This is a genomic window from Nocardia cyriacigeorgica (assembly GCF_010858045.1).
Lineage (GTDB): Bacteria > Actinomycetota > Actinomycetes > Mycobacteriales > Mycobacteriaceae > Nocardia > Nocardia cyriacigeorgica_E.
In genome coordinates, this window is the sequence record NZ_JAAGVC010000039.1 from 1 (window position 1) to 50,263 (window position 50,263).

51 protein-coding genes are annotated in these 50,263 nt (G+C 69.6%); 35 read left to right on the forward strand and 16 right to left on the reverse strand.

Annotation, left to right across the window (positions count from 1 at the left end; genetic code table 11):
* Both GV790_RS30805 and GV790_RS23680 read right to left on the reverse strand, forming a co-directional pair.
* A partial coding sequence (locus GV790_RS30805; RefSeq protein WP_218586461.1) for a hypothetical protein occupies positions 1-310 on the reverse strand: 310 nt, incomplete at its 3' end.
* A gap of 703 nt (positions 311-1,013) precedes the next feature.
* Positions 1,014-1,730 carry an NAD(P)-dependent oxidoreductase gene (locus GV790_RS23680; RefSeq protein ID WP_163816212.1) on the reverse strand — a complete coding sequence of 239 codons (717 nt, stop codon included), beginning with the start codon at positions 1,728-1,730 and terminating at the stop codon, positions 1,014-1,016.
* A gap of 85 nt (positions 1,731-1,815) precedes the next feature.
* Between GV790_RS23680 and GV790_RS23685 the strand changes: the two genes are divergently transcribed.
* Positions 1,816-2,493: a TetR/AcrR family transcriptional regulator gene (locus tag GV790_RS23685; RefSeq protein WP_163816214.1), complete on the forward strand. Its 678-nt coding sequence runs from the start codon at positions 1,816-1,818 to the stop codon at positions 2,491-2,493.
* A gap of 30 nt (positions 2,494-2,523) precedes the next feature.
* Here the strand turns inward: GV790_RS23685 and GV790_RS23690 are convergent, their stop codons facing one another.
* On the reverse strand, positions 2,524-2,814 hold the full coding sequence (locus GV790_RS23690) for a hypothetical protein (protein ID WP_163816216.1): 291 nt from the start codon (positions 2,812-2,814) through the stop codon (positions 2,524-2,526).
* Between the two features lie 191 nt (positions 2,815-3,005).
* Between GV790_RS23690 and GV790_RS23695 the strand changes: the two genes are divergently transcribed.
* The 16 genes from GV790_RS23695 to hisI all read left to right on the forward strand — a co-directional run bounded on the left by GV790_RS23695 (position 3,006) and on the right by hisI (position 22,462).
* The gene (locus tag GV790_RS23695) at positions 3,006-3,872 is read left to right on the forward strand and encodes an arylamine N-acetyltransferase family protein (RefSeq protein ID WP_163816218.1); all 867 of its coding nucleotides are present in this window, start codon (positions 3,006-3,008) and stop codon (positions 3,870-3,872) included.
* A gap of 75 nt (positions 3,873-3,947) precedes the next feature.
* Positions 3,948-5,717 carry a penicillin-binding transpeptidase domain-containing protein gene (locus tag GV790_RS23700; RefSeq protein WP_163816220.1) on the forward strand — a complete coding sequence of 590 codons (1,770 nt, stop codon included), beginning with the start codon at positions 3,948-3,950 and terminating at the stop codon, positions 5,715-5,717.
* A gap of 304 nt (positions 5,718-6,021) precedes the next feature.
* Positions 6,022-7,611, forward strand: coding sequence for a serine/threonine-protein kinase (locus GV790_RS23705; RefSeq protein ID WP_163816222.1), 1,590 nt, complete (start codon positions 6,022-6,024; stop codon positions 7,609-7,611).
* Between the two features lie 17 nt (positions 7,612-7,628).
* Positions 7,629-8,231: a maleylpyruvate isomerase family mycothiol-dependent enzyme gene (locus GV790_RS23710; protein WP_256673489.1), complete on the forward strand. Its 603-nt coding sequence runs from the start codon at positions 7,629-7,631 to the stop codon at positions 8,229-8,231.
* Positions 8,232-8,417: 186 nt separating this feature from the next.
* Positions 8,418-9,755 carry a histidinol dehydrogenase gene (gene hisD / locus GV790_RS23715; RefSeq protein ID WP_163816224.1) on the forward strand — a complete coding sequence of 446 codons (1,338 nt, stop codon included), beginning with the start codon at positions 8,418-8,420 and terminating at the stop codon, positions 9,753-9,755.
* Positions 9,752-10,885 carry a histidinol-phosphate transaminase gene (locus tag GV790_RS23720; protein WP_163816226.1) on the forward strand — a complete coding sequence of 378 codons (1,134 nt, stop codon included), beginning with the start codon at positions 9,752-9,754 and terminating at the stop codon, positions 10,883-10,885. The genes hisD and GV790_RS23720 overlap by 4 nt, the downstream gene beginning before the upstream one ends.
* Positions 10,886-10,899: 14 nt before the next feature.
* Positions 10,900-11,532 (forward strand): imidazoleglycerol-phosphate dehydratase HisB, encoded by a 633-nt coding sequence (gene hisB / locus GV790_RS23725; RefSeq protein WP_163816228.1) that lies wholly within the window; start codon positions 10,900-10,902, stop codon positions 11,530-11,532.
* On the forward strand, positions 11,529-12,161 hold the full coding sequence (gene hisH / locus GV790_RS23730; protein ID WP_163816230.1) for an imidazole glycerol phosphate synthase subunit HisH: 633 nt from the start codon (positions 11,529-11,531) through the stop codon (positions 12,159-12,161). Before hisB ends, hisH begins: the two co-directional genes overlap by 4 nt.
* 318 nt (positions 12,162-12,479) lie before the next feature.
* Positions 12,480-13,007 carry a hypothetical protein gene (locus GV790_RS23735; protein WP_163816232.1) on the forward strand — a complete coding sequence of 176 codons (528 nt, stop codon included), beginning with the start codon at positions 12,480-12,482 and terminating at the stop codon, positions 13,005-13,007.
* Positions 13,008-13,119: 112 nt separating this feature from the next.
* Complete coding sequence (gene priA, locus GV790_RS23740) at positions 13,120-13,851, forward strand: bifunctional 1-(5-phosphoribosyl)-5-((5-phosphoribosylamino)methylideneamino)imidazole-4-carboxamide isomerase/phosphoribosylanthranilate isomerase PriA (RefSeq protein WP_130915903.1); 732 nt, start codon at positions 13,120-13,122, stop codon at positions 13,849-13,851.
* Positions 13,852-13,861: 10 nt separating this feature from the next.
* Positions 13,862-14,704, forward strand: coding sequence for an inositol monophosphatase family protein (locus tag GV790_RS23745; RefSeq protein ID WP_163816234.1), 843 nt, complete (start codon positions 13,862-13,864; stop codon positions 14,702-14,704).
* 4 nt (positions 14,705-14,708) lie between these two features.
* Positions 14,709-15,482: an imidazole glycerol phosphate synthase subunit HisF gene (gene hisF / locus GV790_RS23750; protein ID WP_163816236.1), complete on the forward strand. Its 774-nt coding sequence runs from the start codon at positions 14,709-14,711 to the stop codon at positions 15,480-15,482.
* A gap of 144 nt (positions 15,483-15,626) precedes the next feature.
* Positions 15,627-17,279, forward strand: a complete 1,653-nt coding sequence (locus GV790_RS23755; RefSeq protein ID WP_163816238.1) for a fatty acyl-AMP ligase — start codon at positions 15,627-15,629, stop codon at positions 17,277-17,279.
* 32 nt (positions 17,280-17,311) lie between these two features.
* Positions 17,312-17,578: an acyl carrier protein gene (locus GV790_RS23760; protein ID WP_163816241.1), complete on the forward strand. Its 267-nt coding sequence runs from the start codon at positions 17,312-17,314 to the stop codon at positions 17,576-17,578.
* Positions 17,578-22,101: a type I polyketide synthase gene (locus GV790_RS23765; protein WP_163816295.1), complete on the forward strand. Its 4,524-nt coding sequence runs from the start codon at positions 17,578-17,580 to the stop codon at positions 22,099-22,101. Before GV790_RS23760 ends, GV790_RS23765 begins: the two co-directional genes overlap by 1 nt.
* A gap of 7 nt (positions 22,102-22,108) precedes the next feature.
* On the forward strand, positions 22,109-22,462 hold the full coding sequence (hisI, locus tag GV790_RS23770) for a phosphoribosyl-AMP cyclohydrolase (RefSeq protein WP_163816243.1): 354 nt from the start codon (positions 22,109-22,111) through the stop codon (positions 22,460-22,462).
* On the opposite strand, the gene GV790_RS23775 is transcribed toward hisI, so the two are convergent.
* The 3 genes from GV790_RS23775 to GV790_RS23785 form a co-directional block, all read right to left on the reverse strand.
* Positions 22,463-22,996 (reverse strand): MarR family winged helix-turn-helix transcriptional regulator, encoded by a 534-nt coding sequence (locus GV790_RS23775; RefSeq protein WP_178128273.1) that lies wholly within the window; start codon positions 22,994-22,996, stop codon positions 22,463-22,465.
* A gap of 70 nt (positions 22,997-23,066) precedes the next feature.
* Positions 23,067-23,687: a permease gene (locus tag GV790_RS23780; protein WP_163816248.1), complete on the reverse strand. Its 621-nt coding sequence runs from the start codon at positions 23,685-23,687 to the stop codon at positions 23,067-23,069.
* 99 nt (positions 23,688-23,786) lie between these two features.
* Positions 23,787-24,248: a peroxiredoxin gene (locus GV790_RS23785; RefSeq protein ID WP_163816250.1), complete on the reverse strand. Its 462-nt coding sequence runs from the start codon at positions 24,246-24,248 to the stop codon at positions 23,787-23,789.
* Positions 24,249-24,310: 62 nt separating this feature from the next.
* On the opposite strand from GV790_RS23785, the gene GV790_RS23790 reads away from it, so the two are divergent.
* From GV790_RS23790 to GV790_RS23830, 9 genes are all read left to right on the forward strand, one after another.
* The gene (locus GV790_RS23790) at positions 24,311-25,936 is read left to right on the forward strand and encodes an anthranilate synthase component I (protein WP_256673490.1); all 1,626 of its coding nucleotides are present in this window, start codon (positions 24,311-24,313) and stop codon (positions 25,934-25,936) included.
* Positions 25,933-26,670, forward strand: a complete 738-nt coding sequence (locus tag GV790_RS23795) for a TIGR02234 family membrane protein (RefSeq protein WP_163816252.1) — start codon at positions 25,933-25,935, stop codon at positions 26,668-26,670. The genes GV790_RS23790 and GV790_RS23795 overlap by 4 nt, the downstream gene beginning before the upstream one ends.
* 175 nt (positions 26,671-26,845) lie before the next feature.
* A complete protein-coding gene (trpC, locus tag GV790_RS23800) occupies positions 26,846-27,664 on the forward strand; it encodes an indole-3-glycerol phosphate synthase TrpC (protein ID WP_104359429.1) in 819 nt (272 codons plus the stop codon).
* Complete coding sequence (trpB, locus tag GV790_RS23805) at positions 27,664-28,938, forward strand: tryptophan synthase subunit beta (protein WP_163816254.1); 1,275 nt, start codon at positions 27,664-27,666, stop codon at positions 28,936-28,938. Before trpC ends, trpB begins: the two co-directional genes overlap by 1 nt.
* Positions 28,935-29,735 carry a tryptophan synthase subunit alpha gene (trpA, locus tag GV790_RS23810; RefSeq protein ID WP_163816257.1) on the forward strand — a complete coding sequence of 267 codons (801 nt, stop codon included), beginning with the start codon at positions 28,935-28,937 and terminating at the stop codon, positions 29,733-29,735. Before trpB ends, trpA begins: the two co-directional genes overlap by 4 nt.
* Positions 29,736-29,837: 102 nt before the next feature.
* Complete coding sequence (lgt, locus tag GV790_RS23815) at positions 29,838-30,953, forward strand: prolipoprotein diacylglyceryl transferase (protein ID WP_163816298.1); 1,116 nt, start codon at positions 29,838-29,840, stop codon at positions 30,951-30,953.
* A gap of 276 nt (positions 30,954-31,229) precedes the next feature.
* The gene (locus tag GV790_RS23820; protein ID WP_163816259.1) at positions 31,230-31,847 is read left to right on the forward strand and encodes a hypothetical protein; all 618 of its coding nucleotides are present in this window, start codon (positions 31,230-31,232) and stop codon (positions 31,845-31,847) included.
* 154 nt (positions 31,848-32,001) lie between these two features.
* A complete protein-coding gene (gene pyk / locus GV790_RS23825) occupies positions 32,002-33,420 on the forward strand; it encodes a pyruvate kinase (protein ID WP_175585991.1) in 1,419 nt (472 codons plus the stop codon).
* A gap of 1 nt (position 33,421) precedes the next feature.
* A complete protein-coding gene (locus GV790_RS23830) occupies positions 33,422-34,330 on the forward strand; it encodes an acyl-CoA thioesterase (protein WP_375139421.1) in 909 nt (302 codons plus the stop codon).
* 40 nt (positions 34,331-34,370) lie between these two features.
* Here GV790_RS23830 and GV790_RS23835 read toward each other — a convergent pair whose 3' ends face one another.
* From GV790_RS23835 to GV790_RS23845, 3 genes are all read right to left on the reverse strand, one after another.
* On the reverse strand, positions 34,371-34,778 hold the full coding sequence (locus GV790_RS23835; RefSeq protein ID WP_163816261.1) for a hypothetical protein: 408 nt from the start codon (positions 34,776-34,778) through the stop codon (positions 34,371-34,373).
* 96 nt (positions 34,779-34,874) lie between these two features.
* Positions 34,875-35,501 carry an arsenate reductase/protein-tyrosine-phosphatase family protein gene (locus GV790_RS23840; protein WP_163816263.1) on the reverse strand — a complete coding sequence of 209 codons (627 nt, stop codon included), beginning with the start codon at positions 35,499-35,501 and terminating at the stop codon, positions 34,875-34,877.
* Between the two features lie 169 nt (positions 35,502-35,670).
* Positions 35,671-36,186 (reverse strand): monooxygenase family protein, encoded by a 516-nt coding sequence (locus GV790_RS23845; protein WP_163816265.1) that lies wholly within the window; start codon positions 36,184-36,186, stop codon positions 35,671-35,673.
* A 191-nt stretch (positions 36,187-36,377) separates the two neighbouring features.
* Here GV790_RS23845 and GV790_RS23850 point away from each other — a divergent pair, with 191 nt between their 5' ends.
* Both GV790_RS23850 and GV790_RS23855 read left to right on the forward strand, forming a co-directional pair.
* The gene (locus GV790_RS23850) at positions 36,378-37,325 is read left to right on the forward strand and encodes a patatin-like phospholipase family protein (protein ID WP_163816266.1); all 948 of its coding nucleotides are present in this window, start codon (positions 36,378-36,380) and stop codon (positions 37,323-37,325) included.
* Positions 37,326-37,344: 19 nt separating this feature from the next.
* Positions 37,345-38,190, forward strand: a complete 846-nt coding sequence (locus tag GV790_RS23855; protein WP_163816268.1) for an SDR family oxidoreductase — start codon at positions 37,345-37,347, stop codon at positions 38,188-38,190.
* Between the two features lie 31 nt (positions 38,191-38,221).
* Here GV790_RS23855 and GV790_RS23860 read toward each other — a convergent pair whose 3' ends face one another.
* A complete protein-coding gene (locus tag GV790_RS23860) occupies positions 38,222-39,568 on the reverse strand; it encodes a flavin monoamine oxidase family protein (protein WP_163816270.1) in 1,347 nt (448 codons plus the stop codon).
* 64 nt (positions 39,569-39,632) lie between these two features.
* On the opposite strand from GV790_RS23860, the gene GV790_RS23865 reads away from it, so the two are divergent.
* The 4 genes from GV790_RS23865 (at position 39,633) to GV790_RS23880 (ending at position 42,650) form a co-directional block, all read left to right on the forward strand.
* Positions 39,633-40,235 (forward strand): TetR/AcrR family transcriptional regulator, encoded by a 603-nt coding sequence (locus GV790_RS23865; RefSeq protein WP_163816272.1) that lies wholly within the window; start codon positions 39,633-39,635, stop codon positions 40,233-40,235.
* Positions 40,236-40,433: 198 nt separating this feature from the next.
* Positions 40,434-41,708, forward strand: coding sequence for an FAD-dependent monooxygenase (locus GV790_RS23870; protein ID WP_280211749.1), 1,275 nt, complete (start codon positions 40,434-40,436; stop codon positions 41,706-41,708).
* A 79-nt stretch (positions 41,709-41,787) separates the two neighbouring features.
* Positions 41,788-42,279, forward strand: coding sequence for a TetR/AcrR family transcriptional regulator (locus tag GV790_RS23875; protein ID WP_163816274.1), 492 nt, complete (start codon positions 41,788-41,790; stop codon positions 42,277-42,279).
* Positions 42,276-42,650, forward strand: a complete 375-nt coding sequence (locus tag GV790_RS23880; RefSeq protein WP_175585992.1) for a hypothetical protein — start codon at positions 42,276-42,278, stop codon at positions 42,648-42,650. The genes GV790_RS23875 and GV790_RS23880 overlap by 4 nt, the downstream gene beginning before the upstream one ends.
* A gap of 268 nt (positions 42,651-42,918) precedes the next feature.
* Here the strand turns inward: GV790_RS23880 and GV790_RS23885 are convergent, their stop codons facing one another.
* The 3 genes from GV790_RS23885 to sigJ all read right to left on the reverse strand — a co-directional run bounded on the left by GV790_RS23885 (position 42,919) and on the right by sigJ (position 46,067).
* Positions 42,919-43,851 (reverse strand): NAD(P)/FAD-dependent oxidoreductase, encoded by a 933-nt coding sequence (locus GV790_RS23885; RefSeq protein ID WP_163816305.1) that lies wholly within the window; start codon positions 43,849-43,851, stop codon positions 42,919-42,921.
* A 22-nt stretch (positions 43,852-43,873) separates the two neighbouring features.
* Positions 43,874-45,037 (reverse strand): NAD(P)/FAD-dependent oxidoreductase, encoded by a 1,164-nt coding sequence (locus GV790_RS23890; RefSeq protein WP_163816278.1) that lies wholly within the window; start codon positions 45,035-45,037, stop codon positions 43,874-43,876.
* Positions 45,038-45,122: 85 nt separating this feature from the next.
* Complete coding sequence (gene sigJ / locus GV790_RS23895) at positions 45,123-46,067, reverse strand: RNA polymerase sigma factor SigJ (RefSeq protein ID WP_163816280.1); 945 nt, start codon at positions 46,065-46,067, stop codon at positions 45,123-45,125.
* A gap of 418 nt (positions 46,068-46,485) precedes the next feature.
* Here sigJ and GV790_RS23900 point away from each other — a divergent pair, with 418 nt between their 5' ends.
* Positions 46,486-46,701 carry a hypothetical protein gene (locus tag GV790_RS23900; protein WP_163816282.1) on the forward strand — a complete coding sequence of 72 codons (216 nt, stop codon included), beginning with the start codon at positions 46,486-46,488 and terminating at the stop codon, positions 46,699-46,701.
* A 223-nt stretch (positions 46,702-46,924) separates the two neighbouring features.
* Here GV790_RS23900 and GV790_RS23910 read toward each other — a convergent pair whose 3' ends face one another.
* Genes GV790_RS23910 through GV790_RS23920 form a run of 3 tightly spaced genes read right to left on the reverse strand, consistent with a single transcriptional unit; the run spans position 46,925 to position 48,845 of the window.
* Positions 46,925-47,335 (reverse strand): arsenate reductase ArsC, encoded by a 411-nt coding sequence (locus GV790_RS23910; protein ID WP_163816284.1) that lies wholly within the window; start codon positions 47,333-47,335, stop codon positions 46,925-46,927.
* A gap of 41 nt (positions 47,336-47,376) precedes the next feature.
* Positions 47,377-48,483 (reverse strand): ACR3 family arsenite efflux transporter, encoded by a 1,107-nt coding sequence (gene arsB, locus GV790_RS23915; RefSeq protein WP_163816286.1) that lies wholly within the window; start codon positions 48,481-48,483, stop codon positions 47,377-47,379.
* The gene (locus GV790_RS23920; RefSeq protein WP_163816288.1) at positions 48,480-48,845 is read right to left on the reverse strand and encodes an ArsR/SmtB family transcription factor; all 366 of its coding nucleotides are present in this window, start codon (positions 48,843-48,845) and stop codon (positions 48,480-48,482) included. Before GV790_RS23920 ends, arsB begins: the two co-directional genes overlap by 4 nt.
* A gap of 24 nt (positions 48,846-48,869) precedes the next feature.
* On the opposite strand from GV790_RS23920, the gene GV790_RS30810 reads away from it, so the two are divergent.
* Positions 48,870-49,148 (forward strand): hypothetical protein, encoded by a 279-nt coding sequence (locus GV790_RS30810; protein WP_218586462.1) that lies wholly within the window; start codon positions 48,870-48,872, stop codon positions 49,146-49,148.
* Between the two features lie 114 nt (positions 49,149-49,262).
* Positions 49,263-49,598 (forward strand): YnfA family protein, encoded by a 336-nt coding sequence (locus GV790_RS23930; RefSeq protein ID WP_163816290.1) that lies wholly within the window; start codon positions 49,263-49,265, stop codon positions 49,596-49,598.
* Positions 49,599-50,263: the final 665 nt, after the last annotated feature.

Consider the following 50,263-nt stretch of genomic DNA (forward strand, 5'->3'; position numbering starts at 1 on the left):
GAGTGGGGGTCGGTTCGGGCGGGCGGCGTAGTCGGTGTACGCGGTCGCGGATTCGGGCGGCGGTTTGGCGGGGCATGTGGCCTCGGCCGTAGAGGCCGCGGCCCCTGCGGATGATTCGTCCGCGCCGCCCTTCCCAGCGCAGTGCGTCCGATACCGTCTTCGATGGTCGCCCGCGTACTCCTAGGCCGGCGAATTCGAGTGCGTCCACGAGTTCGGCGACGGTGAGCGGGCCTTCGGCTTCGAATACCGTTGCTGTCAGCGCGTATCGCAGTTCGATCCCCGAAACAATACGCAATCCCTCCCCGTCCATGCCGTGCAGTATGCACGCGGGGTACGACAACATTCGGCGGGCTGCCACCTACAAAGTACTGTTCGCCCGCATATGAGCGACAACTGATCGCGTTGTCGCTTGTTTGTCGCTCATATGCGGGCGAAAGGTACCTCGGGAGGAGAGGAGCTGCCCGCAGTTCCGGCAACGATGGAGCCACGCTCATCCGGATTCGGCAGGCGGCGGCTACCTACAAGGTACTGTTCGCCCGCGTATGAGCGACACCTGATCGCGTTGTCGCTTGTTTGTCGCTCATATGCGGGCGAAAGATACCTCGGGAGGAGAGGAGCTGCCCGCAGTTCCGGCAACGATGAAGCGACGCTCATCCGGATTCGGCAGGCGGCGGCTACCTACAAGGTACTGTTCGCCCGCGTATGAGCGACACCTGATCGCGTTGTCGCTCGATTGTCGCTCATATGCGGGCGAACAGGTACCTGGAGAGAAGGGAACTGCCCGCAGATTCGGCAATGATGGAGCCACGCTCATCCACCCGGCGGGAGCGCTCGACGGTCCGCAATACTCGGTGGTCGTCGCGCGGATACCGCGTCTGGGCGCTCGCCACAGCTCCACGGGGGCAGAACTCGATCGGGTGATTACGCCGCCGGTCGGCCGCGCGTTCGTCGGCTGCGTCCGGCTCTGGCGACCTGGAGGCGACAGCGCAGTCCCATCTGCTGAGGCCGGATGATCACTTCTCGATCCGGCTCTGCTCACCGTGGGCGAGGGCGCTGGGGGTGAGGCGGCCGACGATGGCGGGGGCCTGGTGGATGAGGGAGTCGTCGGTGAGGGCTTCGACCATGAAGAGAGCGAAGTCGGTGCGGCGGGTGCGGTTGCTGGCGAGGATGGGGTCGCCGACATGGGGGCTCCATACGGGCAGGCCCTGGCTGTCGCCTTCTTCGAGATCGCTGCCGCGCACCAGGGTCCAGCGGCGGTCGCTGGCGTAGATGCGGTGGGCCGCCTCCACCTGATCGTCGATTTCGACGGCGCGGACCAGCCGGGCCAGCCAGGTGGTGACCCGGACGATGGCCTTGAAATGCCAGGTGTAGCGATCGTTGTCGTCGCGGGGCACGTGCCAGCCGCAGGAGAAGATCAGGCGCGCATGAGGTTCGGCGTAATCGAGCACCGCCTGGGCCGTCCCTGAGGAGTACTGCTGGATGCCCCAGGGCGCCAGCACCGTCAGCACGCCGTCGCATCCGGCGACCGCCCGCCGGATCACCTCGCGGTCGTTGGTGGGGCCGGCGACGATGGTGATCCGGTCGGCGACCTCGGCCAGTTTCGGCACGCTGCGTTCGCGGCACACGCCGACGACCTCGTATCCGCGGTCCAGGGCGTGCCGGACCATGTACTGCCCGAGCTTGCCCGAGGCTCCGACGATGCACACCTTGCGTATCTGGTCTGTGCTCATGTTCCCGCGCTCCTGATCATGTGAACTTACGTTGTAAGTCACGGTAGACTTACGGCGTAAGTGCGTCAAGGGTGGAAGGAGTCGGATGGGCGAGCAGGGCACGCGCCGGCGCGGGAGAACGGACCGGGCGCCGCTGAGCCGGGATCGGGTGATCGCCGCCGCGGTGCGGCTGGCCGATGAGAAGGGGGCGGCCGGTGTGACGATGCGGGCGGTCGCGGCCGGGCTGGGCGTGGAGGCGATGTCGCTGTACAACCACGTGGCCGGGCGCGAGGACATCCTCGACGGGATGGTCGACGCGGTGTTTGCCGAAATCAACTTGCCCGCAACGGATTCCGACTGGAAGACGGCGATGCGCGAGCGTGCGCACTCCACGCGTACGGCGCTGCGGCGGCACCGCTGGGCCGTCGGGCTGATGGATTCACGCAGTCATCCGGGGCCGGCCACGCTGCGTCACCATGACGCCGTGCTCGGCGTGCTGCGCGCGGGTGGCTTTTCGACGGCCATGGCGGCGCATGCCTTTTCGGTGATCGACAGCTACCTCTACGGGTTCGTGCTCCAGGAGCTGAGCCTGCCGTTCGGTGACCGCGCCGAACTCGACGAGGTCGCCACCGGCATTCTGTCCGGTGCGCCGGCCGACGAGTACCCGCACCTGGCCGAACTCATCGCCGACCACGCCCTGCGCCCGGACTACGCGTATGCCGACGAATTCGAGTTCGGGTTGACGCTGATCTTGGATGCGCTGCACCCGGACGAGGACATCTGAGCCGGGTGCGCGCTCGAGCGGTGCGGAACCTCAGCGGTCGGCCGGCGGCTGCGGCGGATGACCGTCGGGCCCGACCGGGGGCGGGCACGGCCTGCCGTCGGCGCCGATCGGAGGTGGCAGCGGCTTGCCGTCAGGGCCGAGCGGAGGCGGGAGCGGGCGGCCGTCCGGGCCGAGCGGCGGGGGCGGGCAGCCGTCGCCAGGGGCACCTGCCAGCGTCGCCGACACGGTCTCGACGGGCGCGGCCATGGCCGATCCGGCCCCCATGACGCCGAATCCGGCGATCGCTGCGGCGACCAGGACGCTCGCGGTCCGAAGCTTCATCACGTGATCCTCACTCGAATGTGGTTGTCCTACAACGGCTTGGACGCAGGAGCGCACGCCCGGTTCCCGCCGGTTCGGCATTGTGACGGCAATCACTCCCGGCTGCCGCGGCTGCGGACCGCTGGGGCCTGGAACATGCGCGGGCCCGGTGCGGTTGTCCGAGACGACACGGCGACGAATCGAGGACATCAATGAGCAAGTCCGCGGACCCGGCCTACCACTGGAACGGCGCCGAGATCGATCTGGACGCGTACCTGGCCAGGATCGGCTATGACGGCGAGCGCGCTCCCACCGTCGCCGCGTTGCGGGCGCTGGTGGCCGCACACACCACCTCCATCCCCTTCGAGAATCTCGAGGCGGTCCTCGGCAGGCCGGTGCCGCTGGACGTGGCGTCGTTGCAGGACAAGCTGGTGCGGCGGCGGCGCGGCGGGTACTGCTACGAGAACGTGGGGCTGTTCGCGGCGGCGTTGGAGCGGTTCGGATTCGGCGTCACCGGGCTCAGTGGGCGAGTGACGATGGGCTCGGGCGGGTTGCGTCCGGCGACGCACGCGCTGCTGCGCGTCACCACCGATGACGACGACCGGGTCTGGATCGTCGACGTCGGTTTCGGCGCCGGGCCGGCCGCGCCGTACGAACTCGTGGATTCCGGCGGCGAATTCGGGCTGGGCGAATGGAAGTTCCGCCTCGAACAGGGCACAGGCGAGCTCGACAGCGAGCTGTGGACGCTGCACCAGTTCGCCCGCGACGGCTGGGTGGACCGCTACACCTTCACCCTGAACCCGCAGTACCGCATCGATTTCGAAGTCGGCAACCATTTCGTCTCGACCTCGCCGCGGTCCCCGTTCACCCAGCGGCCCTTCGTGCAACGCTTCCACCCCGCCGCGCACCACATTCTCGACGGTGCCACCTGGACCACCGAATACCCGGACGGCACCAGCGAAACCCGTGCGGTGAAGCTCGATGAACTGCCCGAGGTGCTGAGCGAGGTCTTCGATATCGATCTCACCGAGGAGGACGCGAAGGCGGTGATCTCCGCCCCCTGGACCGAGCGCGAATGAGACGAGCCGGTGTCGACCGGTCCGAGCAGCGTTCGGCGCGCCGGTCGGCCGCGCGACGGGTCGGATCGAGCGCACATGGCTACCCTCGGGCGAGTGCGCACCGATCGGAAAGTCTTCGTGGTACTGGCCGCCGTCGCCTTGTTCGCTGCGGGATGCTCTTCGGGGCCGGAGCAGCCCGACACCGTGGCCGGCGAGTTCGTCGAGGCCCTGAACAGGGACGATCTGCCCGCGGCGGCCGCACTGACCGACAATCCGGCGCAGGCAGGGGAGGCGCTGCGCGGGCTGTACGAGGGGCTGGGATCGGAGGTCGTCTTCCGGGTCGACGACGCCGGCGACGACCGCTTCACCCTCACCGCGACCTGGAAGCTCGGCAAGGACGGCACGCACGAATGGACCTACACGACCACCGGAACGGCCGCCGAATCCGGTGACGACTGGACGATCCACTGGAACCCGGCGACCGTCGCGCCCGGCCTGGACAAGGGCCCACTGACCTACGTGCCGGTGTATCCGGAACCCGCGCGGGTGCTGGACGCGAGCGGCGGTGAACTCATGACCGAGCAGATCGTCACCCTGGTCAACGTCGCGCCAGGCGCCGACACCGCCGCGCTGGCCGCCGTGCTCGCCCCGGTGGCGCCCACCATCACCGCCGCCTCGCTGGACGCTGAGCTCGCCGCCGCCGAGGGCAAACCCATTACGCCGATCAGCTTGCGCGCCACCGATATCGCCCCGATCCAGCAGGCGCTGGCCGCTGTCCCCGGCGTCACCCTCGCACCGCAGACCCGGCTGCTGACCACCGATAAAGCGCTGGCCGCGCCGACACTGTCGGGGCTGAACGAACTGTGGCAGCAGCGTGCCGACGAGGCCGCGGGCTGGGCCGTGCGTGCCCAGACCCCGCAGGGCACCGAACGCATCGCCGGCCAGGATCCCCAGCCCACCGCCGACCTCACCACCACCCTCGACATCGACCTGCAACATGCCGCCGAGGACGCGCTGACACCGCTGCCCCAGCCGGCGGCGATCGTGGCGCTGCAACCCTCGACCGGCAAGGTGGTGGCCGTCGCCCAGAACGAGGCCGCCGACGGGGAAGGCCCGATCGCGCTGACCGGGCTCTATCCACCCGGCTCGACCTTCAAGACGATCACCGTCTCGGCGGCGCTCGCCGACGGCGCCGTCACCCCGGACACCGTGCTGCCCTGCCCGGGCGAGGCGAATATCGAGGGCCGCCGCATCCCCAACGACGACAGCTTCGACCTGGGCGATGTGCCACTGCACACCGCCTTCGCCCGCTCCTGCAACACCACCATGGCCCGGCTCGCGGTGAATCTGCCACCGAACGCACTCACCGACACCGCCGCGCAGCTCGGCCTCGGCATCGACTACGTCACGCCCGGGCTCACCACCGTCACCGGGTCGGTCCCGCCCGCCAACACGCCCGCCGAACGGGTCGAATCGAGTATCGGCCAGGGTGCCGTCACCGCGTCGCCGTTCGGGATGGCGCTGGTCGCGGCCTCGCTCGCGCACGGAAGCACACCGGCGCCGATGCTGGTCGCGGGTGCGCCAGGCGTCGCAGATCGGACACCGCAGCCGCTGCCGGCCGGTGTCGCCGAGCAGGTGCGCACGATGATGCGCGAAACGATCACCGCGGGCACCGCCACCCAGCTCGCCGACATCCCCGGGCTACTCGGCAAGACCGGCACCGCCGAATACGGCGACAACTCCCACGCGCACGGCTGGTTCATCGGCATCGACGGTGATCTGGCGTTCGCGGTGTTCGTGGCGGACGCGGGAAGTTCGGCTCCCGCCGTCGAGGCCGCGGGACGGATGCTGCGCGCCGGCCGCTGAACAGACGTTCGACCGGACCGGCCGGACCAGACGGCGCATGGGTGTCCGGAGCGCAGGTGCGTACCCGGCGCTCTCGGCGAGTCGCACGGCGTGTCGGGCCGAGTTCGGACCCGTCCGACCAGCCGCGCACCGCGTGCCCGCAGGTGGCGGGGTAAGGGCGGGCCCCGAAGGCGGGTGGAGGGGTGTATCAGTGGCCGGTGCGGCCCGCACGCCCGCTACACTCGTCCCGAACGCGCGAGCGGTCAGTTACGCGATTTGTCACATTTCGAGAAGGTTCGGAGTAGGCGCCATCGATACCGGTCAGTTGATCGCGGAGCATTACCGCCTGGTCGAGCGGATTGGTAGCGGCGGCACAGGCGTAGTTTGGCGTGCCATCGACGAGCGCTTGCAGCGATCGGTCGCGGTCAAGCAGATCCACATCAAACCCAGTCTGCCCGAGGCGGAACGCGATGTGCTGCGCCAACGCGCCATCCGGGAAGCCCGCAACGCCGCCAGGTTCCAGCATCCGAACGCGATCGTCGTCTTCGACATCACCGAACACAACGGCGACCCGTGCCTGGTGATGGAATACCTGAAATCGCGCAGTCTCGCGCAGGTGCTCTCGGCGCAGGGCGCGGTGCCGCTGAACCAGGTCGCGCGGATCGGTGAACAGGTCGCCTCGGCGCTGATCGCGGCGCATCAGGCCGGAATCGTGCACCGCGACGTCAAACCCGGCAATGTGCTGCTCGACGACCACGGCACCGTGAAGATCACCGACTTCGGCATCTCCCGCGCCGCAGGCGATGTGACACTCACCGAAACCGGCCTGATCTGCGGTACCGCCGCCTATCTCGCGCCGGAGGTGGCGCGCGGCGCCGATCCGACCCCCGCCGCCGACGTTTTCGCCCTGGGCGCCACCCTCTTTCACGCACTCGAAGGCGAACCGCCTTACGGCGCAAGCTCGAACCCGCTGGCGGTGCTGTACGCTGCGGCCAACGGTCAGGTCAGCGAGCCGCGTAATGCCGGTCCCGCAACCGATTTCCTGCTCCAGCTGCTGAGCCCGCAGCCCGAGGACCGCCCGACCATGCGGATGGCGCGCGATCAGCTCGCGGCCTTCGCCGACGCCGGTGAGGACGCGGTGCCCGCCGGATTCGTCCCGGCCAGTGAGGCGTTCGGGCGCCGCAACGGCGACGGCGCCACCGAAGTGGTGGCCACCCGCGCGCTGCGTTCGCGCGCCGCGGCCGCCGGCCCGGCCACCGAACGTCAGCCCGCGCCGCGGCGCAGTTCGGTCGCGGTGGACACCGCCGCGCATCGTCCGGTGGCGCCAGCGCGCGATCATCCCGACACCGCGGCCCATCCCCGCACCACCACCCAGCCGCGCACCACCTCACCGGCCGCGGGCAAACGGCGCGCCGTGCTGATCGGCGCGCTCGTCGGTGCGGTCGTGGCGGTGTCGGCGCTGCTGGTGAGCGCGTTCAACACGGCCGACGACAACTCCTCGCCGCAGGCCTCGGCCTCGTCGGTGGCCACCGCGCCCTCGGGTGACGCGAGCACCTCGGCAGCGGTGCCGCTGCTCGGGCAGACCCCGAGCGTCGGCGGCAAGGTCACCGATATCGGCGCCGCCGGGCAGCTGGTGGAGCGGTTCTACAGCGATCCGGAGAGCTCGTGGTCGCTGCTGACGCCCGCCGCGCAGAAGGTATACACCGACCAGCAGGGCTTCCGGCAGTACTGGAGCGCCGACAACCGCACCATCCAGAGCTTCGGCCGCATCTACGCCCCCAACGGCGTCAACGCCGACGGCTCGGTCGACATGCGCGTCACCGGCCTCACCTACGGCGGCCAGAGCAAGAACCCCGACCTGCGCATCATCGACGCCGGCGGCGGACGACTGCTCATCGACAGCGACACCCGCTAGCAGATACCCTCGCCCGCATGGGTATTCGGGGGATGGTCGCTGCCGAACGAGCGCAGCTGATCGAGCTGCTGCGCGATCTGTCCGCGGCGGAATGGGAAACGCCGTCGCTGTGCGCGGGGTGGCGGGTGCGTGATGTCGCCGGGCATCTGATGTACGACACCTACTCTCCGCTCGCCTACGCGGTGCTGACGGCGCGGGTCCTCGGGTCGGTGGACAAGACCAACGCCGCCATCGTCACCGCGTCGGCGCGGCTGTCCACCGGCGAACTCGTGGACGCGCTCGAACACCGGGCCGGGCGGCTGTCGAGGCTGGCGCCCCAGCTGCTGCTGGCCGACCTGATGGTGCATCAGCAGGACATCCGCCGCCCGCTCGGCCGCACCCGTGACATCCCCCAGGACCGGCTCATCACCCTCCTCGACCATCCCGACCCGTTCGCCCGGCCCCGCCGCCACACCAAGGGATTGCGTTTCGTCGCCACCGACGTGCCCTGGTCCTCGGGTGCGGGGCCGGAAGTGCGCGGCCCGGGCGAAGCACTCGCCCTGGCGATGGTCGGGCGCACCGCCGCGCTCGACGACCTCACCGGCGACGGCGTCGCCGAACTGCGCCGCCGCTGCGCCTGAGCATCGGTATCCGGCATGCGCACCACTTCGCGTAGCGCAGGCAGTGTGACGTGCCGATTCGGAGGACGGCGCGGTGCCCGTCACACACTGGGCAGCCCGCGAGGATAACCGGTGGCGTCGGCCCATTAGGCTGGTAGAGGCAACTTTCCCGTTGCGGACCCGCTGCAGACAAGGATCGACACCGATATGACATCCCGCATCGAGCTCGCCCGCGTCGATTTGCGCGGTCGTACTCCCTCCGCTGCCGAGCTGCGCACCGCGCTGCCGCGCGGGGGAGTCGACGTCGACTCGGTGTTGCATCAGGTGCGGCCGGTGGTCGAGGCGATCCGCGACCGTGGTGTGGCCGCGGCGCAGGAATTCAGCGAGAAGTTCGACGGCGTCGCCCCGGCCGCCGTGCGCGTGCCCGAAGCCGAACTGGCCGCCGCGCTCGACCAGCTCGACCCGGCAGTGCGGGCCGCGCTCGAGGTCGCCATCGAACGCACCAGGACCGTGCACGCCGATCAGCGGCGCACCGACACCGTCACCGAGGTGGTGCCCGGCGGCACCGTCACCGAGCGGTGGGTTCCGGTGGAACGGGTGGGGCTGTATGTGCCCGGCGGCAACGCCGTCTACCCGTCCAGCGTCGTGATGAACGTGGTCCCGGCGCAGGCCGCGGGCGTGGAATCGCTGGTGGTGGCCTCGCCGCCGCAGGCGCAGTTCGGCGGGCTGCCGCATCCGACCATCCTGGCCGCGGCCCGGCTACTCGGCGTGGACGAGGTGTGGGCGGTCGGCGGCGCGCAGGCGGTGGCCCTGCTCACCTACGGCGGCACCGACACTACCGGCGAGCAGCTCGCACCGGTGGACATGATCACCGGCCCCGGCAACATCTTCGTCACCGCCGCCAAGCGGCTGTGCCGCGGCCTGGTGGGCATCGACGCCGAAGCCGGCCCCACCGAGATCGCCATCCTCGCCGACGCCACCGCCGACCCGGTGCACGTGGCCGCCGACCTGATCAGCCAGGCCGAACACGATGTTCTCGCGGCCAGCGTGCTGGTCACCGACAGCGTCGCCCTCGCCGACGCCGTGGACGCCGCGCTCACCGCGCAGATGACAGTGGTGAAACACGCGCACCGGGTCACCGAGGCGCTGACCGGCGCCCAGTCCGGGACGGTGCTGGTCGACGACATCGAGCAGGGCCTGCGGGTGGTCAACGCCTACGCCGCCGAACACCTCGAGATCCAGACCGCCGACGCCGCGGCCGTGGCCGCGCGGGTGCGCAGCGCGGGCGCGGTGTTCGTCGGCGCCTACGCCCCGGTCAGCCTGGGCGATTACTGCGCCGGATCCAACCATGTGCTGCCCACCGCTGGCTGCGCGCGGCACTCCTCGGGTCTGAGCGTGCAGACCTTCCTGCGCGGCATCCACATCGTGGAATACACCGAGGCGGCATTGAAGGACGTCGCCGGTCACGTGGTGGCGCTGGCGAACGCCGAGGATCTGCCCGCGCACGGCCAGGCCGTGCAGGCGCGGTTCGAGGCGCTGTCGTGAGCGCCGTGCCCGGTGCGCGCATCGGACTCGCGGATCTGCCGCTGCGGGAGAACCTGCGCGGCAAGAGCCCCTACGGCGCCCCGCAGCTGACGGTGCCGGTGCAGCTCAACACCAACGAGAACCCGCATCCGCCCAGCCGCGCCCTCATCGACGACGTCGCCGAGGCCATCCGCGCCGCCGCCGCGGACCTGCACCGCTACCCCGACCGCGACGCCGTCGCCCTGCGCACCGACCTGGCCGCCTACCTGACCAGGCAGACCGGTGTCGCGGTGGACGCGAGCAATGTGTGGGCGGCCAACGGTTCCAACGAGATCCTGCAACAGCTCTTGCAGGCCTTCGGCGGCCCGGGCCGCAGCGCGCTCGGTTTCGTGCCGTCGTATTCGATGCACCCGATCATTTCCGAGGGCATCGACACCGAATGGATCGAAGCCAGGCGATCGGCGGACTTCTCCCTCGACATCGACGCCGCCCTCGCCGCCATCGCCGAGCGCAGGCCCGATGTGGTGTTCGTGACCAGCCCCAACAACCCGACGGGGCACAGCGTGCCGTCGGCCGAGCTGGCGCGGATTCTGGACGCGGCGCCGGGCATCGTCATCGTCGACGAGGCCTACGGCGAGTTCTCCGCCCAGCCCAGCGCCATCGGCCTGATCGACCGGTACCCGGCCAAGCTGGTGGTGAGCCGCACCATGAGCAAGGCCTTCGCCTTCGCCGGCGGGCGCCTCGGCTACCTGGTGGCCGCGCCCGCGGTGATCGACGCGCTGCTGCTGGTGCGGTTGCCCTATCACCTGTCGGTGGTCACCCAGGCCGCCGCTCGCGCGGCCCTGCGTCACGCCGACGAAACCCTCGGCAGCGTCGCGGAATTGGCCGCCCAGCGCGACCGGGTGGCCGCCGAACTGGCCGCCCTCGGCTTCGAGGTGGTGCCGAGCGATGCCAACTTCCTGCTGTTCGGGCGGTTCGCCGACGCGCCACGCGCCTGGCAGCACTACCTGGACGAAGGTGTGCTCATCCGCGATGTCGGGATCCCCGGCTTCCTGCGCACCACCATCGGCCTCGCCGCCGAGAACGACGAATTCCTGCGGGTCAGTGCGAAACTGGCCGGTACCGAACTGACCGCCGGGTCCGCCCGATGAGTACGGAAGCGAGCATGAACCGAACCGCGCGGGTGGAGCGCACCACCAAGGAGTCGAGCATCGTCGTCGAGCTGAACCTCGACGGCACCGGCCGCACCGACATCTCCACCGGTGTCCCGTTCTACGACCACATGCTGACCGCGCTGGGCGCGCACGCCAGCTTCGACCTGACCGTGCGCGCGGACGGCGATATCGAGATCGAGGCCCACCACACCGTGGAGGACACCGCGATCGTGTTCGGCCAGGCGCTGGGCCAGGCGCTCGGCGACAAGAAGGGCATCCGCCGCTTCGGCGACGCCTATATCCCGATGGACGAAACCCTCGCCCACGCCGCCGTCGACGTCTCCGGGCGGCCCTACTGCGTGCACGTCGGCGAACCGGACCACCTGCTGCACGCGGTGATCCCGGGTTCGTCGGTGCGCGGGCGCGGTGAGCCGGGCGCGCCGTATTCGACGGTGCTCAACCGGCACGTCTTCGAATCGATCGCGCTCAACGCGCGCATCGCGTTGCATGTGCGGGTGCTGTACGGGCGCGACCAGCACCACGTCACCGAGGCCGAGTTCAAGGCGGTGGCGCGGGCGCTGCGCGCGGCCGTCGAACCCGACCCGCGGGTCAGCGGCGTCCCGTCGACGAAGGGGGCGCTGTGAGTACCTCGGTGGTGTTGCTGGATTACGGCTCCGGCAATCTGCATTCGGCCGAACGCGCGCTCGTGCGGGCCGGCGCCCAGGTGGAGGTGACCGCCGACCCGAAGGCCGCGCTGGCCGCCGACGGATTGGTGGTGCCCGGCGTCGGCGCGTTCGCGGCCTGCATGGCCGGGCTGCGCGCGGTGCGCGGGGAACGCATCATCGGCCAGCGCCTGGCCGGCGGCCGTCCGGTGCTCGGCATCTGCGTCGGCATGCAGATCATGTTCGACCGCGGCGTCGAGTTCGATGTGGAGACCGAGGGCTGCGGCGAATGGCCCGGCACCGTCGCCCGCCTCGACGCCCCGGTGCTCCCGCACATGGGCTGGAACACCGTCGACGCCCCCGCCGACAGCGTGTTGTTCGCAGGCATGGACGCCGACACCCGCTTCTACTTCGTGCACTCCTACGCCGCCCAGCAGTGGGACCTGCCCACCAGCGAGCACATCGCCGCACCGAAGCTCACCTGGGCCGAACACGGCACCAAGTTCCTGGCCGCGGTGGAGAACGGCGCGCTCTCGGCGACGCAGTTCCACCCGGAGAAATCCGGGGATGCGGGGGCGCAGCTGCTGCGCAACTGGGTGCGGTCGCTGTAGGTCGGCGTCGGGCCGAGCCCAGCTCGCGGTGGTCGGCGATCACGCGGTCCATGTTTCGAGCACTCCTCGGCCGTCCGCTATGGCAGACGGGCAGCGGTGCGCCGTGACCTCGGTCGAGCTCGCACGGGGTTCCGGCACCAGGTCTTCGGTCCTCGGGCAGGTCGGCGATGGTCCCACGCGCCGAAGTTTGGGCGGTAGTACGTGCGGGCCTCGGCGCCGAGTCGGGGAGAACCCTGACCCGGAGGGGGCGAAATCCCCGGGGCGCTCCCGGATTCGGGTGCCCGCCCACGGATATAGCGTGGTCGGCAGGAGGTCGCCATGAGATCCGTCACCGTAGCGTCGGCCGTGATCGGGGTGTACGCGGTCGTCGCGAGTTTCGCCTTCGCCACCACCGCGGTCGAGACGATGCTGTTGTACCCGAACATCTTTCGTGAGGTGCCGGACTCGCTGGCGCAGACCGAGGAGTTTATGTCCGTGGTCGCCGTCGGCGACGTGATGCGGCCGATGGGCGGGGTGCTGACGCTGACCGCGCTCATCGCCTGCGCCGTCGCGGTGCGTTATCGCATGGGCCGGGCCTGGATGACGGCGTCGTTGATCTCGCTGATCAGCGGGCAGTTCCTGCTCTCGGTGCTGTACCAGTGGCCGCGTGCGTCCATTCTGTTCGACGACCGTGACGAGTACACCCTGGCCGAGATCGAGCAGGCCGCCTCGGAGTTCCTGCTCGGGCAGGGCCTGCGCATCGCGGCCGCCGCGGTGACCGCGGTCTGCGCGGTGGTCGCGGCGCTGGTCTGTTATCGCGCGAGGGTGCTGGAGACCGCGGTCGACGAGTTCGCCGCGGCACTCTGACGGCGGCACGTACCGAACCGGTGCTCGAAGGCGCGGCGCGGCTGCCTCGGCGATCGGTGAATCCGCAGGCCCGGGGCCGGGTTGCCGAAGGTGAGCTACTAGGCTGTTCGGAGTGAGTCTTGTGCTGCTGCCCGCCGTCGATGTCGCCAATGGAGAGGCCGTCCGCCTGGTACAGGGGGAGGCCGGGAGCGAGACCAGCTACGGTTCGCCCCGTGAGGCCGCGCTCGCCTGGCAGGAAGCCGGCGCCGAATGGGTGCATCTGGTGGATCTGGACGCGGCCTTCGGGCGCGGATCCAATCGGGAACTGCTGGCCGAGGTGGTCGGCGAACTCGATGTGAAGGTGGAGCTGTCCGGCGGCATCCGCGACGACGAATCGCTGAAGGCCGCGATGGCCACCGGCTGCGCGCGGGTCAACCTCGGCACCGCCGCGCTGGAGGACCCGGTGTGGTGCGCCCGCGCGATCGCCGAATACGGCGAACGGGTCGCGGTGGGCCTGGATGTGCGGATCATCGACGGCGAGTACCGGCTGCGCGGGCGCGGCTGGGTCAGCGACGGCGGCGACCTGTGGGAGGTGCTCGAGCGCCTGGAACGCGACGGGTGCTCGCGCTACGTGGTCACCGACGTCACCAAGGACGGCACGCTGACCGGCCCGAACCTGGATCTGCTGCGCGAGGTGTGCGCCGCCACCGACGCCCCGGTCATCGCCTCCGGCGGGGTGTCGACCATCGACGATCTGATCGCCATCGCCGAGCTGGTGCCCGACGGGGTGGAGGGCTCGATCGTCGGCAAGGCGCTCTACGCGGGCCGGTTCACGCTGCCCGAGGCGCTCGCCGCGGTGCGCTGACCCCACCGATATGACCGTCCCGAACCCCGATCCCGCCACACTGCTGCCCATCGCCGCCGAGGTACTCGACGCGGCCGCGGTGCGCTTCGTCGACGGCCTCGGCGCGCCGAGCGCGGTCGACAAGGGCCACAACGATTTCGCCACCGAACTCGATCTGGAACTGGAACGCACCATCTCCGCGCGGCTGCACCAGCTCACCGGAATCGAGGTGCACGGCGAGGAATTCGGCGGCCCGCAGCTGACCAGCGGCACCGCGTGGGTGCTCGACCCCATCGACGGCACCTTCAACTACTCGTCCGGGCATCCACTCTCGGGCATGCTGCTGGCGCTGGTGCGGGACGGGGAACCGGTGCTCGGCCTGACCTGGCTGCCGGTGCTCGGCCGCCGCTACGCCGCCGTCGCCGGTGGTCCGGTGCTGCTCGACGGTGTGCCGCTGCCGCCGCTGCCCACCGGAACGCTGGCCGAGGCGATGATCGGCTTCGGCGCGTTCAACCTCGATTCGCGCGGGCGCATCCCCGGCCGCTTCCGGTTCGATCTGCTCGGTGCGCTGAGCAGGCTGTCCTCGCGGGTGCGGATGCACGGCTCCACCGGCATCGACCTGGCCTTCACCGCCTCGGGCGCGCTGGGCGGAGCCATCGTGTTCGGCCATCACCCGTGGGACAACGCGGCCGGTGTGGCGCTGGTGCGCGCGGCCGGGGGAGTGGTGACCGACCTGGCCGGCGCGCCGTGGCATATCGAATCGGGCTCGGTGCTGGCCGCCGCGCCGGGGGTGCACGCCGAGCTGCTGGAGATGATCGGTTCGGTGTCGGCGGAAACAGAACCCACCGCCGCGCGCGGTGGCCGGGAAGGATGAGGCGATGACGGTCGCGGTACGCGTGATTCCGTGCCTGGACGTGGACGCGGGCCGGGTGGTCAAGGGCGTCAAGTTCCAGAACCTGCGCGATGCGGGCGATCCGGTGGAACTGGCGGCCCTCTACGACGCCCAGGGCGCCGATGAGCTGACCTTCCTCGACGTCAGCGCGTCCTCCGCCGACCGGGGCACCATGATCGACGTGGTCACCCGCACCGCGGAACAGATCTTCATCCCGCTCACCGTCGGCGGCGGCGTGCGCACCGTCGACGATGTGGACCGGTTGCTGCGCGCCGGTGCGGACAAGGTGTCGGTGAACACCGCGGCCATCGCCAGGCCCGAGGTGCTGCGGGAGATGTCGGAGCGGTTCGGTTCGCAGTGCATCGTGCTGTCGGTCGATGCCCGCACGGTGCCGGACGGCCAACCCGATACGCCGTCGGGGTGGGAGGTCACCACGCACGGCGGTAAGCGCGGCACCGGCATCGATGCGGTCGAGTGGGCGGTGCGCGGCGCCGAACTCGGCGTGGGCGAGATCCTGCTCAACTCGATGGACGCCGACGGCACCAAGGCGGGATTCGACCTGCCGATGATCCGCGCCGTGCGCGCGGCGGTCTCGATCCCGGTGATCGCCAGCGGCGGCGCGGGCAAGGTCGAGCACTTCGTGCCCGCGGTGGAAGCCGGGGCCGACGCGGTGCTGGCGGCGAGCGTGTTCCACTTCGGCGACCTGAGCATCCCGCAGGTCAAGGACGCGATGCGGGCCGCGGACATCGTCGTCCGGTAGCGGCGCCGGCTCGGCGTTCGCACACCAAGGGTGAGGCCGGACGCACCCTGCGGGTGCGCGGGCCGGTCCCTGAGGGTGCTGTTTCGGCAGCGGTGAATCGGTGAGAGTGAGAACTCCCACCACCCACCGCGAAGGAATCCGCCCGTGCACGACAGTTTTGTGCAGCACGTCAGGCAACAGGTCGCCGTATACGGCAATACCAGGTCCTACACCTATCTCCGTGAGCGCGGCCGCGAGCTCGACGAGGAGGTCGCCGGCTATCGCGATCTCGACCGCGACGCCAGGGCCCTCGCGGTCTGGCTGGCCGGGCAGCAGGCATCGGCGCGGCCGGTGGTGCTGCTCTACGCCGACCCGATGGCGTTCCTGCGCGCGTTCCTCGGTTGCCTGTACGCCGGTGTGATCGCCGTTCCGGCGCCGGTTCCGCATGATGAACGCAGCACCCGGCGCGTCGCCGGGGTGATCGCCGACTGCGGTGCCGGGCTGGTGCTCACCACCGCCGACCTCGCGCCGCTGATCGCGGCCGCGGCCCCCACGGTGACGGTTTCCGCCACCGACGCCGCGCTGGGCGACCCCGACGCCTGGCAGATGCCGGAGATCGACCGGGACACGGTGGCGTTTCTGCAGTACACCTCGGGGTCCACCGGCAACCCGAAGGGCGTCGTCGTCACGCACGGCAATCTGCTGCACAACGAGGCGGCGATCGCGGAACTGGGCATCGACGACACCACGACCGCCGTCAGCTGGATCCCGCACTTCCACGATATGGGTCTGATCGGCATGCTGCTCGGCGCGGTCCACGCCGGGGCGAACCTGGTGTTCATGGCGCCGATGACGTTCCTCAAGCGCCCGGTGCGCTGGCTGCAGGCCATCGACCGATACCGGGCGACCGCCACGGCCGCACCGAATTTCGCCTACGAACTGATCAGCCGCCGGGTCACCGACGAACAGCTGGCCGAGCTGGATCTGTCCAGTCTGGAGATCGCGCTGTGCGGTGCGGAGCCGGTGCGCGCACGCACCATGGCGGCCGTACGGGAACGGTTCGCGCCCGCGGGCTTGCGGGCGACGGCGTTGCGTCCGGCCTACGGATTGGCCGAGGTGACCTTGCTGGCCAGCGCTGCACGCACGCCGTCGCTGCCGGCTTCCTTCCACACCGCCGACGCGCCCCTGGTCGGCTGCGGACAGCCCGCGCGTGGGCTCGACATCCGCATCGTCGACCCCGACACCCGCCGGCCGCTGCCCGACACCGTCGTCGGCGAGATCTGGATCCGCGGCGCCAGCGTCGCCGCCGGTTACTGGAATCGCCCGGCCGAGACCAGCGACGATTTCGGCGCCCACCTCGGCGCGGAAGGGCCGTTCCTGCGCACCGGTGATCTCGGGCTCATGGCCGACGGCGAGCTGTTCGTCGCCGGGCGCCGCAAGGATCTGCTGATCGTCAACGGCCGCAACATCTATCCGCAGGACATCGAGGAGTTGGTGCGCGGGCTGCATCCGGCGCTGGCGGGCGCAGGCGTCGCGGTCTCGGTCGACGCCGGCGACCGGGAACGCCTGGTCGTGGTGCACAGCGTGAAGACCGCGCGGCAAGAGGGCATCAGCCTCGCCGAACTCACCTCCGTGATCAAGACCGCCGTCGCGCGCGAATTCGCGGTGCCCGCACCGAATGTCGTGCTCGTCGAACCGCGCTCGGTGCACCGCACCACCAGCGGCAAAGTGCAGCGCAACTCGATGCGCACCGCACTGCTGCACCGCCGCGTCGACGGCGTGCTGCACCACGACCTCGAACCGGCGCCGAGCCGGTGACCACCCACCCCTATTCCACCCGGGAGACGACCGTGTTCGCCACCGCAACCACCCCTCCGACATCGATCACCGGCTGGCTCGCCGAGCGCGTCGCCGACTACACCGGACGCGCCGCGCACCAGGTGGATCCTGCCGTCCCGCTCGCCGAACTCGGCCTCGACTCCGTCTCGGCGGTGGCGCTGTGCGGGGAGATCGAGGACCGCTGGTCGATCGAGGTGGATCCGACCCTGGTGTTCGACTATCCGACCATCGCGGATATCGCCGCGTTCCTCGCCATCGACACCACCTGCGCGGCGTGATGAGTTCGCCTACCGGATCCGAGAGTTCGCGCGAGCACGCCGATATCGCCGTCGTCGGTATCGACTGCCGATTCCCCGGCGCCGCCGACCCGGCCGCACTGTGGCGGCTGCTGATCGAAGGCGACGAAGCCATCTCCGAGGTTCCGCTGAACCGCTGGGCGGCCGAGGACGTCCACGATCCGGCCGGCGGTCCCGGCACCATCAACAACCGCGGCGGTGGATTCCTCACCGACGCCGACGTTTTCGACCACGCATTCTTCGGCATCACCCCGCGCGAGGCGGCCGCGATGGACCCGCAGCAGCGGCTGCTGCTGCACACCGCGTGGCGCGCCCTGGAAGACGCCACCCTCGATCCGCGAGCCCAGGCCGGGTCCCGCACCGGCGTGTACGTCGGTGTGATGGCCAACGAGTGGGCGAATGTGCAGATGAGCGACTATTCCGCGATCACCGCGCAGCACGGGTCGGGCAACGGGTACTTCATGACCGCCAACCGGCTGTCCTACCAGCTGGATCTGCGGGGTCCCAGCATGGCTGTCGACACCGCGTGCTCGTCGTCGCTGAGCGCCGTCCACCTCGCCTGCACCGCCTTGGCCTCGGGGGAATGCGATCAGGCGCTGGCCGGTGGAGTGAACCTCGTGCTGACGCCCGCGGTCGGCATCTTCTACACCCAGGCCGGCCTGTCGGCGCCCGACGCGCGATGCAAACCGTTCAGCGGCTCGGCCGACGGCATCGTCCGCGGCGAGGGCGCGGCCGTGCTGGTGCTGCGCAGGCTGGCCGACGCGCAAGCCGCCGGACTGCCGATCTACGCGGTGATCAAGGGCAGTGCCGTCAACTCCGACGGCCGCAGCAACGGCATCACCGCGCCGAACCGGTGGGCGCAGCAGCAGGTCGTCGAGCAGGCCTACCAGCGCGCCGGGGTGCGGGCCCAGGAGGTGGATTTCATCGAGGCGCACGGCACCGGCACGGTGCTCGGCGACATGATCGAGGTCAAGGCGCTGGGCGCACTGCACACAGGCCGCGCCCGGCCCTGCGGCATCGGTTCGGTCAAAGGCAATCTCGGGCACACCGAGGGCGCGGCCGGCATCGCGGGGCTGATCAAGGTCGCGCTCGGCCTGCACCATCGACTGGTGCCGCCGACCCGGTTCGCCGAGACCGAGAATCCGAAACTGCGGCTCGCACAGCACGGCTTGCGTCTGCTGGGAGAGGCCATGCCGCTCGGTGAGCAAGCGGTGGGCGGGGTGAGCAGCTTCGGTGTCGGCGGGACGAATGCGCATATCGTGCTGGGGAGTGCGCCGATGTCATCGCCACCCGCTGCCGTCGGCCGCGCGCCGGAATCTGGCTCGCAGGCTGCCGGCGGTTCGGCTGGTGCGGTCGGCGGTCCTTCGGTGTCTGCGGACACGGTTGACCGGCCGGGCCGAGATGCGCTGCCGGACCATCCGGTCGACGGTGGAGTGCGGTCGGCGGACACCGATGACGGTGTGGGCCTGGATGGTCACGGCGACCCGGTGGCCGGCGCTGGTGTGCTGACACTGTCGGCGGACACCACCGACGGGTTGCGCCGTAACGCGGCACGGATGGCCGACGCGGTGGCCGCCCTGCCTCGTGATCGGTTCGCGCAGCTGTGCTGGACGAGCAATCAGGTCAAGGCCTCCGGTCGGCAGCGGCTCGCGGTCGTCGCCGCCGATCGGGACGAGGCGATCGAGCAGCTGCGGCGGGCACCGGACAGCAGTGTCGCCCAGCCGGTGTCCGCCGGGTGGATGTTCAGCGGGCAGGGCGCGCAGTTCGCCGGAATGGCGCGCGCGCTCGACGCGGCGAGCCGAGGCTTTCGCCGGGCGCTGCGCACGGTCGACGACGCCATGCGCGCGCACCTCGGGCGGTCCGTGCGCGCACTGCTGCTCGACGACACCGCCCACATCGACAGCACCGAACTGGCGCAGCCGGCGATCTTCGCGATGGAGTACGCGCTCGCGCGTGCCCTGGCCGAGACGGGGCTGCGCCCGGCCTGGCTACTCGGGCACAGCATCGGCGAATACGCGGCCGCGGTCGTCGCGGGCGTGCTCGACCTGGACGACGCCTGCCGGCTGGTGGTGCTGCGCGGCGCGCTGATGCGGCGGCTGCCCGGCGGCGGCGCGATGCTCGCGGTGCGCGCCGGCGAATCCGCGGTGGCCGACCTGCTCGCCGAGGAACCCGAGGTCGCGATCGCCGCCGTCAACGGACCGGCCGACCTCGTGCTCTCCGGCGATGCCGCCGCGCTCGCACGCATCGATGAGATCCTGGCCGAGCGTGCGGTGAGCACCAAGACGCTCACCGTCTCCCACGCGTTCCACAGCCCTCGCATGGAACCCATGCTGGCCGAGTTCGAGTCCGCCGCGCACGCCTGCACCTACCGCGCGCCGAACCTGCCGATCTACTCGACCGTGCGCGGGCGTCTGCTCGCGCCCGGCGAAACGATGGACGCCGCCTACTGGACCGAACACATCCGCGCCACCGTCCGGTTCGGCCAGGCCGTCGACGCCGCACTCGGCACCGAACCGACCCACCTGATCGAGGTGGGACCGCGTCGCGTGCTGACACCGATGATCAACCGCATCCGACCCGAGTTCGCCGGCCGCTGCCTGGTTCCCAGCCCCGGCCCAGGCGCCACCGGCCACGAATTCGCCGGCACCATCGCCGCCCTGTACCGCGACGGCTTCGACCCGGACTGGGACCGGCTCTACGAACCCGCGCACCGAGTGCGTCACCGGCTGCCGGTGTACGAGTTCAGCACCGAACACCGTTTCTGGTTCGACCCGCCCGCCCCGCACAGCGCACAGCAGCGACCACAACTCGGCGCGACAGCACCGGCACCCCGCGAACAGCAGAACACCGATCATCCGGCACAACCCGAAGTACGAACCCGCACGGCCACATCCGAACACTCCGAGGACATCACCACCATGGACCAGATGATCGCGCTCTTCCGCGAACAGAACGCGCTACTGGCGAAGCTCGCGCACGGGGCCGCCGGTCCCGCCGCAGCGGCTACCGACGGCGCGCGGACGTCCGGTCAGGAGGCCATCGGCGTTGTCTACGCGGAAGCGGCCAGGGTGAGCGGCTACCCGGCCGACCGGCTGCGCAACGCCCAAACTCTCAGCGGCGACCTGGGATTCGATTCGATCATGACCGCCGACCTGTTCACCGGAATCGTCCGCCGGATGCCCGGGCTGGTCATCGATCCGGCTCGCTTCGGGGAGCAGGCGACGCTCGGCGAGGTGGTCGAGTACGTCGCGGCGGGTGGTGCCGCGACAGCGCCCACTGCTGCGGCCCCTGAACCGCACGTCGTACCCGAGTTCCGCATCAGCGAGTTCGCCGAGGTGAAGGCGATCGAGGGCAGGCTCGCCGGGGCGCAGGCGCTCGGCCTGGCCAATCCGTACTTCCTGGTCAACGACGGCGTCACCCGCGACACCTCGGTGATCGACGGTGTGCCGGTGCTGAATTTCTCCAGCTACAACTATCTCGGCCTGTCGGGGCATCCGGCGGTCGTCTCGGCCGTGCAGGACGCCGTCGCCCGGTACGGCAGCTCGTGCTCGGCCAGCCGGGTGCTCTCCGGGGAGAAGCCGGTGCATCGGGAGCTGGAAGCCGAACTCGCCGCGCTGCTCGGCACCGAGGACGCGATGGCGCTGGTGGGCGGGCATTCCACGAACGTCACCATCATCGGGCATATCGTCGGGCCGCAGGATCTGGTGATCCACGACAGCCTGGCCCACGACAGCATCCTGCAGGGCTGCAAGCTCTCCGGCGCCACCCGCAGACCGTTCCCGCACAACGACCACGCCGCCCTCGACCGGATGCTGAGCGAACTGCGGCACCGGTATCGCCGGGTGCTGATCCTCATCGAAGGCGTGTACAGCCAGGACGGCGACATCCCCGACCTGCCCGCCATCATCGAGATCAAGAACAAGCACCGGGCGCTGCTGATGATCGACGAAGCGCACAGCGTCGGCGTGCTCGGCGCGGGCGGCGGCGGCATCGGCGAGTACTACGGGGTGGATCGCGGCGAGGTCGAGCTGTGGTCGGGCACGATGTCGAAGGCGCTGGCCGGGTGCGGTGGGTATGTCGCGGGCAGCGCGGAGCTGATCCGGTTCCTGAAATACACCACGCCCGGCTTCGTCTACAGCGTCGGCATGACCCCGATGAACGCGGCGGCCTCGGCGGCGGCGATCCGCCTGCTGCGCACCGATCCGGAACCGCTGGCGCGGCTGCGTCGCAACGCCGAACTGTTCCTGAAGCTGGCGAAGGACGCCGGGATCGACACCGGCGACAGCCACGACACCCCGATCATCCCGTGCATCGTCGGCGATTCGCTGAAGACGCTGACGCTGTCGAACGCGCTACTGCGACGCGGGATCAACGTCAACCCGATCCTGTATCCAGCTGTCCCAGAAGATCTGGCGCGACTGCGGTTCTTCGTCACCGCCTGCCACAGTGAGCAGCAGATCCGCGAGGCCGTCGCGATCCTCGCCGAAGAGCTGGCACTGCTATAACGGTGGCATGACTCTGGATCCAGCCATCGCCGCTCGCCTCAAGCGCAACGAGGCCGGCCTGTTCTCCGCCGTCGCGCAGGAACGGGGCACCGGCGATGTGCTGATGGTCGCGTGGATGGACGACGAGGCGCTGGCCCGCACCCTCGCCACCCGCAAGGCCACCTACTACTCGCGCTCACGCGGCCAGTACTGGGTGAAGGGGGAGACCTCCGGTCACACCCAGTACGTGCACGAGGTGCGCCTGGATTGCGATGGCGACACCGTGCTGCTCACCGTCGATCAGGTGGGCGCGGCCTGCCACACCGGCACCCACACCTGCTTCGATGCGGATGTGCTGCTCGCCGCCGGTTCCGAGGGCTGATCAGAAACCGGAGGGTTCGCCCTTGGTGCGGGGGACACCGAGCCGGTCGGCCAGTTGGGTGGCCATCGCCTCGCCCAGGTCGGCGAGGGTGGAGATCTGACCGGCGTCGAGACCGTCGAAAACCAGCGAGCGGATCGCGTCGAGGTATCCGGGCGCGGCCTCGACGACTTTCGTGTACCCGTCATCGGTGAGGACGGCCTGGACACCACGCCGTCCGGCGGTGACGGTGCGCTCGGCCCAGCCCATCCGCTCCAGCTTGGACACCACATGAGACAGTCGCGATAGCGATGCGTTTGCCCTGTGGGCAAGCTCACTCATCTGAAGCCGGTGTCCCGGCTCCTCCGACAGCAGCGACAGCACCCAGAATTCGAAGTGCGTGAGTCCGGCCTCGCGTTGCAGCTGGGTGTCCAAAGTGCCCGGCAGGCGTGTCATCAACGCGACAATCGCCCGCCAAGCTCGCTGTTCTACTGGGTTTAGCCACTTCGTCACTGTGCGCCTTCTCTCGAGCCAAGTGACGTGGTCGTGCCCTGACAGTCACCCGCGCCCACGAGTTTGCCACGACTTCGCTCGACCGTCTGCGAGACACGAAACGACGTGAGGTCACTCACAGGTTGTCGGGGCGGCGTCCCTCCGCGCGGGGTGCGGTGCCGGGTTCGCGGACCGGCCGGCCGGTGTCGATCGGCGCCGAACCGCCCGACTGCACGAGCGCCTTGGCTTCCGCGCGCCGCCGCCACCCGCGCCGCACCACCAGGAACAGCACGAACAGGAAGATCAGCGCGGCGATGATCGCGCCGGTGAGCGAGGCGCCGCGGAAGGCGGGCGCGTCGACGTCCATGATGCGTTCGCCGGCGTGCGCGGCATTGTTGCCGCCGAGCACCACCGTCAGCGTCATCAGGTTCGGAATCGCGAAGACCAGGGCCAGCACCACGGCCCCGCCCGCGATGACCTTGCCGCCGCGTCGCCGCCATACCAGCGCCGCGACGAGCAACAGCAACAACGGGATGGCGGTACACAGTCCGCCGTAGACCAGGCCCCAGCCGATGCCCTTGGAGAAGCTGCCGTTGACCATCTCGCCCACCCGCTGGGCCCACCAGCGGGGAATGAACGCGGCGAGAATCAGATAGGCGACGATCAGTACGACGACCAGGACCGCACCCGCGATGATCCGGGTGCGCCAGGAGATCGTGGAGGTCCGCGTGTCCGGCGTGCGCTCGGGCGTGGTCATGACTCCAGCGTAGGTTGCCCGGGGACGACGGCGCGGGTGCTCGGACGGTGTTTCGGCAGGAAAAGTGCCGGTCCGGGGGGCACCCGGACCGGCGATGGATCATTTACCGCGTTCGCGCAGGAATTGCAGCGCCTCGTCGGCGTGCACGTTGGCGCGCAGTTCACCGGTGATGACGGTGAGCACGGTGCGGTCGGTATCGATGACGAAGGTCTGGCGCTTGACCGGAGCCAGCTTGCCGAGCAAGCCACGCTTGACGCCGAACTGCTGAGCCACCGCGCCATCGGCATCCGACAGCAGCGGATAACCGAGGCGCTGCTTGTCGGCGAATCCGGCCTGGGTGTCGACCGCGTCGGTGCTGATACCGGCACAGCTCGCGCCGAGCGCGGCGAACTCCTCGGCCAGATCACGGAAATGGCAGGCCTCGGCCGTGCACACCGGAGTATTGGCGGCGGGGTAGAAGAAGAGCACGAGCGGCCCGTCGGCGAGCAGCTCGTCGAGGGAACGTTTGGTGCCTGATTGATCGGGGAGCTCGAACTGCGGAGCGAGCTGGCCAGTCTTCATGGACCGACCCTACCGGCGGGTGCGCCCATCGGCCTGTCGTAGCCGCCTGGGATGATGGACCGATGCAGGGCGCATCCCACCGCCAGGACACCACGGCCACCACGACCCGCGAACAGTTCCATCAGCTGGCCGCCGAGCATCGGGTGGTGCCGGTGACCCGAAAGGTGCTGGCGGACTCCGAGACTCCGCTGTCGGCCTACCGCAAGCTCGCCGGTGACCGGGCAGGCACCTTCCTGTTCGAATCGGCGGAGAACGGGCGGTCGTGGTCGCGCTGGTCGTTCATCGGCGCGGGCAGCCCGTCGGCGCTGACCGTGGTCGACGGCGAGGCCGCCTGGCTCGGCGCCACCCCCGCTGACGCGCCCTCGGGCGGCGATCCGCTGGACGCGCTGCACCAGACCCTGGAACTGCTGCGCACCGAACGCATGCCGGGGCTGCCGCCGCTGACCGGCGGCATGGTCGGCTACCTCGGCTACGACGCCGTGCGCCGGATGGAGCGGCTGCCGAACCTGGCCGCCGACGATCTGCGGCTGCCCGATCTGGTGCTGCTGCTGGCCACCGACCTCGCCGCCTTCGACCACCACGAGGGCGCCATCACCCTCATCGCGAACGCGGTGAACTGGAACGGCACCGCCGAGCGAGTCGACGAGGCCTACGACGACGCCGTGGCCAGGCTGGACCGGATGACCGCCGCACTCGCCGCGCCCGCCGCATCGACGGTCTCGGTGTTCGACCAGCCCGAACCGCAGTACCGCCGCCAGCGCACCAGCGAGGAATTCGGCGCCGGGGTGCGCAGGCTGGTCAAGGAGATCGAGGCGGGCGAGGTCTTCCAGGTGGTGTTGTCGCAGCGCTTCGAGATGGACTACGACGGCGCCCCGATCGACCTCTACCGGATGCTGCGCGCCTCCAACCCGAGCCCGTACATGTACATGCTGCACGTGCCCGATGGCTCCGGCGGGACCGCGTTCTCCATCGTCGGCTCCAGCCCGGAATCGCTGGTGACGGTGAAGGAGGGCGTGGCCACCACCCACCCGATCGCCGGAACACGGTGGCGCGGCGCCACCGAGGAAGACGATCTGCTGCTGGAGAAGGGCCTGCTCGCCGACGAGAAGGAGAACGCCGAGCATCTGATGCTCGTCGACCTCGGCCGCAACGATCTGGGCCGGGTCTGCCAGCCGGGCACGGTGCGGGTCACCGAATACCGGCATGTCGAGCGCTACAGCCACGTCATGCATCTGGTGTCGACGGTGTCCGGGCGGCTGGCGCCGGGCAAGATCGCGCTCGACGCGGTCCGCGCCTGCTTCCCGGCGGGCACGCTCTCGGGTGCGCCGAAGGTGCGGGCGATGGAGTTGATCGAGGAACTCGAACCCAGCCGCCGCGGCGTCTACGGCGGCGTGGTCGGTTATCTGGACTTCGCCGGCGACGCCGACACCGCGATCGCCATCCGCACCGCGCTGCTCAAGGACGGCACCGCCTACGTCCAGGCCGGTGCGGGTGTGGTCGCCGATTCCGAACCCGAATACGAAGACACCGAATCGCGCAACAAGGCCATGGCGGTGCTGCGGGCGGTGGCTGCGGCGAAGACCGTGCGGGCCTATCGGGCGGACCCCGAGACCGTCGCGGACACCGACGCCGGTACCGGCGCCGGGCCGGCGACGAGCACCACCGGAATCGGCGAGGCGCCCGCATGAGCGACGAGAACACCCCGGAACCCGGGACGTCAGCGCAGAGTGCGGGCACGTCCGGCACGCCGGCCGGACGGCGCTATCCCGTCGCCCCGGTGGTGCTGCTCGCCGTCTCCGCGGCCGCCCTGTGGGGCGCCTCGCGGATGACCTGGGTGAGCGTGCGCTCCTCGGACGGGCTCACCGAACCACGCACCGACGACCTCGACGGCGGCACCTGGTTCGGCGCGCTCACCCCGCTGGCCTTGGTACTGCTGGCCGCCATCGCCGCGGTGCTGGCCACCAAGGGCTGGCTGCGCCGGGTCGTCGGCGTGCTGGTGGCGCTGGTCGGCGCGGTCGTCGCGGTGCCCGCGCTGGCACTGCTCACCGGCTCCGGCGCGACCTCGCAACGCGCCGCCACCCTCGCCGAACTCCCGGCACGCGCCCAGGTCGAGCAGGTGAGCACTTCCGCCGCGCCCGCCGTGCTGACCATGGCAGGCGCGCTGGCCGCCTTCGCCGCGGGCGTGCTGCTGGCCAGAATGCCCAAAGACAGCGCACAGCTGTCGGGCAAGTACGACACGCCGGTCGCCCGCCGCGCCGCCGCCACCGACCTGGTCGCCGGGCGCGGCGAGGCGAGCGACCCCACCGCGCCGCCGGTGACCGAACGGGTCCTCTGGGACGCGCTCGACGCGGGGACCGACCCCACCGAAGATCACCCGCGGACCGGCTCCGATGGCGGCCCGGCCGAGCCCGGCACCAGGTGATCCGATGATCCGGCGACCTCGCGCAGCACAAGTAGCCGACGCCCGCAACCCGGGGGACAACCCCGGCGAACGTGCGTCACACCCGCCCCTTTACTCTTGATCAGCACCGGTGAGACAGCGCCTGGGGGGATTTCTCAGGCAGTGAGTCCGTCTCCCCAGAAAGGATTCGAGCCAGATGACGGTACTCGACTCGATTCTCGACGGGGTCCGCGCGGATGTGGCCGCACGGGAATCCCTGCTGGACTTCCAAGCCATCAAAGCCGCAGCGGCCGCCGCGCCGCCGCCCAAGGACGCGCTCGCGGCACTGCATGAAGACGGCATCGGCGTCATCGCCGAAGTGAAGCGGGCCAGCCCCTCCAAGGGGCCGCTCGCCGAGATCGCCGACCCCGCCAGCCTGGCCAAGGCCTACGAAGACGGCGGCGCCCGCATCATCAGCGTGCTCACCGAGGGCCGTCGCTTCCACGGCTCGCTCGACGACCTCGACGCCGTCCGCGCGGCCGTGAACATCCCGGTGCTGCGCAAGGACTTCGTCGTGGGCCCGTACCAGATCCACGAGGCGCGCGCGCACGGCGCCGACGTCATCCTGCTGATCGTCGCCGCGCTCGAACAGGACACGCTGAGCTCGCTCATCGACCGCACCGAGTCGCTGGGAATGACCGCGCTGGTCGAGGTGCACACCGAAGAAGAGGCCGACCGGGCCCTCAATGCCGGCGCCTCGGTCGTCGGCATCAACGCCCGCAACCTCAAGACCCTCGAGGTCGACCGCGACTGCTTCGCGCGGATCGCGCCGGGGCTGCCCACCGAGGTCATCCGCGTCGCCGAATCCGGGGTGCGCGGCACCGCTGACCTGATGGCCTACGCGGGTGCGGGCGCGGACGCCGTGCTCGTCGGCGAAGGCCTGGTGACCAGCGGCGACCCGCGGGCAGCGGTATCGCAGCTGGTGACCGCGGGCACCCACCCGTCCTGCCCGAAGCCCGCCCGGCGGGCGCGCTGATGGCCGCGACCGGGCTGCCCGCGGCCAGCGAGGGCGTCGCCCACCGCAGCGGACACGAACCCGACGACGGCGGCCACTTCGGCGTCTACGGCGGCAGGCATGTGCCCGAGGCGCTGATGGCCGTCATCGACGAAGTCACCGCCGAATACGACAAGGTGCGCAGCGACCGCGAATTCCTCGGTGAGCTGGACCGGCTGCAACGCGACTACACAGGCCGTCCCTCGCCGGTGTTCGAATGCACCCGCCTGGCCGAGCACGCCGGCGGCGCCCGCATCCTGCTCAAGCGCGAAGACCTCAACCACACCGGCTCGCACAAGATCAACAATGTGCTCGGGCAGGCCCTGCTGGCCAAGCGCATGGGCAAGACCCGCGTCATCGCCGAGACCGGCGCCGGCCAGCACGGCGTGGCCACCGCGACGGCCTGCGCGCTGCTCGGCCTCGACTGCATCGTCTACATGGGCGCGGTCGACACGGCCAGGCAGGCACTCAATGTGGCCAGGATGCGGTTGCTCGGCGCCGAGGTGGTGTCGGTGGGCACCGGCTCGGCCACCCTCAAGGACGCCATCAACGAGGCCCTGCGCGACTGGGTCTCCAACGCCGATGACACCTACTACTGCTTCGGCACCGCCGCGGGACCGCATCCCTTCCCGCTGATGGTGCGCGATTTCCAGCGCGTGGTCGGGCTGGAGGCGCGTGAGCAGGTGCAGGAGCTCACCGGCAGGCTGCCCGACGCCGTCGCCGCCTGTGTGGGCGGCGGCTCCAATGCCATCGGCATCTTCCACGCCTTCATCGACGATCCGGGCGTGCGCCTGGTGGGCTATGAGGCCGCGGGCGATGGCGTCGAGACCGGCCGCCACGCCGCCACCTTCACCGGTGGCTCGCCCGGTGCGTTCCAGGGCGCCTACTCGTACCTGCTGCAGGACGAGGACGGCCAGACCATCGAATCGCATTCCATCTCCGCCGGACTGGACTATCCGGGCGTCGGCCCCGAGCACGCCTACCTCAAGGACATCGGCCGCGCCGAATACCTGCCGGTCACCGATACCGCGGCGATGGACGCGCTGCTGCTGCTCAGCCGCAGCGAGGGCATCATCCCGGCGATCGAGTCCGCGCACGCGGTGGCCGGTGCGCTCGAGCTCGGCAAGCAGCTCGGCCCCGGCGCCATCATCCTGGTGAACCTGTCCGGTCGCGGTGACAAGGACATGGACACCGCCGCGCGCTGGTTCGGACTGTTCGACGACGAGGCCGCAGAGGGCAAGGGGAACGCGCAGTGAGCCAGCAGTCCAGACTCGCCGACACCTTCGCGGCCTGCCGCAGCGAACATCGTGCCGCCCTGATCGGCTACCTGCCCGCGGGCTACCCCGATCTGGACGGCTCCATCGCCACCGTGCGCGCGATGGTCGAGGCCGGTTGCGACATCGTCGAGGTCGGCGTGGCCTACTCCGATCCGGTGATGGACGGGCCGACCATCCAGCGGGCCGCCGAGCAGGCGCTGCGCGGCGGGGTGCGGGTGCGGGATGTGTTCTCCGTGGTCGAGGCCGTCACCGCCGCCGGTGCCCAGGCCGTGGTCATGAGCTACTGGAACCCGGTGCTGAAGTACGGCGTCGACCGGTTCTCCCGCGACCTGGCGGCCGCGGGCGGCGCGGGCATCATCACCCCGAACCTCATCCCGGACGAGGCCGGCGAGTGGTTCGCCGCCTCGGCCGCGCACGACCTGGACCGGATCTTCCTGGTGGCGCCGTCGTCCACCGAGGAACGCCTGGTCAAGACGCTTGAGGCGTCGCGCGGGTTCGTCTACGCCGCCTCCACCATGGGCGTCACCGGTGCCCGTGACGCGGTGTCCTCGGCCGCGCCCGCACTGTGCGCCCGCATCCGCGCGCATTCCGACATCCCGATCGGCGTCGGTCTCGGGGTGCGTTCGGGTGCGCAGGCCGCCGAGATCGCCGCCTACGCCGACGGCGTGATCGTCGGCTCGGCGTTGGTGAGCGCGGCCGCCGACGGCCTGGACGCGGTGCGGAAGCTGACGGCCGAACTGGCCGACGGCGTGCGCTCGGCCACCGTCGCGTCCTGACCCGAAGGCGCACCGTCGCGCTCCTCGACTACGGTGGCCCCCGTGACCTTACGAGTCCTGGCAGACAGTGTTTCCAGCATCGGCACGCCGGGTGACGGTGTCCTGAGCGCCGCCACCGCCGACGTGCTCGCCTATCTCCCCAGCCCGCCGCAGGGCGTGTGGCAGGTCGGGCCCTTCCCGCTGCGGGCCTACGCGCTGTGCATCATCGCCGGCATCATCGTCGCCATCTGGTGGGGTGAGCGGCGCTGGCGCGAGCGCGGCGGACAGCAGGGCGCGGTGCTGGACGTGGCGATGTTCGCGGTTCCGTTCGGTCTCATCGGCGGCAGGCTCTACCACGTCGCCACCGACTGGCAGAAGTACTTCGGCGCCGACGGCAACCCGATGGACGCGCTGAAGATCTATCAGGGCGGCCTCGGCATCTGGGGCGCGGTCTTCCTCGGCGGTGTCGGCGCCTGGATCGGCTGCCGCGTCTACAAGATCCCGCTGCCGGCCCTCGGTGACGCCATCGCTCCGCCGATCCTGCTGGCGCAGGCCATCGGCCGCCTCGGCAACTACTTCAACCAGGAACTCTACGGTCGCGAGACCGAGGTGCCCTGGGGCCTCGAGATCTACCAGCGCTTCGACGACCAGGGCCGCCTCGACATGATGAACGGCGTCTCCACCGGCGTGGTGGAGAAGGTCGTGCACCCGACGTTCCTGTACGAATTGCTGTGGAACGTGCTGGTGGTGCTGCTGCTGGTGTACGTCGACAAGCGTTTCCGCATCGGCCACGGCCGCCTGTTCGCGCTCTACGTCGCCGGCTACAGCTTCGGCCGGTTCTTCGTCGAACTCATGCGCGACGACGAGGCCACCCATATCGCGGGCATCCGCATCAACTCCTTCACCTCGGCCCTGGTCTTCCTCGCCGCCATCGCTTACTTCGTCTTCGCGACGAAGGGCCGCGAGACGCCGGCACAACTGCAGCCCGGCGCCGAACCGCGCCCGTGGCCGTGGCAGATCGGCGCCCTGCGCCGTGCCCCTGCGGCCGAGGATGCGGGAGCCGACGAGAGCGGCAAGGACACGAAGTCGGCGGAGGGCGGCGCTTCCGGTGCCGACGCGGACGAGTCGGAAGCGCCGGCCGACGCCGCGAGCCGGACAGCCGAGTCCGACGCCGGCGCCGAGACGAGCACCGATGGCGACGCCGAGCCGACGCAGTCCGCGGTGCAGAAGGGCGGTTAGTCCGCTCGAAGGGTCCTTTCGCCCACCTTTGAGCGACATTGTCGCGCGTTGTCGCTCAGAGGCGGGCGACAGTCATGTCCGGCGGCCCGGGCTCACCGCCGATCCTTCGCGGCCGGCGGAGGACAGCGCTGGGAGTCCATGATCGGGTTCGAGCGACAACCGCGCTCCGTCCCGACAGAATGGGAGCGGTGGGGTCCGTCGCGGGCCGCATGGTTGGGCGAAGAGGTGAGCTGACCGGGGGGGCGGCGCGAGCGCCCGGGAGACAGGAGGACGCGAGTGGCCGGCAATGATCCGAACGCGCCGGGAACCGGTGGCCCGCGGTACGGCCCGCCCGGCACCGGGCCGAGTCTGCGCAAGGCCACCGATCCACCACCATCACATCCGGGCGATCAGGCCTACCCCGCCGACGGCGGTCCCGCCCGGCCGGTGACCGGTGCACAGCGACCCGCCGGGCCGCAACACACCGCAGTTTTCCCACCCATGGCGGGTGTGATGTATCCGTCGATGCCGCCGGGCACGGCCGGTCCGATGCCGTTCGGCGTGCCGGGCGGGTTCGTGATGTCCATCGGCGATATCGGCGTCTCCGAGGATTCGGTGACCACTCCGGCGGGCACGATGCCGTTGCGCGGTGCGGTCTGGACGATCACCGATATGTCGCAGACCTCGGAGAAGATTCCCACCTACGCGGTGGTGCTGGCGATCCTGCTGTTCCCGGCGTGCTTCCTCGGCCTGCTGTTTCTGCTGGTCAAGGAGAAGACCACGGTCGGCTACGTCCAGGTGACGGTCACCAGCGAGGGCCGCTACCACTCCACGATGATCCCGGCGCAGAATCAGCAGACCTTCCCGATGCTGCTGCATCAGGTGAACTACGCGCGTTCACTCAGCGCCCGGTGAGCCGGCCCGGCCCGGCGATTCCGTGCACCCACCCGGCGGCCCCGCACTGCCACGCGGCGCCTCGGCACTGTCACGCGGCGCCTCGGCACTGTCACGCGGCGACTCGGCGCATCCACGACGCGACCCACACCGCGGTCGGGACTAGGCTCTACTCGTGATGCGACGGACGAAGATTGTGTGCACCCTCGGACCGGCCACTGCCACCGAGGACCGTATTCGAGAACTCGTCGAGAGCGGTATGGACGTGGCGCGGCTGAACTTCAGCCACGGTGAGCACTCCGACCATGCCGACAACTACAAGAAGGTGCGGCAGGCCGCCGACCACGTCGGCCGCGCCGTCGGCATTCTCGCCGATCTACAGGGCCCCAAGATCCGCCTCGGCCGCTTCATCGAAGGCCGGACGGTGTGGGCGACGGGCGAAGAGGTGCGCATCACCGTCGAGGACTGTGACGGCACCCACGACCGCGTCTCCACCACCTACAAAGAACTCGCCGCCGACGCCAAGCCCGGCGACCGCCTGCTCGTCGACGATGGCAAGGTCGGCCTGACGGTCACCGCCGTCGACGGTAACGACGTCGTGTGCCGGGTCACCGAGGGCGGCCCGGTCAGCAACAACAAGGGCGTGTCGCTGCCCGGCATGGACGTGTCGGTGCCCGCCCTGTCGGACAAGGACATCGAAGACCTGGAATTCGCCCTGAAACTGGGCGTCGACTTCATCGCGCTGTCATTCGTGCGTTCGCCGTCGGATGTCGAGCTGGTGCACGACGTGATGGATCGCGTCGGCCGGCGGGTGCCGGTGATCGGCAAACTGGAAAAGCCCGAGGCGATCGACAACCTCGAGGCCGTCGTGCTCGCCTTCGACGCGGTCATGGTCGCGCGCGGTGACCTCGGTGTGGAACTGCCGCTCGAGCAGGTGCCGATCGTGCAGAAGCGCGCCATCCAAATGGCAAGGGAGAACGCCAAACCCGTCATCGTGGCGACCCAGATGCTGGAGTCGATGATCGAGAACTCCCGGCCCACCCGGGCCGAGGCCTCCGATGTCGCCAACGCGGTGCTCGACGGCGCCGACGCGGTGATGCTGTCCGGTGAGACCTCGGTCGGCGCCTACCCGATCGAGACGGTGCGCACCATGGCGCGCATCGTGCACGCGGTGGAGACCGAATCCACCCGGGTGCCGCCGCTGACGCATGTGCCGCGCACCAAGCGCGGCGTCATCTCCTACGCCGCCCGCGATATCGGTGAGCGGCTCAACGCCAAGGCGCTGGTGGCCTTCACCCAGTCCGGCGATACGGTGCGCAGGCTGGCCCGCCTGCACACCCCGCTGCCGCTGCTCGCGTTCACCCCGCTGCCGGAGGTGCGCAGCCAGCTGGCCTTGACGTGGGGCACCGAAACGTTCATCGTGCCTACGGTGGACAGCACCGACGCCATGATCAAACAGGTCGATCAGGCGCTGCTGAGCATGAACCGGTACCAGAAGGGCGACCTGGTCGTCATCGTGGCCGGCTCCCCGCCCGGTACCGTCGGTTCCACCAACCTGATCCACGTGCACCGTATCGGTGAGGAGGACCATTAGAGTGAGCGTTTCGCTTGACGACTCCGTCGGCGTCGATGTGACGCGGGCGCAGCGTACCGATCTGGACGTACTGCTGGATCTGCTGGATCTGGAACAGGTCGACGAGGACGTGTTCGTCGGTCAGCACCCGGAGAAGGTGTGGAGCCGCACGTTCGGCGGGCAGCTGGTGTCGCAGGCGATCATGGCCGCGGGCCGGACGGTCGGCGACCGTCCGGTGCACGCTGTCAACGCGCATTTCGTGCGCGGCGGCGATGTGAAGAAGCCGATCGAGTACCGGGTGGACCGCCACCGCGACGGTCGCTCGTTCGCCAACCGGACCGTCACCGCCAGCCAGGACGGGCAGGAACTGTTCGTCATGCTCGCCGCCTTCCAGGACTGGGGCAAGGGCCTCGAGCATGCCCACGAGCAGCCGAAGGTCCCGGATCCGGAGACGTTGCCGCGGGTGGAGGAGAGCTTCGAAGGCTTGGAGGACAAGCTGGAGATGTTCGTCAACGCCCCGCATCCGATCGATATGCGCTACACCAACGATCCGGCCTGGATCCTCAAGGGCACCGGTGAGCGGCTCAACCACAACCGGGTCTGGATGCGCGCCGACGGCATCCTGCCCGACGATCCGCTGATCCACGTCGCGACCCTCGGCTACTCCTCCGACACCACGGTGCTCGATTCGATCATCACCACCCATGGTCTGTCCTGGGGCCTGGATCGCATCGTCGCGGCGACGGTGAACCATTCCATCTGGTTCCACCGCCCGTTCCGCTTCGACGACTGGGCGCTCTACGCGACCGAATCCCCGGTGGCGGCGGGCTCGCGCGGCCTGGCCACCGGCCGCTTCTACTCCCGCAGCGGCGAACTGCTCGCGACCACGGTGCAGGAAGGGCTGATCCGCCACTTCCCGGCCCGCCGCTGATCGTGCCGGCAGGCGCCCGGGTGCCGGGCGCCTGCGCGGCTCAGATCCGTTCGATGGTGGGGTAGAGGTCGACGTCGGTGCGCTGGTGGGCGCGGATCGTCAGCGGGGTATCGGCGGTGGTGACGCTGTCGAGGCCGGCGCGCAGACGGTTCTGGAGCGCCACCATGTCGGCATCGGTCAATTCGGTGGGATCGCCCACCAGGCTCAGTGCGATTTCGTAGGTGCCGTGCCCTTCCGGCGCGGCACCGGAATGGGCTGTGCGCCAGCTGTTTTCGAATTCCCGATGCAAGGGATCGTCGGGCGCGGCGGGCAGGGTGAACCGCCAGGCGAACACATCGCGGTCTTGTAGGTGGTCGTCGAGGGCCGTTCGCACGGCATCGACGATGCGTTCGAGGTTTTCCGGTGTCACATAAACATGGAGCGAAACATCCGAAATGCGTTTCGGCATGTCTGATTCCTGTCGTGTGTGCGGAGGGCGCCACCGGGTCTAAACGTCGACGGCGGAGGTCTTTTCGCGGGAGTGTAGTCCGTAACCGCGCGGGCGTCAGGCATACCAGCCCGTGCGCTGAGCGGCCAGAAACGTTGCCAGCGGAGCGGGGCCGTGCGCCGGTTGCAGAACAAGCCCCGGATGCTCGGCATCTTCGGGCTGCGGTGCGCCGGTGTCGAGGGCCAGCAGCAGCGGCAGCAGGGCTTCGGCGATGCGGTCGCCGACGGCGCAGTAGGCGGGTTCGGACAGGCCGACCGGGTCGGCGATATTCTCCCGGCCGACCAGCGACAGATCATTGCGGGCCCGATGCAATTCGGCGACGGTGCGCGCGCCGGTGACCTTGGCGATGCGGTGCGCCTCGAGCAGGGTGAAGGTGCGTGCCGCGGCCCCGAAAGCCATGGCGGCGGCCTGATCTCGGATCTGTTCGGTCATGGCCAGCACCAGATCCGCGCGGTCGATGTGCTCGGGTTTGAGTTTGCGGGCCCGGAAGTTGTCCGGGTCGGCGCCCAGGCCCGCGATGGTCTGCGCGGCCAGCGGCTCGACCGGGAAACCGACCAGCGCGCGGGTCCCGGCGCTTTCCGCGGTGAGCCCGGTGAGGCCGTGTTCGATCGCGATGGCGCGGGCGAGCCGTTCGGCGATGACCGAACGGCACACATTGCCATTGCAGACGAACAGGACGTGCATGCGGATACGGTAAATCGCCCGATTACCGACCAGAAGTACGAAAAGTGCAAAATCACACTCGCTCGGCCACATATTCATCTGCGCTTAGCGTCCCGTACACAATCGCCGCGCGATGTCCATTCGAGTTCGGGTGTGTCGCGAGTATTGCGCGATGCCGGCGAATCCGTTCCTATCCTACGGAATCGCCCGGATAGTAATCGGTTTCGGTCACCACCGGTGGATATGCCGCGGGTTCGCCGTGTACGCGGCCGCGGGTGGAGAACATGCGGCCGCGGCTGGCCCGGACCGGGGCGAATCGGCTGAGTCCGGTGGTGGTGCTCATGTCGTCGTACATGGCGTCGATGCCGCCGCGCAGGAAGTAGGCCTCGTGCCAGAAGCCGGTGCCGCCGGAATCCCGCAGGAATTGCTGCCACCAGTCGCGGTGCGGCGCTGATCGGGTCCATCGCTCCAGGCTGTCGAGATCACGCCAGTACTGGCGCGCACCCCAGTGCGGCGGGAACAGTGACCAGATGACGTCTTCGTGGGACAGCAGCCCGTCGGGCCGATCCCGATGAGATCGATACAGCTTCGGGCCCACCCCGAGCAGCCGCAGCATTCCGCGCGGCCTGCGTACCCGCATCCCCAGGTAGATCACCACGAGGTCCGGATACCCCGACAGATCCACCGTCGCCCTGTTCACCCGCATGCGTAACCTCCACGACGTCGTAGTGGCATACGCAGCGGGGCCGGTCGTGGTTCGAACCGCCGGGTATGCGCTCGGATGGCCGGCATCGGCGGAATCGTCGTGTGCTCGTTGCCCGGCCCCTCGAAATGACATACCGTTCCGTTCATGACGCACGGTTCCGTTCACGACATTTCATTCCGCGGCGGCGGTCGATGACGCGCCGCGGACTCGCACTCGGGTGCGGCGGGACACTCGGATTCGCCTGGTCGGCGGCCGCACTGGCGGCCGTCAAACGAGCCATGGGCTGGGATGCGCGCGAGGCCGTCGCTATCGTCGGTGCCTCGGCCGGCGCCGAAATGGGGGCGATCCTCGGCGCGGGGATCAGCGTCCGCGAGATCAACGACGCCCTGGACGGCCGCGCCACCGATGCCCGGCTGCGCGAGCACCTCGCCTACCACCCGGGAATGCTGCCGCCGCTGCCGGCTCCCCGCTGGCCCGGGTTCGGGATGACAGCCCGGCTCGTCACCGGGGACGCGCCACCACTGGTGGCCGCGGCGGGCCTGCTGCCCCGTGGCCGCGGCGACGCCTCGTGGCTGCGCACGCTCGGCGCCGCCCTGAGCAACGACGCGGGCTGGGTGGACCATCCGGCGCTGTGGATCGGCACCACCGACGTACGCACCGGCGAGCGCGTCACCCTCGGCGCACCGGGCGCACCGTCGGCGTCACTCGGCGAGGCGATCGCCGCCTCGTGGGCCATCCCCGGATGGTTTCCACCGGTCCGGATCGGCGGCCGCGACCTGATCGACGGCGGCGCGTGCTCCACCGCGTCCGCGGATCTGCTGCTCGACGCCGACGTCGACGAGGTCGTCGTGATCGCCCCGATGACCTCACACGGCGGCGCACCCGCCCGCGGTTTGTCGCGGTTGGAACGGCTCATGCGGCATGCGATGACCCAGCGGCTGAACCGGGAGGTCGAACTCCTCCGCCGCGCCGGTGTCGCCGTCGTCCGCGTCGAGCCCAGCCACGCCGAACTCGATGTCATGGGCCCCAACTTCATGGATGTCCGCAGGCGCACGGCGACCCTGGCGGCCGCACGCGCCGCCGTCCCGGCCACCATGGCCACCGCCCTCGCCGAACGGCACCGCGGAACCGCCGCGTGAGCAGTCAGGAGATCGCAAGATGAGCCGCTATCCCACGATCGACCTCGCGGGCGCTCTCGTCCTCATCACCGGCGGCGCCCGCGGCATCGGGCTGGCGACCGCGCAGGCGTTCCTGGCCCGGCGCGCACGGGTGGCGATCGGTGATATCGACGCCGGCCTCGCTCAGGAGGCGGCCGCGCAGCTCGGTGCCGGCGTGAGCGCGCACCACCTCGACGTCACCGACCCGGATTCGTTCGCCGAGTTCGTCACCGCCGCCGAGCGGACACACGACCGGCCCGTCGACGTCCTGGTGAACAACGCCGGGATCATGCCGAACGGGGCCTTCCTTGAGGGGACCGAGCGGATCGACCGGAGGATGATGGACGTCAACGTCCACGGCGTCATCACCGGTATGCGCCTGGTGCTTCCCGCCATGGTGGAGCGCGGCCGGGGCCACGTCGTCAACGTCGCGTCGCTGGCCGGAAAATTTCCGCTCAAGGGCCTTGCGGTCTACAACGCCAGTAAGTTCGCCGCGGTCGGCCTGACCGCCGCGGTGCGACTGGAAATGGCCGATACCGGCGTCAGTGTGACGGCAGTGCTACCCAGTGCGGTGCGTACCGAGTTGAGCTCGGGCATCGACCTCGGCGTACTGCCCGCCGTCGACCCCGAGGACATCGCCGCCGCGATCGTCGGGTCCGTGAAAACCCGCGCGGGGGAAATCGCCGTCCCCTCCTACGTCGGGTTCGCGACGAAAACCGTCCCCTTCATCCCCGAGCGTGTCTTCCTGACCGCCCGCAAGCTGTTCCACGACGACGCGGCCATCAACGGCGTCGACGACGACGTCCGGCGGCGCTACCTCGACCGGATCGACCGCCAGGCCGAGTAGGGGCGCCAGACCGTCCAGGAAGGACAGAGCATCACCGAGGATCGATCTCGCGCGCCACACGGTGACCGGATTCGGCGGCGCCGTCGATGTAACCCGCCCAGCGGGTGGCTGTTTCGGTGCCCGCCCAGTGCAGTGGGCCGATCGCGGGTCGCAGGGCGTGCCCGAAGCGGGTGAGGGTGCCGGGCGCGGTGAACGCGCCGTAGCAGCCGCGGCTGTATTCCTCTTCGGCCCAATCCTTTTCGATGTAGTCGATCGGTGTGCGGGCTCGCGGGCCGAAGTAGCCGACCAGGTCGTCGACGACGAGCGCGCGACGGTCGGCAGGATCCAATCGTGAGCCCGCGTCGGCGTGGCGGCCCTCCAGGAAACCGACGATCACCCCGGGTGATCCGTCCGGCGGGGTGTTGTCGAACACCGTCCCGAGTGGCCGCCGGTCGCTGACGGCTTGGCCGCTCAATCCGTCAGCGCGCCAGAACGGTTCGTCGTAGACGACGTTGACTTTGATGACGCGGCCCATCGGCATCCGCTGGACGAGCTGGTCGCGGTCGCCCGGCAGGCCGGGGGAGAAGCGGATGCGCGCGGCCAGTGGCGGCGGCACCGCGATCACCGCGCGCCGCGCTCGCACCACGGCACCGCCGGCCCGGACCCGCACACCGGCCTCGTCCCAGTCGATCTCGGTCACCGGACTGTTCAGCACTACCCGGTCGCCCAGTCGGCCGGCCAGCGTCAGCGCGATCATCTGGGTCCCACCGACCACCCGATCCTGCTGGGCGCCGCCTGCGACGCCGATCATCGCATCGACCCCGCCGCCCGCGCCGAGATAGAAGCTCGCCCACAGTGCCGACATGTCGGCCGGTTCGGTGGCGAACACCGCCTCGGTGATCACCCGGAAGAATGCCCGGCCTGTCGCGGTGTGGGTGGCGCGGCGCAACCAGGTGTCGAATGTCTGCGCATCCAGCGCCTCGGCTCGTCGCGCCCGCCAGGGTTCGATGCGCGACACCTGGCGCCCGATGCGGTCCAGTCGCCACTGTGTCTGCGCGATGTCGGCCAGGGCCAGGGGGTTCAGCGCGGGAATCCGGCCGGTGTATTCGGAGCGGACCGTGTCCAGTTCGGCGATGTGGCGGCCGGCGGTGTGCGTCGGATGCGTCTGCAAGCCCAGTTCGGTGATCAATGCCATCGCCGCATGCTGCGTCGGGCCGACCCACTGGCCGCCGACTTCGATGGGCGCGCCACCGGGCAACTCGGCGTTGAGCAGCCGCCCGCCCACCCGGTCCCGCGCCTCCAGTACCAGCACCTCGTGGCCCGCGCGCACCAGATCGCGGGCGGCGACGAGGCCGGCGATGCCCGCACCGATGACGACGACATCCACTGACTTGTCCATCTCGATCCTCCAGAATCATGCACCGCGCATCTGACATACAGCGTGTATGTGGTAAACGTACTGTATGGCGTCGCTGCGTGACAAGCACATCGAGGACACTCGCCGGGCACTACTTGATACCGCCGCGCGATTGTTCGCGGAGCGGGAATACACCGATCTGTCCGCCGAGGAGCTCGTGCGTACCGCCGGATTGACCCGAGGTGCGCTGTATCACCACTTCGACGGCAAGAAGGGGTTGTTCGAGGCGGTCGTCGACGAACTGGAAGTCCGTGCAGCGCAACGCATCAGAGCTGCCATCGACTCCGCGACGGACCCGGCCGAACGTGTCGATCGTGGTCTGGAGGCATTCCTCGACGTCTGCGTGGAACCCGATTACCGCCATATCGTGCTGCTGCAAGCTCCGATCGCACTGGGCTGGCGGCGCTGGCGGGAAGTGGACCGGCGTCACCTGAACAACCTGGTGCTCGAGGGCGCGCGCACCCTGCTCGACGCCGGCGTGATACAGCCGCACCCGCCGGAATTGGTGGCGAGCGCGCTGTACGGCGCGCTGACCGAGATGTCACTGACCATCGCCGAATCCGACGACGTCGAGAAGGGCCGGGCCGAAGCCGCCGCCGTGGCACGCGCTCTGTTGAGTGGCCTCGCCGCCGGGCAGTCACGGGGATGATGCTGCTCGGACTCGGTGGGGTCCGAACGCATCGCGCTCATGCGCGTCGATATCGAGGCTCGGTCGACATGAGCCGGCTCGGGCGGCTGCGCTGTGTGCCGCGCCTGCGGAAGTGACGGCGTCCGTCATCGGTGCCGACATCACCGATGAATTCCTCGCGTGTCCGCCGTCGATACCTCTGGATGCACCGCTTGCGGTGTGTCGGAACCAATCGATCCGGACGATGATCCGGTGGGGCAGGTGGGAGGCGCGGTGAGCGGTATCAGGGTGTTGGTGGCGGGAGCGAGCATAGCGGGGCCCGCGCTGGCCCACTGGCTGCACCGGCGTGGTGCCGCGGTGACCGTGGTGGAACGAGCCGCCGAACTGCGCCCCGGTGGCCAGGCCGTGGACGCGCGTGGTGTGACCAAGGACGTCATCCGGCGGATGGGGCTGGACTCCGCGGTTCGCGCGGCCTGCACCCAGACCGTCGGCGCACACACCGTGGACGCGGACGGGAACGTGCTGGAGACCTTCCGCGTGGACGACGACGGCGGCGACGGCTTCATCGCGGAGATCGAGATCCTGCGCGGTGACTTGTCGCAGGTGCTCTACGAGGACACCCGTGCGGAGGTCGAATACATCTTCGGCGACCGGATCGCCGAGCTGTCCCAGGACGCGGACGGGGTCGAGGTGGTCTTCGGCAGCGGTGATCGACGGCGGTTCGAGCTGGTGGTCGGCGCCGACGGGCTGCATTCGGCGCTGCGCGCGATGGTATTCGGACCGCATGAGCAGTTCGTCCGCCACCTCGGCCATGTGCTGGCCTTCTTCAGCGTCCCCAATGAGTTCGGGCTCGATACCTGGCTGCTCGAGTATCAGGAGGCCGGGCGCTCGGCCGGGCTGCGGCCGATCCGGGACGCCACCCGGGCGATGGCGATGTTCTCCTTTCCCGCGGCCGACGTCGACGTCGATTACCGCGATATCGATGCGCAGAAGCGGCTGCTGCGTGAGCGGATGGACGGCTTCGGCTGGTTGACCCCGCGCATCCTCGCGCACCTGGACGATGCCCCGGACTTCTATCTCGACCAGGTCGCCCAAGTGGCCATGGACCGCTGGTCACGTGGGCGGGTGGGGCTGCTCGGCGACGCCGCGTTCAGTTCCTCGCCGATGTCGGGCCAGGGCACCGGGCTGGCGCTGGTCGGCGCCTACGTGCTGGCCGGCGAGTTGGCCGCTGCCGGATGGGATCCGGAGATCGGTTTCGCCCGCTACGAGGCGCGGATGCGCTCGTTCGTCGAGGCCAATCAGGAGATCGCCCGATTGAACGCTCGCAGCCGCGACGTCACCGGGACCGATGGTGAGCCGGGCCCCGATTTCACCGGGGAGTGGTTCGCCGAGCTGGTCGAGCGCGCCATCAATGGAGTCGAGCTACCCGATTACGCGGGGCTGCCGGATTCCGGAGTCCCGGCCGTTGCTGCCACCGCGCCGGCCGAGCCGTAACTCACCGGTCAGCGGCGTTCCACGCGGTTCAGGAACGATCGTTCTTGACTGATCGTTCCTCAACTGGCATGCTGTGGTCATGGGAAGGCCGCGGGGTTTCGACGAGGATGAGGTGATCGCCGCGGCGGCGAGGTTGTTCGCCGAGCGGGCCTATGACGGTGTGTCGGTGGACGATCTGGTGAACCGGCTCGGCGTCCATCGCAACAGCCTGTACAAGGTGTTCGGAAGCAAGCGAGGCCTGTATCTGGCCGCGCTGCGTTGGTACGTCGAGCACCGGCTGCATCCAGTGCTCGCACGGGTCGTCGACGAGCCGAACCTGCGCGAAACTTTGCCGGCGGCAGCCGATCTGGACTTTCTGTTGCTGGCGGCGGTCGAGCGTGCACCGGTCGATCCGGACGTCGCTCGCGAGATTGCCGCCGCCCTGGATGCGCTCGACGCGGCTGTGTCGGACGGTGCCACCCCCACCGGTGACACCGCCGCGCTGTCGGCGACGGTCCTCGGTCTGCGCCTGCGGGCCAGGGCGAGCGGAAGCCTCCTATCCCATCCGTCCGAGCGTGATCGAGAGGAATGACGTTGGCCAAGGTAGCGATTCGCGAGAGAACTCTGGTCGTCGAGATGGAGGGCCTGAGCAAACTCTGGGCCCTGAAGAGCCGCCTGGAGATTCCGCTGGCCAACGTCCGCGGCGCGACCGTCGATCCCGGAGTGGTGAAGGAGTCCAAGGGCATTCGCGCCCCCGGCACCTACCTGCCCGGCGTCATCACCGCAGGCACCTTCTACACCGGGGGTGAGCGGGTGTTCTGGGACGTCCGCGACGCGAGCCGCGCCGTCGTCATCGAACTGCGCGACGAACGCTACGCCCGCCTGATCATCCAGGTCGACGACCCCCGCGCCACCGTCGACCTCATCGACCAGGCGATCCCGCCGAGCCGCCCCGACCGCTGACCCCGCCCGGGTCAGCGCGGCACGAACCCCACGGCCGCGCTCCGCCCGGGAAGCGGCTATCACCGCGGGCGGTTGCGACGAGTGCACCGGCGTCATGGCCTGAACCGGTGCACTCTTGATCACCGATTTGCCCGGGCAGATCGCTGACCTGCTGTAGCGGTACCCGCCATCGCGGTCACCACACCCCGTCACGGACACGCCTCACGTCGTGATCCGGCCGTGTCTCGAGGCGGACGTGCGATCGACCGCGATACGCGATACTTGCGCCTCACGGCGTCTTGCGAGTCGCGCGGCCGCCCTTCGACAGCTGCACCGGCAGTTTGACGTGGCGGCTGAGCTTGGCGGCGAGCGGCGGGGTGCTGCTGACCTGCTCCTTGTAGATGACCGCCGCTCTGCCTGTGAGGTACCACCGGTTCGGCGTGTCGTCGGCATTGGTGAACTGGATGACCGCGTCCTTGCGGCCGAGGCTGACCGGCTGGTGGAAATAGCCGAAGCGCAACGGCTTCACCGGCTTGCCGCGCAGCAGCCGGTCGATGACCGAAGCGGTGTAATCGGCGGTGACAACCCCGCTTTGGCACGTGCCGTGCAACTGCCCCCACGCTTGACGGACCAGCGCGGCGTCACCGATGGCGTGAATGTCGGGGTGCGATATCGAGCGCAGGGTCGCATCGGTGACGATCAGCCCGCGCGCGTCGGTCGCGATTCCGGCCCGCGCGGCGAGGGGAGCCACCTTTACTCCGGTGGTCCACAGGATGAGGTCCGAGGCAAGGGTGTCGCCGTTGTCGAGGTGCACCGCATCGGGAAGCACCTTGGTGACCTTCGTTCCGACGGTGCGCACCACACCCAGCTCGTCCAGGACGCGATTCATGTAGCGGCGAGCCTTGTCGCCCATCATCGCCCCGGGCTCGGTGGCGCTGATCAGGTTGACGGTCACCCCAGGGTGCGCTTCGGCGATTTCGGCGGCGGCCTCGATCCCGGTGAGGCCGCCGCCGCAAACGGTGACCGTGCCGCCGGCGGCCGCGGTCTCGGCCAGCCGCTTCGAGAAGTCGCGGGCCAGGCGGGGGTCGTCGAGCGTCCAGGCGTGCTCGGCCGCGCCGGGGACGATGCCGGTGTCGGTGGTGCTGCCGAGGGCGTAGACGAGCGTGTCGTAGTGCAGGGTGGCCCCGCTGTCGAGGGTGACGGTCCGCGCGGCAGTGTCGATAGCGGTAGCGGCGGCCTGGCTATTACGCCATGGCGGTGACGCGGCGGCGGCGCGACGGCATCATGGAGGTCGGGTGTGAGGTGCTCCAGACAGCGCTCTTGCAGATGAACTCCTTGAGTCGCGCGGCCGATCGGCCGGTCACCGCGGAGGATTTGGGCCGGTCGTCCGGGGTGACCCACTGCACGATGCCGTCACGCCTGCCGAGGCTGATGCACTGGGCGGAGTAACCGATCTCGTTGCGCGGCACCGCGCGGCCGGCCAAGCGGGCAGCGATGACGTCGGCGGCGTACTGAGCCGACGGGACTCCCGACGCGCAGGACATGCGCAGCGGCACACCGTTCTTACCGGGTGCGAGCGCGGCGTCCCCGACGGCGTAGACATCCGGGTGCGATATCGACCGCATCGTGTCGTCGACAACGATCTGCCCGCTGCCGGACACCTCGAGGGTCGAGGCCGCGGCGATCGGGTGCGCGGCGAATCCGGCTGTCCAGACCGTGAGCTGCGATCGGATCGTTCGCCCGTCGACGGCGACCACGCCGTCACGCTCGACCCGCGTGATGTCGGTGTGCTCGTGCACGGTGATACCGAGTCTGGCGAACGCCGTGTGCAGGTGTTGCCGTGCCTTCTCGCTCAGCCACTCGCCGAGCCGGCCACGCACAGCGATGGCGACCTCGAGATCCGGTCGGGCGTCGGCGATTTCGGAGGCGGCTTCGATGCCGGTGAGCCCGCCACCGGCGATCAGCACGGTCGCTCCCGCGTCGAGGCCTGCCAGCCGATCGCGCACCCGCAGCGCCGACTGCTTACCGGCGATATCGAGCGCGTATTCGGCTACTCCGGGCACGCCGCCGTGTGCTGCGGCGCTGCCGAGGGCGTAGACGAGGGTGTCGTAGGTCATGGCGCGATCGCCGTCGGCATCGGCGAGGGTGACGGTCTTGCGGTCGGCGTCGACCGCCTGGACCCGCGCCACCAGCACGCGCACACCGGTACCGGCGAACACATCGGTCAGCGAACGGCGGCGAAGCCGCTGACCGGTCGCGACCTGATGCATGCGGATCCGCTCGACGAACTCGGAGTCGGCGTTGACGAGGGTGATGTCGACGTCGGCGGGGTGCAGCCGCCGGGCGAGGCGGCCGGCGGCGTTGGCTCCGGCGTAGCCGGCGCCGAGGACGACGATGCGGTGCTTCATGGTCTTGCTCCTGTCTGGCGGTGGTGTTCGGTACCTGAACCGGACAGCAGCGCGAAATCTGACAGGAAGCAGACTGTGAGCTACATCACCAGCCCTGGGTGAGGGGTTCGGCGTGCCCAGCTGCCGCCCAATGCCGGGTCGCGCGTTCGAGCTTGGCGGGATTGCCCTGGGTGTGGACGGAGGCGATACCGTCGGTGGTCAGCTCCAGGCTGATGATGCCGACGATGCGCTCGCCGACGGTGATCACCAGCGCGGGCATGCCGTTGGCCATCCCGGCGAAGATGTCGGCGCGGCCTCCGATCATGGCCCATTTGCCCTCGCTGGGTTCGAAGAGACGGCGCAAGAACCGCGCCACCCGCAACGCACCGGTTACCGGCTCCGGCAGCGAGAAGACGATGCCGCCACCATCGCCGATGCTGATCGCGTCGTCGGCGAGCATCCGCACCAGCGCGTCGATATCGCCGCTGAGCGAAGCGGTGAGAAACTCCTCGACAACCTTCCGCGCGGCGATCTCGTCGACCTCCCGGCGCGTCTTGCCGTTGACCAGGTGCTGTTTGGCACGCCGGTAGATCTGTGTGCAGTTGGCCTCGGTGATCTCCAGGATCTCGGCGATCTCGCTGTGCGGGTAACCGAATGCCTCACGCAGCACGTAGACGACGCGCTCTCTGGCCGAGAGCTTTTCCATGAGCGTGAGCATGGCGATCGACACCGATTCGCGCTGCTCGACCGTATCGGCCGGACCCGCCATCCGGTCGCCTGCCAAGACCGGCTCGGGCAGCCACTGGCCGACATAGGCTTCACGGCGCGCCCGCGCCGAGGTGAGCTGGTTGAGACAGATGTTGGTGAGCACCTTGGTCAGCCACGCCTGTGGTGTTTCCACCGCGTCATGATCGGCGGCGTGCCAGCGCACGAACGTGTCCTGCACCGCGTCCTCGGCGTCGCCGGCCGACCCGAGTAGCCGGTACGCGATCGCCTCCAATCGAGGCCGGAAATCCTCGAATACGGCTACTTCCCGCACGCCAACTGCCATGGATCGACGATAACCGCAGGGGTGTTCCCGGCATCGGATTCGGTTCTCCCGGTGGAATCCAGCGGGGGCGTATCGGCCCGCAATGGCATCCGGCCGGGCTACCATCCGGCTGGTGATCAAAGCGGCGGCCCTGACGGCAGGCCACTGCCCTCGATCTACGCCAACAAGTCGCTCGAACCGGTGACGATGTGGTTTCTGCGCGGGCCGCTGGGCAGGCGCATGCTCGCCGGCCGGACCCGACGCAATATCGCGACCCAGCTGAACAGCGGTGTCACCACGTTGCGCAGCGTCGGCGACGTGGCCTACGAGGTGGTGGCCGAACGCGACGCGATCGAGCGGGGCGAACGCATCGGTTCAAGGTATCGGCCACCGCCGGCGTCACCGATGCGGTGCGGGTCGGTTACGCCGGGAAGCCGAAATGACCGAAGCCCAGATCGCGGCCGTGTGCGAAGAAGCCCACGGCGCGGGGATGACCCAGGAAATGATCGAGCTCTACACCGATAACCCGCGCTCGCTGCGCGGTTTCTCCGCGGTGATCCCGACCCTGCTGGCGGGTGTGCCGCTGGTGAAGCTGGACCGCTCGGTCACCAAGATCGACGATGTGGTGCACGCCGATGCCGAAGGCGTCGAGTAGTTGGCGGAGTAGGGGTGTCGCCGTTCCGGCGAGACCGAGCTTGCTGGCCGTACCTGTCTCGTTCCCGACGGATGTCGCCACCGTTGCTGCGGACTCGGTCCAAGTCGGGACTGAATGTGATCAGCGCCGGGTCGACATCGGGATCGCAGGTTCCGGGTATGTGCAGAACGGTGCCGGTTCGGATACCTCGATGGTGCGCAGGGAGGTCGAGCTGCCTCGGCAGTCAGGCGCGGGCGGGCAGCAGTTCGGCGATGAGTGCCTCCACGCGTGACTTGATTTCGTCGCGGATCGGGCGCACCGATTCCACGCCCTTGCCTGCTGGGTCTTCGAGAACCCAGTCGCGGTAGCTTGTGCCGGGAAACACCGGGCAGGTGTCGCCGCAGCCCATGGTGATGACGACATCGGAGGCTTCGACGGCGTCGTAGGTCAGGATCTTCGGTGTCTGCGCGGAGATGTCGATCCCGAGTTCGGCCATGGCCTCGACCGCGGCGGGATTGATCGAATCGGCCGGGGCGCTGCCGGCCGAGCGGACCTCGATGTCGTCTCCCGCCAGCGCGGTGAGGAATCCGGCGGCCATCTGGGAGCGGCCTGCGTTGTGCACGCAGACGAACAGGACGCTGGGCTTTTTCGCCATGGGGGAGTGTGCCTTTCGGGTCAGCGAGGGTGCTCGGTTTGTCAGGGTGCGGCTGGCGGGTGCGCCGCAATCGACGTGGGCCTGCCGGCCGAGCGGAACCGTGTGCGCAATGCCAGCGACACATACACGAGCCCGACCAGGACGGGGACCTCGATGAGCGGTCCGACGACGCCGGCGAGCGCTTGGCCGGAGGCGGCGCCGTAGGTGGCGATGGCGACCGCGATGGCGAGTTCGAAGTTGTTGCCCGCGGCGGTGAAAGCGAGGGTGGTGGTGCGTTCGTAACCGAGGCCCATGACGGCGCCGAGGAGGTAGCCGCCGCCCCACATGATCGCGAAGTAGGCCAGCAGCGGGACGGCGATGCGAACCACGTCCAACGGGCGGGAGGTGATCTGCTCGCCCTGGAGCGCGAACAAGATGACGATCGTGAACAGCAGCCCGTACAGTGCCCACGGACCGATGCGGGGGATCAGGGTGGATTCGTACCAGTCGCGGCCCTTGGCCTTCTCGCCGAAATGGCGGGTGAGGAATCCGGCCAGCAGCGGGATGCCGAGGAAGATCAGCACGGATTTCGCGATCTGCCATGGCGACGCGTCGATGGTGGCCTGTTCGAGGCCGAGCCAGCCGGGCAGGATCGACAGATAGAACCAGCCGAGCCCGGCGAACATGATCACCTGGAAGATCGAGTTCAGCGCGACGAGGACCGCGGCGGCCTCCCGGTCACCGCAGGCGAGATCGTTCCAGATGATGACCATCGCGATACAGCGGGCAAGCCCGACGATGATCAACCCGGTCCGGTATTCCGGCAGATCCGGCAGCAGCAGCCAGGCCAGCGCGAACATCAGCGCCGGACCGAGCACCCAGTTCAGGATCAGGGATCCGAGCAGCAGTTTGCGATCTCCGGTGACGCTGTCGAGCCGGTCGTAGCGGACCTTCGCCAGCACCGGGTACATCATGATCAGCAGCCCGAGCGCGATCGGCAGCGAGATCCCGTCGATCTCCACTGCGCTCAGCGCATCGCCGAGGCCGGGAATCATCCGGCCGAGCAACAGCCCGGCGACCATGGCCGCGCCGATCCACAGGGGTAGGAAGCGGTCGAGGGTGGACAGCTTGCCGACCACCGGGGTCGGTGTCTCGGTGGTGACGCTCACGCGCGTACCTCCGCGGCGCCGCTTTCCACGAGCAGCACATCCGACAGTCGCTGCAAGGCTTGCGGAACCACGCGGTAATACACCCAGGACGCCCGGCGTTCGCTGGTGATCAGACCGGCCTCACGCAGCACCTTCAGGTGATGCGAGATCGTCGGCTGGCTCAGATCGATCCCTTCGGACAGGTCGCACACGCAGGCCTCACCGTCGCGCCGGGAGGCGATCGTGCTCAGCAGCCGCAGCCGCATCGGGTCCGACAGCGCCTTGAACACCACCGCCAACTCGGCAGCGGTCTCGGCATCCACTGGTTCACGCACAATCGGCGCGCACACGCAGTCCGCCGCGAGCAACCCTGGTTTAGACATGCATCGATATTGACAGTTATCGAAATGGTCGGCAAGCGAACTTCCGGTGAACGGTTGCGCGGATCGCAGGACCGGACTGTGCGGGCGGTTGACCGCCCGATCCGGATCGCCGAGTTCGACCGGTTCTTCGCCGCCGATGTGCGCGCCGGTCACCGGCCGAGCCCGGAGCTGACCGCTGTGCGTGACACCCTGCGTGCGGCGCTGGCGGCCGGCTGCGATGACCTGCTCGCATGCAGCGAAAGCCCTGATTGCCCGGTGCCGTTCACAGACCGGAGGGAAGGGCCCCGCGGTCGTGCCGAGTAGGGGACAACGTCCTACCTCCGTCGGCAAGGGCCTCTCGTCCGGGCATGGGGCGGCAGTGTCGATGACTATCCGGCACGTCCATGGCGCTCGGCCCGCCGCCTAGGCTGACCGGCTGTGACTGTTGCGCGTTCGGTGCTGTTGTTCGTCTTGGCGGCTGTCGCTGAAATCGGCGGAGCCTGGCTGGTCTGGCAGGGCGTGCGCGAGCACCGCGGCTGGGCCTGGATCGGTGCGGGCGTCATCGCGCTTGGCGTCTACGGTTTCGTCGCCACGTTGCAGCCCGATGCGAATTTCGGACGCATCCTCGCCGCCTACGGAGGGGTATTCGTCGCCGGATCGCTGGCTTGGGGTATGGCCTTCGACGGCTTCCGCCCCGACCGCTGGGACATGATCGGTGCCGGCATCTGCCTGATCGGGGTCGCGGTCATCATGTACGCACCACGCCCGGCCTGACTCGGCCCGTCGCTTCTGCGGTCGGCACAGGTTGTCCTACTGGCGTCTTTCGGCATCCGGGCGGAATCGGGCAGCCCACCATATTCCCCGACGACATCACCGTCGGGCGCATGACCGAGAGCGATTGGAAGCCGTGCGCGAGATCCACACTGACGGCATCGCGACGGGCGAGGCCGGCTTCCACACCGAAACTCCCAGCGGCGCACCCGTCGCCAAGGCGTGGCTACCCGACCGCCGATGGATCGCCGAAATCGACGGCACCATCGCCGGATTCGCGGCCGCAGCCCCGATCTCGACGCATACCGCGGCTTGGCCGAGACGATCGTCTACGTCGCTGATGGCCAACGGGGGCGAGGTGTGGGAACGCCTTCGCCGGCGACCATCCGGAGGCATCGCAGCGGTATGGGTGAACGCTCGGCACCATCCTCGCCCGCGCCCGAGCATCGCTGAATGCCGCGGCGACGGCGATCGACTACATCGCATGGCCGACGCGACGACTGATTTCGGAAGTATCCGGGTAACTCACCGGGTGCGCCCAGAACTCGCGGGAGCCCAGGTTCACCGTGGTGGGGCCCTCACTGCCGGGAAGGGCCACTAAGAGGGGGTCCGGGGCGGAAGCCGTCGAAGGCCATACCCCAAGCCAGCGATCCGGCGACGAATACCCC

Coding starts and splice junctions, on each gene's coding strand:
- GV790_RS23680 (WP_163816212.1), bottom strand. CDS start 1,730: ATGAGCACAGACCAGATACGCAAGGTGTGCATCGTCGGAGCCTCGGGC.
- GV790_RS23685 (WP_163816214.1), top strand. CDS start 1,816: ATGGGCGAGCAGGGCACGCGCCGGCGCGGGAGAACGGACCGGGCGCCG.
- GV790_RS23690 (WP_163816216.1), bottom strand. CDS start 2,814: ATGAAGCTTCGGACCGCGAGCGTCCTGGTCGCCGCAGCGATCGCCGGA.
- GV790_RS23695 (WP_163816218.1), top strand. CDS start 3,006: ATGAGCAAGTCCGCGGACCCGGCCTACCACTGGAACGGCGCCGAGATC.
- GV790_RS23700 (WP_163816220.1), top strand. CDS start 3,948: ATGGCTACCCTCGGGCGAGTGCGCACCGATCGGAAAGTCTTCGTGGTA.
- GV790_RS23710 (WP_256673489.1), top strand. CDS start 7,629: ATGGGTATTCGGGGGATGGTCGCTGCCGAACGAGCGCAGCTGATCGAG.
- hisD (WP_163816224.1), top strand. CDS start 8,418: ATGACATCCCGCATCGAGCTCGCCCGCGTCGATTTGCGCGGTCGTACT.
- hisB (WP_163816228.1), top strand. CDS start 10,900: ATGAACCGAACCGCGCGGGTGGAGCGCACCACCAAGGAGTCGAGCATC.
- GV790_RS23735 (WP_163816232.1), top strand. CDS start 12,480: ATGAGATCCGTCACCGTAGCGTCGGCCGTGATCGGGGTGTACGCGGTC.
- GV790_RS23745 (WP_163816234.1), top strand. CDS start 13,862: ATGACCGTCCCGAACCCCGATCCCGCCACACTGCTGCCCATCGCCGCC.
- hisF (WP_163816236.1), top strand. CDS start 14,709: ATGACGGTCGCGGTACGCGTGATTCCGTGCCTGGACGTGGACGCGGGC.
- GV790_RS23765 (WP_163816295.1), top strand. CDS start 17,578: ATGAGTTCGCCTACCGGATCCGAGAGTTCGCGCGAGCACGCCGATATC.
- hisI (WP_163816243.1), top strand. CDS start 22,109: ATGACTCTGGATCCAGCCATCGCCGCTCGCCTCAAGCGCAACGAGGCC.
- GV790_RS23780 (WP_163816248.1), bottom strand. CDS start 23,687: ATGACCACGCCCGAGCGCACGCCGGACACGCGGACCTCCACGATCTCC.
- GV790_RS23785 (WP_163816250.1), bottom strand. CDS start 24,248: ATGAAGACTGGCCAGCTCGCTCCGCAGTTCGAGCTCCCCGATCAATCA.
- GV790_RS23790 (WP_256673490.1), top strand. CDS start 24,311: ATGCAGGGCGCATCCCACCGCCAGGACACCACGGCCACCACGACCCGC.
- GV790_RS23795 (WP_163816252.1), top strand. CDS start 25,933: ATGAGCGACGAGAACACCCCGGAACCCGGGACGTCAGCGCAGAGTGCG.
- trpC (WP_104359429.1), top strand. CDS start 26,846: ATGACGGTACTCGACTCGATTCTCGACGGGGTCCGCGCGGATGTGGCC.
- trpB (WP_163816254.1), top strand. CDS start 27,664: ATGGCCGCGACCGGGCTGCCCGCGGCCAGCGAGGGCGTCGCCCACCGC.
- GV790_RS23835 (WP_163816261.1), bottom strand. CDS start 34,778: ATGCCGAAACGCATTTCGGATGTTTCGCTCCATGTTTATGTGACACCG.
- GV790_RS23840 (WP_163816263.1), bottom strand. CDS start 35,501: ATGCACGTCCTGTTCGTCTGCAATGGCAATGTGTGCCGTTCGGTCATC.
- GV790_RS23845 (WP_163816265.1), bottom strand. CDS start 36,186: ATGCGGGTGAACAGGGCGACGGTGGATCTGTCGGGGTATCCGGACCTC.
- GV790_RS23850 (WP_163816266.1), top strand. CDS start 36,378: ATGACGCGCCGCGGACTCGCACTCGGGTGCGGCGGGACACTCGGATTC.
- GV790_RS23855 (WP_163816268.1), top strand. CDS start 37,345: ATGAGCCGCTATCCCACGATCGACCTCGCGGGCGCTCTCGTCCTCATC.
- GV790_RS23860 (WP_163816270.1), bottom strand. CDS start 39,568: ATGGACAAGTCAGTGGATGTCGTCGTCATCGGTGCGGGCATCGCCGGC.
- GV790_RS23865 (WP_163816272.1), top strand. CDS start 39,633: ATGGCGTCGCTGCGTGACAAGCACATCGAGGACACTCGCCGGGCACTA.
- GV790_RS23875 (WP_163816274.1), top strand. CDS start 41,788: ATGGGAAGGCCGCGGGGTTTCGACGAGGATGAGGTGATCGCCGCGGCG.
- GV790_RS23880 (WP_175585992.1), top strand. CDS start 42,276: ATGACGTTGGCCAAGGTAGCGATTCGCGAGAGAACTCTGGTCGTCGAG.
- GV790_RS23890 (WP_163816278.1), bottom strand. CDS start 45,037: ATGAAGCACCGCATCGTCGTCCTCGGCGCCGGCTACGCCGGAGCCAAC.
- sigJ (WP_163816280.1), bottom strand. CDS start 46,067: ATGGCAGTTGGCGTGCGGGAAGTAGCCGTATTCGAGGATTTCCGGCCT.
- GV790_RS23900 (WP_163816282.1), top strand. CDS start 46,486: ATGACCGAAGCCCAGATCGCGGCCGTGTGCGAAGAAGCCCACGGCGCG.
- GV790_RS23910 (WP_163816284.1), bottom strand. CDS start 47,335: ATGGCGAAAAAGCCCAGCGTCCTGTTCGTCTGCGTGCACAACGCAGGC.
- GV790_RS23920 (WP_163816288.1), bottom strand. CDS start 48,845: ATGTCTAAACCAGGGTTGCTCGCGGCGGACTGCGTGTGCGCGCCGATT.
- GV790_RS30810 (WP_218586462.1), top strand. CDS start 48,870: ATGGTCGGCAAGCGAACTTCCGGTGAACGGTTGCGCGGATCGCAGGAC.